Genomic DNA, 57,671 nt, shown 5'->3' with positions numbered 1-57,671 from the left:
AGATATCCGAGGTTGTAACTTAATGGTAATTTAAAGAACTATCTTTACACGTGAATTCTCAAATTACTTTAATTAGGTCCGAGCTTTACAAAACTGGAGCCCAATCTTTAAGTATAGTTTTTATGGTATACTGATTTTTTAACTGATCTGTAGTTAATAGATGCGACCATTTCGCACGCGAGGCATTATTTGCTCCTGTACCAGTCGATAAATATTCGGCATAAAAAGTAGTAGTTTCTGCTTCTGATTTACCCCAATTATGCCAACCTTCAGGCTTAATATGTGCTGCCATTTCGCATTGAATGAATACCGTTTTAGCATAATTTCTCCAAGGTCGTCCCAGATAATAACTGCCATTCCCTGAGTTTGTAGTTAATCTACAATTCAAAAACACCAATCCATACAGATTTTTCTCGTCTGTACTTGCCGCAGTAAGATAACCTCCATCAGCTTTTGCAAAAATTTCACATTGGTCAAAAACTGCTGTTGAAGCACCAAAAATAAAATCAACTGTGCCTTCGATATAGCAATTTTTATAATACTGTCTGCTTGTTGTACTACGCGGATAAAGTGTATCCTGAAATCCAAGAAATTTACAATTATCAAAGATTATTCTGTCTCCGTCAACCCTTACTGCTACGGCTTGCCCTACAGGTCCTGATGAATTTTCGAAAGTAATATTCTGTGCCTTAAAATCATCTGCTGTTACAATAAAACTAGCAGAACCAGAAGTTCCAATATTCTCTCCTGAACTGTTTTTTTTCGAAGCATAATCATCATAAGTAATTATGACTTTTTCCTTGCTTTCGCCTATTAAAGTAATCTTGTTTTTATTTAAAGGGATTTCTAATTTTTCTTTGTAAGTTCCGTTCTTGACAAAAATTTTAGTTTCAGTTGTTTTCGAAAAAGCGACAGCATTTAAAGCTTCCTGAACGCTTAGATAATCTCCTGTTCCTTTTGCGTCTACAACAATATCATAGGTTTTTTTTCTTTTTTTTTCGTTTTGTATATTTTTTGAAACAGAACCAAATGAACAACTTAAGGATAAAACAGAAGCCATTAAAAAATTTAAAATCATCACTTTATTTATTTATCATTAATATTTTTTCCCACGAAAACCTCTAAATTATTAAGTATGTGGAAGCTAAAAATAGAACTTATTTTATTAACAGAAAGCCTTTATTACACATTGACTATAAAAGAATCTCATTTTTACCATACAATACCAGAATGCCAAAAATAGATTTTCTCTTTGAATGGAAAGGTGATAAAACACAAATTTTAGGGGGACACATTACCCGAAACCCGCTATTTTCAACAAAAAAAGGCTAGTTTATCATTAAAACTCACTAACAAAATATACGAGCAATTATTAACCAAGAGAAGTATTCAAAATAAAGAAATGTAAACAGTTAGTACAGACCAGAAAAAACAAAAAACCCGAAAACATATTGTTTTCGGGTTTTTAAATCTTTATTTAAAATACGCAGAGAGAAAGGGATTCGAATCAACTCTCTCGTTGCTTGGATTTATTGACTTCAATAATTGAATATAATGAAAGTACTCCGATTTGTACCCCTATCAATTTAGTTAGTTTTATACTATTTTGATAATGCTAATTTACAAAAAACGCCTGAGAACACCAAGACTAAAACTTGATAAGTACACCAAATATTAGACTAGTTAAATAATCACACAATATTCCTAGCCAACTATATGCGGTTCTACATGTTCATATTTCAGACCTGTATAATCACAAAACTCAACAACACTTACAAGGCTAGTTTTATCTTTATTACAGTCTTGTTTTAACTTTTGTAGCATTCTAATACTTTGGCGATAACTCTTTCCTGTTATGCGTTGTATATCCTTTGGGTAGATACATAATCTTTTACATTCTGTCTTCATACTTTATCTATGGCTTTGATTGAGCTTTACTTTAGCGAACCTATTTGTCCGAAGTTGTAATGATTAAATTTAAACAAATAAATTTTTTCGTACAATAGCAGTTATTTGGATTCATTGATGCCATTTATGTCATAAAATGCCATATGGACCTTACTCGCTTTTATTTTCTGTTTTATTGACTAAAATTTGCCTGAAATTGATCATAAAATGTTGCAACAAAATGATGATTGAGAAAGTATAAAATTATTTCCAAATTTAAATTTTATGACAAGGCAAAAAGGTATAATTAAATTGAAAGGTACTATCGGAGATATTACTTTTTACAAAACGCAGGATGGGCATTTGGCGAGAGAAAAAGGCGGTATTGACGCTAACAGAATCGCCAATGATCCTGCTTTTCAAAGAACTCGTGAAAATGGTTCCGAGTTTGGCAGAGCTGGTAAAGCAGGAAAGATGCTAAGAACTGCTCTTCGTGTATTATTATTAAACTCTTCAGATAGCCGTATGGTAAGTCGTTTGACGCAATCTATGGTTAAGGTGATTCAGGCTGATGCAGTAAATGAACGTGGATTGCGAAACGTAATTGACGGTGAGGCAGAATTGTTAGCAGGATTCGAATTTAATATTCGTGGAAAGCTAGGCACTAGTTTGTTTGCTCCTTACACCGGAAGCATCAATAGGGTTACGGGTGAAATTACCGTGGATATTCCATCCTTTATTCCATCGAATATGATTGCAGCTCCTGGCGGAACTACTCACTTCAAAATTATTTCAGCTGGTGTTGAAGTTGATTTTGAGAATGAAACTTTTGTAGAGCAACATGCAGAAACGGCAATTTTAGCCTGGGATGCTACGGCAACAGCTGTTATCAACCAAGTGAATTCTGTTACTCCTAACAGCACTAAACCTTTATTTCTAGCTTTAGGACTTGAATTTTATCAGCAAGTGAATGGTAGTATGTATTCTTTGAAAAATGGAGCATACAACCCATTAGCACTGATTCAAGTTAATGGAGGAGTTTAAGCAAGGGTTAGAATATGGTTTTATTTTTAACTAGAACTTATTTCCCTGATGGAACCAATGGCAAACTCTTATGTGAAGGTAAATTCATTTGTTACACTATCGAATTACCTTGGAAAAATAACGAAAAGCGGGTTTCCTGTATTCCAGAAGGGAAATATTTTATAAGAAAACGGTATAGTCAAAAATTCAAATGGCATTTGGAAGTAGTTGATGTAAAAAACAGAAGTTTGATTTTGTTTCATCCAGCGAATAATGCGTTAAAAGAACTACATGGTTGTATTGCGCCGGTAACCAAACTCTCTGGTCCCGGACTAGGGTTAATGTCAAGAGTGGCATTTAAAAAACTAAAGAAAATAGTTTATCAAGCCTTAGATACCGATGAAAGTGTTGCGTTAATTGTTGAATCTTAATCCTTTTATTCAAATAAGAAAACAAAGAATAAAAAAGAAATATTATGAATGTAGTAGCGAGAGCAAAAGCACCAACTCCGAAGTTTTTCAGAGTTTTAAGAAGTGTTGGATTAGCCTTACTGGCTATAAGTGGAACGATTGTGGCAGCGCCTGTGGCTTTACCTGCCATTGTAGTTAATGCAGCAGGATATTTGGTTGTAGCAGGTGGTGTTATCTCTGCAATTAGTCAAATTACTGTTGATGATACAGCAACAACTGCATTACATGTTAATGACGAAAATTTAGCACGTAATGGAATCGAATAATTATCTTCCGATTGGAACTGTTTCAGGAACATTTTTAAGTATTGTTCCTAATATTCTTTCCGAAGATATTTTAAAAACAGTTTTCTTAGCTGTAATAGGCGCGACTGTAAGTTTTATAGTCTCGCTAATTTTAAAAAATATACTGAAGTGAATTCAGTAAAATGTTTTGGTTTTGATTGGCAACCTTTTCCATAACAATGTAAAAGCCTGATTATAAGAGATCAGGCTTTTTGTTTATCCTAGGTTTAAAATCTAACGAATTGATTCAGCAAATTAAAACAATTGCACAAAATCATAGTGAAATTCTTTACTGAAGTCTAGTTACTACATCGGAATATTTTATTTTAACAAATATATTTTTAATACTTTTAATTTATTTCTGATAAATAGTATTATATTTACTGAAACTTATTACTTTTGCACCCCTGTAAATTAACAGTAATGAACAAATCAGAAAAAATAAAAGCGTTTGAATATCTGGTATTTAAACTTATTATTTGGAATAAGGAATTAAATAACGGAAATGAGAACAACGACATTAGTGTCCTAAAAGCACTAAAATTACTTTTCTTTGTTTCTGCTGTTGGTACAACTAAAAATTCAGAAGACACTTTATTAGATAATGCTTTTAATAATTTTGTGGCCATGCCTTATGGTCATGTTGAAAGTGATATTTATTTTGCTATTAAAAAGAATCATTTACAATTTATTAGCATAGATAATTCAAAAACATCTGTGAATAGTACTTTTAAAGAATCTGATTTAGATTTTGATTTAAAACACAAAATTGATAAATCTGTCGATACATTAAAAGAGATTAACAAAAACCTTATAAAAATGAATGCTTTTGATTTAGTGGAATTAAGTCATTCTTGGTATTCATGGAGGTATTTTTTTGCTAAAGCACAAAAAAACAACACCCTTAGTGAAGCCATTCCTACGGAAATAATTAAAGCCGAAGAAAAGAATTTTTTCCTTAACAATTAAACTTTCCATTGATGGAGAAATACATTGTTAAAACAAAATCTTTTATTGAACTTTTTAAAGAAAAGTCAAATACAATCAACAGTGTTTTTAATGAAATTTATGGAAATTCAAGTGATTCTGATTTAGGCAACTCTTGGATGTCTGACTTTGCTGTTGAATCAACTGAAAGTGAAGAATCACAAAAAGAAGATGAAGTTCAAGAGATAGATAATGAGAATGAATTATTAACCACTACTAGGGAAGAATTAGTACTTCAAAAGGACATATATTTTCAAGAAGCTAGCGCTGCACTAACTAAGGTTTACGAAATTTTAAACTATTCTTTACTAGCAGGAGAGTATATTTATAATCAGGATTTAAAAAAAGAAATTGATGAAATTGAATCTTTTTTAAACAACGTACCCTTTTTACATCCTGAATTACAAGGAAAATTTTTAGAATTTATTTCAGCATTTAAAATAGGTTGTGCTGTTTATAAAACTTTTATAAAGAACATTGAAAATGAATATTCGAACGAAAGAGTTGAATATGTTTTTTCGTTCAACGAGCAGGTACGACAGGAATATAAAAAGGCGAATCTAACCGAATCTTCAGAAAGTTTAGTGAATTATTTTTCTACCAATCTTGATTTATCTATTTACGACCATTTCTTTTCAAGTGAAAACGGCCATTTTGAAGCTCTTTATAAAATTCAAAAATATATTGAAGATTTAAATCTCTTCGAATTTGACAACATCACTAAAGTTGTAAAATTTAAATGTGATTTTTTAAAATATAAGTGGATTGCAAGAAAACAACAAGACAAGCTGAATATTCATATTAACATTGATGGCGACGCCAATGATATTGAGGATTATAGCCCTACTAATAAAACGATTCAAGATTGGGTTGAGTTAATTAATTCTCATTACGAACTTTATCAGCAAAATTGGAAACAAAAAATTAAACAAAGCGTAAAAAACTTTAAAAATACTGATTTAGACAAACTCAACTTCCTTCAAATTCATCAGCTAATAAAGTTTAATAAAGATGTTGAAAAAGATTATGTAAAGCTAACAGAGATTAATAAATTCTTGTTAAGCCAAAATACTCCCGATGCAAATTTCTACGATAAATACGCTCTGAGTATTATTAAAAATTATGCTGTAAACAATACTTTTTCTTCATTCTTAGAAAAGAATGAAAATATTTATCAAATAAAGGATCAATATAAAAAAGCCAAAGGAAAAGTTCAAGGAACGGTAAATAATTTCTTTTTGGATAAAAAGTATCTTGGCGCTTTACTTGAAATTTTAAAAAAGAAAAGTCCTGAAGTCGACAATATTAAGTTTTTGGATGAATACGGAGAATTAATATCTTCTGAATGTCAAAATAAACTGGACGAGTATTATGCCAATAAAGAATGGTCAAAGAGTAATAACAATTATATTTTTTTACTGCCTTTTGTAGAAAGTAAAGTTGAAATACCTGAATTGGATATAGATGAATTACCATTCATTTTTATACCTTCTTCTTTTATATTACCGACAGTGAATTACCAAATTGAAACGGATTACTCTGAGATTAGGCAAAAATTCAAAAGTCTTTTTTTTCAAATTGATACTACAAGAAAAATACGTAAGGATTTAGAAGAAATTAAAGAGTTAAAAAATGAAATTCAAAAACAAGATTATAAATCAATTGAAATAATTTCAATTTTTACAGCTATCATTACATTTGTATTATCCTCGATACCAGCCTATAAGTTTATAGAAAATGTTACAGAATCTATTTTATTTATGATTGGTCTTGCTTGTTCACTAAGTATCTTTGTAATGTTGATATTTTTTACTACAAGAGGTTTTGTAAAAAATTCAAAGGCTTATATTTTTTACATTTTTGTTTTAGCAATATTGGCCGGAATTGTATACTATAAATTACTTAGAGAAGAATCAAATGAAGTGATGATTAAAAAAGAACTTGATAAAAGTATTGATTCAATAGCAACAAAAAAGATTGATTCTATCATATTTAAGAAAAACATAGAAAAAAGCCAGTAAAAAAATTACTGGCTTTTTTGTTTCATTCACATCAATTCATAAATTGAATCCAAACAGTCAACTATACGATTAAACATATAAGAATCTGGGGAGTTTCTTTTTTCCCAATAGCCCCAAGGCTCACTTAATGTCTTAAGTTCTAAATAAATATTTCTAATATCTGTTTGGACTTTCTTAGAAAAATTCTTTGAACTTAAAATAGCTTCACAAATGTTTAAAGCACCACTATGGAAATACCTATTTTGAGTGTAAGTAATCGAATCAATTTTTTGTTTTACATCTGAACAAGTCATACTATACTGTTTTTAAATTAATAATGACTGCAAGTTCTAAACACAACTTAAAATAAAAAAGGACACACAAAATCACTTAATTTTCAGCTTACTTAAATCAATTTTAGAGTATATTTTTTCATTAATATGTTGTTTAGCTTTTACAATGTATATGACATATTTTCCTCTATCAATATCCTGATCACACGGGATTCTATATAAGCTAAAATTTAGCTTTAATCTAACTGAAATGTATGGATTTATAATTGATGGTAACTTTTCTTTTTTATAGACTGTATAATGGTCAACGAAATATTGAATCCAGGAAAGCATTACTACACATTCATCTTCTGAGAATTTGAATTGAGTTTCATCTCGAACAATTACATCTTCAGGAAGTCTCTCTTGTACAAGCTTTAAAAATGATGATTGCTTCATTTAATTATTTTTAATTCTATCTTATCAATTACAATTGTACACTTTTTATTAATAAAAACAGATAAAAAGAAATAATTTTTCCTACATTTACGATTATAACTTAATAATTATGAAAAAACTATTACTTATTGGTGTGATTGCAGTTACATTATCTAGTGTTGCTTATGCTTATTCAGGCAGAGGATGTTCAGGCTCTAAAAACTGTTCAGCATGCAAGAACTGTAAATATTGTAAGCATTGTGCCAAACAAGGTGGTTCTTGTGGAGTGTGTAAATAATCAATAAAGGCTTTTTACATATTCTCAATGAAAAACACTGAAACCTAGTCGTATCACTAGGCTTCAGTGTTTTTTTTTAGATTTCCCCAAATTGATTGAGTACTACCTCAACGACTACCACTTCGGAATTGTGGGAGTACAATTCGTTATATTTTGCAAAGTCAATTGCTTTGTTTCTGCTGTCAAAAGCGCCAAAAAAAACTCTCGATGCTCTTGATTTCCAATTATCTGTTTGGAATAATAAAAAAATGCTCATGGGAGTAATTTTAAAAATTAATGAATCAGTTTTTCTTGCAATAGCGGTATAAAATAACCCTACGCATATCGTTAATAAGATTGATGTTCTGATGAAATTGCTTTTCTTTTTGTTCCAAAAGTTTTAAGGCTGCTACTTGTTTTAGATGTTCTTCGTGTTCCTGCATCATCAAACTCGCTTTTAGATTGAATTCTTTTGAAAAATTTTGAAGGCGTAAAAACGGAATAACCGAACCTACTAAAAATGGATGCCAAAATCTGGTTTTCCATAAGCTGTAGGCCACAAAATAAATATTCTCACGATCTTCCTCATTTTGAAAAATGATTACAAAACTGTTTGTAAATGGCTCTTTTTGTGGCTTACCGCTATTCATCCCTTTGTTGAGAATGAATAAGTGAGGTTTACTGTAGCGCGTGTCTTTTTGGTGTGTTTTGATAATGAAATTAGGCATAGCTTCGGATTTAAAGATTAGTTTTTTCTCATTTCCTTGCTGTTTCTGATGAATGCCTGAGTGCCTCGCTACGCTCTGTACACATAAATCATTTCAAAAGAAAAAAAGAAAAAAAAGAAAGCCGTTCTTCAAGTGTAAGGTTTCAAAAAAGCAGGTTTTTCAGAAAAAATACTACCCTAAATAGAAGTATTCAGTAAACAGTTTTTAGTGTTCAGCAAAATAGTGAACCTGAAAAATAAGGGGTGGAGATTTTTTATGAAACCCGTAGGGCCTGAACTTGCTTTTTTGAATACCTGGAACTTAACTTTGCTCTCTTTTTTTTATTTTTTATTTTGAAATATCTAATCAAAATCCTTGCTTGTTTAGATGAAATTTTGGAGTAACGAGCGTCGATTTTAGCAGGATAGTTCTTGAAAGTGTATCTAATTTTAGACGGATAAAAATCCAAATTCAAACGACAAAACCCTTTTTATTCGGCTAAAAATTTGATACTCTTTCTTATTATTTGATTTTTGAGGATGCTTTATGGTCAGCCGGCAGTTGCAGTTTTCAGTCAACAGTATATTGTGTTATGAAAAAGGAAGCATCTTCAAAAAACAATGCCAAAATTTACCTAGTGCGATGGGGCAGCAGCGCAGGCAAGGGTATTATTTTTTATTTGTTGTAACTGGATGTACTGATTGTTTTTGGGATAGCTGGTGCCAAGAATAGTGTTCAGTTTACAGTCCCAATAGTTATCGGGATTAGTGTTCAGAAGTATTTGGTATAGTAATACGAAGGCATCAGCTATCGCAGAAGCAATGTGTTTTGATGTTTTGACAAATAAAAAAATAATACTCTTGCCGGGGATTTTGGTTTTGTGGGTGCTTAACTAATAATCAGTATACAGACTTCTGTATTCAGACAAAATGTTGATTTGAAATTGATAAAGCACTTACAAAAGCAATGCAACTACTTCCTAGTTAACTGCAAAGCTGATAAAGACAATTAACGAAAACATTCTTAAAAAGAAATAATAGCACTAAAGTTTCAAATAAAATAACAAACGTTGTTAAAGACAGTGGCGAAGGACGGTATTTTTTGTAGCTGGGTGATGCGATGGGAGCTACAAAAATGTTGTCCTGGAGCCACTGGCAAGCGCGTTGGGTGTGGCGGCTTTTTTACATAATGTTATTATAGTGCATCCTTAAACTTCATTAAGAGCAGGATAGTTCTTCATGCACTATAATGCCACATTATGTAAAGAAGCTTTGGGGAAAAAAATTACTGGCGCAAGTTGCGAAGCGTACGAGTTTTTTCTAAAAACTGTGCCAGTAATTTTTTTTGAGCGTTGGCAAAGGAGTGGCAATTGGAAACCAAAATATTCATTGTACCACAGGACGAAAAAATATTCTATAAAATCAAAGAAGTTAAGTACTTGATTTGAGACACCAATTGTTAGCGTGTAATCAGAAGTAGTAATGTTCCAATGGAAATTGTTTGCGCTAGGGATGGAAGCAGCATCCTTTACAGCCGGTAAGTATGTTTTAGTGGTAAATCTTGAGTCGTTGCAAGAAGGAAATATTACTATTGCACAATACCCCAACGGCTGGAAAGATACAGCGGACAGCCCGCCCGAAGGGAGCGCCCAAAACAATCATGATTCTTTATTATACTCACACTATAAGCTAAATTAGTACATCCAAAATAGATAAATGACTATAAAGGAATGAGATGAAAAAGCACATTAGGATTCACAAAACAGCTGAGGTTTCTTAGAAAACATATTATCAACTGAGGTAAAAAGATTTAGGGCGATTGATAACTATCAATGATTTTACATTTTGTAGAGATTTTGGAATTAAAAAAACACCATTATTTATGTAAAATCATCAATAGATACTAATGATATTATAGTATTTTCATAAATTAGCCAACACCAAACCAGCATCACATCTGCATGATATTTTTTTCTAAAAAAAGCTATTATAACATTATAGGATTATTATTTTCATTGCTAATCTTTAGCCAAGAAAACAATTACACCTTCGAACATTACTTAGTTGAAGACGGATTACCACATAACATTGTCAATCATATCATTCAGGACAAGAAAGGATTTATGTGGTTTGCAACCACCAATGGATTAAGCAAATACAACGGTTATAGTTTTCAAAACTACAAAACCGAAAACACCGACAAAGTTTTAATGAAAAACAACCGGATTGACTGGATCGTTGAAGATACTTATGGAAGAATATGGATGAAAGCTCTTGCAAATAAAAATAAAACCTATTGTTTTGATCCATCAACAGAGTCATTTTGGGGAACTGAACTAATTCCTAATCTTTCTAAAACCAATTTTGATATTAACCAAATTATACCTCAAAAATCAGGATTAGTATGGCTGACTTCAAAAAAAGAAGGCTGTATTGTAATCACGAACCGATCTTACTCCAATAAAATTTACAATACACAAAATCATAGTTTGAATACTAATATTGTAAACAATGTATTTGAAGATAATCAGAAAAATTCTTGGCTATTGACTGATCGCGGAATTAACTGTATTCCTATTAATAAAATTAATTCAAAGTCATATTACTTATTAGACGAAAACAAAAAAACAAACTCTTTTTACAGTGCCATCGAATTAAAAGATGAAATTTGGTTTGGAGGTTCTAACAGCACATTAGTTAAATATACCAAAGGAACTCAAAATTACAGAACTCAAAATCTAGAAATTGATGGTAATATCATCATCATAAAAAAAATAGACTCAAGTAACATAGTTGCCATAACCGATAAAAACACTTTTTGTCTCATCAACATTTTTACCGGGCAAGTTTCAAAATACAGCCCTCCTAATCTAACGGGATTAAAAATCAACATCATAAAACTTACTCAGGATTTACTTTGGTTTATCAGTAACGATGATTCCGGAATTTATTCCATTAACATTAAGACTAAAAAACTAAGTTATTATCCTGTAGCTAATACCGAAATAACATCAGCACAATTTTCACCAAAACCAATAGTCCTAACTGATCCAAAAGGTGGTATTTGGGTACAACCCAATAATGGAAGTTTCTCAAAATATGACCCGGCAACTAACCGCTTGATCCCTTTTACTACGACTAACTATTTTCCAATAGGAAACATTAGCAATAAATTCCATACCGCCTACTTTGACAAACAAGGCAACTTATGGTACAATACCCGAACATCAGGAATTATTAAAGTAGTTTTTAGTCAAAATAATTTTAAATCCTTACAAATTAACAATCTGAATTTAAATCAAGAACTAAAAGATGTTCGTGCCATTTTTCAGGATAAACAAAAAAACATTTGGGTCGCTAACAAACAAAACCAACTTATTTTATTGGACAAAAATCTAAAAAAAATAGGCCATTTATCTCCAAATGGACAGCTAGAAAACAATGCTGTATGGTCTAAACCTGTTTATAGTATAATAGAAGATGCTAAATCAAATATATGGATTGGCACCAGAGGTGCCGGACTTTATAAATTTGTTGCTCAAAACAATAGTTACAGTTACAACGTAACTCATTATAAAAATGACGTAACAAAACCTTACAGTCTTAGTGATGATAATATTTATTCCATTTTTGAGGATCAATCCAAAAACATCTGGGTAGGAACCCTGAACGGTCTAAATTTGATGACAAATAGGGACTCGAACCTATTATTTGTCAATCAAAATAACAGCTGGAAAAATACAGCAATTGCAAAACTTCCGCATGTCAGATGTATTAAACAAGACAAAAACGGATTATTGTACATCGGTTCCACAACTGGATTATTAGTTTTTGACGGAAAAAAAACTATTACAAATGCGGTAAAAAATGCCCAAGTTTATGAGAGAACCAAACAAAATTCCAATTGTTTACAAAGCAATGATATTATTGATTTTTGCATGACCAAAAAAGGTGGTATTTTTATAGCTACTGCTGATGGGGGTATTAGTAAAATACTTACAAAAAATAAAAATGGATTTCCCTTAGAATTCAAAAATTATACTCAAAAAGAAGGCTTAGCTTCTAACAATATACTTTCCATTTTAGAAGACAATGACCAGAATATCTGGATTACTACTGATTATTTACTGACCCGATTTAATCCGAAAGCCGAATTATTCGAAGTATATTCAGAAGTGAAACCTTTAATATCATATAAAAATTTTACCGAAGCCACCAGAATAAAACTAGATAGTGGCGAATTATTTTTTGGATATTCCGAAGGGCTTTTGCATTTTTTTCCGAACCAAATCAAGTCTAATAATTCTGTTCCTTATTTAGCTTTTACAGATTTTCAGGTTTATAATCAAAACAGCAATAATGATGCTTTTCATCTTTCTTATCCTATAGATAATAATCCTTCAATTGAACTAAATCACAATCAAAACTTCTTCAACATAGAATTTGCTGCCCTGGACTATATAACCCCAAAGAATATTAAATATGCCTATAAATTAGAAGGCTTTGATGAAAACTGGAATTATGTCAACAATCAAAGAACCGCTTTTTATACCAATGTCCCTAAGGGAACCTATACTTTTAAAGTAAAATCGACTAATAGTCAAGGGAATTGGGTTAATAACGAACGAGCTTTAACCATAACCGTAGCGCCTTCAATCTGGAACTCAACCCTGTCTTATATTATTTATACAGTTCTAATAATAGGCTGTATAATGCTGATTAATTATATCGTAATTACTTTTTACAGATTAAAAACCAATGCCCAATTAGAAAAGGACATTTTTAATATGAAACAAAAGTTTTTCATCGATATATCACATGAGTTACGTACCCCGCTAACCTTAATAACAGGACCTATTGAATACCTGATAAATGACAACAGAACACCTGAGGTTATAAAAAATCAGCTTTCTTATGTTTCCCAAAGTACCAGCCGCCTGCAAAGACTGGTTAATCAAATTTTAGATTTCAGAAAAATCCAGGATCAAAAAATGCAGGTAAGCGAACTGAATCTGACTGCTTTTACAAATGATTTATTCAATAATTTCCTCGAGACAGCCCAGGACAGGAATATCAAATACGAATTTGAAGTTGAAGGAGAAGATATCAAATTATGGGCTGATAAAAATGCTTTAGAAAAAATCATTCTGAATTTATTATCCAATGCTTTTAAATACACCCCTGATGGAAAATCGGTTATAGTTCGCATCACTAAAAACAGCAAACAGATTATTTTACAGGTCATTGACGAAGGAATTGGAATTGCCGAAGACCATCATCACAGCATTTTTAATCGTTTTGCCTCTTTCAATAAAAACAACAATAATCCAAGTACAGGAATTGGACTCTCGATGGTAAAAGAACTTGTCGAAAAACATCATGGCGAAGTTAACTTTATAAGTAAAACGAATATAGGAAGTACTTTTTCTATTTATTTCAAAACAGGAAACAGTCATTTTAACGAGGATGTAGAAATTATCTACGACGAAACATTAGAAATTACCGAAAACAACAGCAATACAACAGCAAATGATAAAATTGAAAACAACTTAAATAGCGCTCAGGAAAAGACAAAAGTATTAGTAGTTGAAGACGATTTAAATCTAAGAACATTTCTCAAAAATGTCCTCGATGATGACTATGAAGTAATCGAAGCCGAAGACGGAGAAATAGGTTATCAAAAAATACTGGAAAACACCCCTGATTTTATCATTAGTGATATTATGATGCCTAAACTCGATGGAGTCGAACTGTTGAAAAAAATAAGAAACAACATCGAAACCTCTCATGTCCCTGTAATATTATTAACCGCCAAAACCACTATAGAAAGCAAACTCGAAGGACTTTCGTATGGAGCCGATGATTATATCACCAAACCTTTTAGCGTGGCCTACCTGAAAGCCCGAATCACTAACTTATTAGAACAACGAAAAAGGTTACAGGGAATTTTTGAATCTTATGAAAAAGAAGACACTAAAGAGCCTAATGTAAAAGAGTACAATCCGAAACCGTATTTGATTACGGATCAGGACGAAGAAATCATGCAAAAAATCATGCTGAGTATTGAGGAAAATATGGATAACAATGAATTTTCAGTTGAAGATCTGGGATCAATTATTGGGTTAAACCGTACTACTTTTTATTATAAAATAAAGAGTCTTACCGGATTTTCCCCTGTTGAATTTATCCGTGATGTCCGAATTAAACGCGCTGCCCAATTATTAGCAAACAGTCAATTATTAATAAAAGAAATCGCTTATATGACCGGGTTTTCAGACATGAAATACTTTACTAAATCCTTTAAAAATAAATACAACCTAACCCCGACAGAATACCGTCAAAAGCATAAAGAATAAAAACATTTAGGATTCATATAAACAAAAAAAGAAGTCAAAACGACTTCTTTTTTTTCAAACCTGCTTAAATTAACCACACAACCACTTCAACAATTTAAGACTAAAAAACTAACACTAATTCAATTCCAAAATTCTAATTCTCAGTTACTCTAAACCAATCCACATTAACATAGCCTGCATTATTGATAACTCCTTCTCTTAAAGCCACAAATCCCATTTTGGCACCTATCCAGGTTCCCTCAGAAGCTGTAAAAGCTACACCTGCCTTTTGATAATTTTTATCATCAAGACTGTAATAAAATTGGCATTTGCCTCCTTTTTCAACTTTAAGTCTGAAATAAAGAGCTGCAGTTTTCAAATCGGCTAATTCAGTACTGGTTTCGGCATTTCCTTTATCGGCTTTACTTCCCGTTAATTGCAATAATTTCAACTGTCCTTTAACTTGTTTAACAGCTATGGAACTATAACTTCTTCCCATAACAACTAACCTAAATTCTTCATTATCAAAGTTAGGAGTAAAAGTAAATTTGGTCGTTGCTGCAAACTCTTCCGCCGGGAATTTTTGAGCTAAAATGTTAGGCACTTGCCACAAACTTTTAAAATCCGCCGGTTTAGAAATACAGTTCAATCTGTAATAACCCATATTAGCTGAAGGATAACCCCAAACCAATTGTTTATTGGCATGCCATTGCCATTGTAACCCTTGAACAGGCTCGTTAAATTCATCTGATTCAGGAGGTGTTACAACAGAATAAGTAGTACCCACATTCGGTTTTTTATATTCAGTAACCGGTTCCCCAATACCATTTTTATCATTATCAACTCCCATAACCGGCCAATTGTCTTTCCAGGACATCGGGTTTAAATGTACCACACGGCCATAAGCGCCCTGATCCTGAAAATGTAAAAACCAGTCTTCTCCTGCTACCGTATCTACCCAGGCTCCCTGATGAGGCCCATTAATAGCGGTTTTTCCCTGTTCCAAAACCACTTTTTCTTCATAAGGTCCAAAAATATTTTTGGAACGCAAAATCAATTGCCAACCGGTAGCTACGCCTCCTGCAGGAGCAAACACATAATAATAGCCGTTACGTTTATAAAATTTAGGTCCTTCTACTGTTGTATGTTTTTCGTGACCGTCAAACATAATAACATCATCCTCATTGGCTACAGTGACCTCTTCGTTCATCGAGCATAACATCAAAACACTTTTAGTTCCTGCACGACTACCTGCTAGCGCATACCCCAAATAGGCTTTTCCGTCCTCATCCCAAAATGGAGCAGGATCAATAATACCTTTAGCTGCTTTGATTAAAACAGGCTCAGACCATTGCCCTTTAGGATCTTTAGTTTTGGTCATATAAATTCCAAAATCAGGATCCGGATAAAAAATATAATACTCTCCTTTGTGATAACGGATACATGGAGCCCAAACGCCATTACCGTGTTGGATAGTATTATAAACCTCAAAAGGAGGTTGTTTAGGCAAAGCATAATTCACTAATTTCCAGTTCACCAAATCATTGGAATGCAAAATAGGTAAACCCGGAATACAATTGAAAGAGGAAGCCGTCATATAATAATCCTTCCCCACCCTGCAAACATCCGGGTCGGAATAATCGGCATAGAGTACCGGATTTTTATATTTACCATTTTCTAAATCGGAAACCCAAACCTTAGAAACCTCATCTGTTTTCATTTGTGCCAAAGCAATAGTACTAAAGACTAAACAAGCTAATTGTATGCTTTTTCTTTTCATTATCTCTTTTAATATTTTTAAATTATAGAATATTCCATTGCGGATTCTTTTCGATTAGTAAGCTTGTCATAATCAGTGGACCAATGGCTTTCCCATCATTAGACCTTTTTCCTTCTTTGATATAATACTCGTAACTACCGTCACGAACAGGATTATTAGCAGGTCCTAATCCTGCACCTGCACAACAGGAAGTTATTTCGACTAATCCATCATCAGAAATTTTGATAAAGCTTTTTAAAATTCCTTTGTATCCTTTCTTTAATGGTTTCAAATAAGAAGTATCCAAAACCCCTAATTGAATCCCCTTACTCAAACCATAAACAAACATAGAAGAGGCTGTTGACTCCAAATAATTTCCTTCCCTATTTGGGAAATCAAGTACCTGATACCATACTCCCGAATTCTTATCCTGTACCTTTACTATAGCATCAGTTAATTCCTGATACATAGTAACAAGTTGCTCTCTGTTTTTATGATTTTCAGGCAAAAATTCCAGAACATCAACTAAAGCCATATACAACCAGCCCACTCCTCTGCCCCAAAAGTTTTTAGACAATCCCGTTTTTGGATCTGCCCAATACACCGTTTTACTGGCATCCCAGCCGTGGTAATACAAGCCTGTTTTAGAATCTTTAATATGTTTTTGTGCCAACAACAACTGATTGCTTATATCATCAAAAGCTTCGGGATCTTTATAAATAGTGGCATATTGCGCATAAAAAGGCAAGCCCATATACAAGCCATCTAACCACATTTGATTAGGATAGACTTTTTTGTGCCAGTATCCTCCTTCGGAAATTCTTGGATGTTTCTTTAATTGCTCATGGAATTTTTCAATCGCTGCAGAGTATCTTTCATTCTTGGTTTTTTCATACAATGAAAATAAAAGTTTGGCCGAATTGACATCATCTAATTTAAAAGACTCCATTTTATACCCGTTCACATTTCCCTGATCATCTATCAACAAATCAGTATAGGTATTTTTTACATAATCAAAATACTTCGGGTTACCTGTTTGCTTTGAAACTTCCTGCAATGACTGGCAAACTAATCCCTGTACATATCCCCAAAGTGGTTTATCATTGAAATCAGTCATCCAGGCATTAGGATTGTTCTTAATAACCGATTCGGCTAATTGTACTGCAAATGAATTCTTCTGATTTTGAGCTTGTATTTCTATTGGAAATCCTGTTAAAACAACGGTACTTATTGCCCCAAAAAAATACTTACTGATTTTTAATTTTTTAAATTGAAACATATACTAATTTTAAATATGGTGGTTTATTCAAATAACCTATCTAACAAAACTAAGTTTAAAAAAACAAGACAGAAGGGTCAAAACATCAAATGAAAGGGGGCATTTTACAAAAATGCCCCCTTTCAGACTGTTTTTTAAAACAAACCAATAAAAACTACAATAATCTCAACAATAAACTATTCTTCAGCAGAAAAAGTATAGCTACCTCCTTTTAAAGTTGCTATATCATATTCAAATACATCCGGAATTTTCAAACCTGAAAAATGAGCTTTTGTTGAAATAATTGGATCTTTAACAGATGGTTTTTCGAAAAAAGGATTGCTGTTTTCTCCTTTGGCCAAATTCAACTCTTTTCCTTTTAATTTAGAATAACTTCTTAAACGAAGATTTCCACCCAAATTTGATTTTATGGTAATCGAAGTAATTTTGCCTTTCTTCCATTCCATACTTTCAATTTCAAAACCTCCCTGTGCCCTTAAACCTTTTACAATTCCATTTTTCCATTCCTCAGGCAATGCCGGTAACAAACTTACTACTCCGTCATAACTTTGCAATAGCATCTCGGTAATTCCGGCGGTACATCCAAAATTACCATCAATTTGAAACGGAGGATGTGCATCAAAAAGATTAGGATAAGTCCCTCCCGATTCTCCCTTCTCTGCCAATGGAGCCGGACTCAACTGATCTTTAATTAATTTATAAGCCCTGTTTCCGTCTAATAAACGAGCCCACCAATTCACCTTCCAGCCCATAGACCATCCTGTTGAAACATCTCCTCTGGAAACTAAAGTATTCTTTGCAGCTTCTACCAATTGGGGAGTTCTAAACGGCGATATTTGTCCTGATGGAAACAAACCATACAAATGCGAAATATGACGGTGCTTATCATTTGGCTTGTCCCAATCGTGAAGCCATTCCTGTAATTGCGAATATTGTCCTATTTGCATTGGCGGCAATCTTTTTAAAGCAACCGCAACCGAATCGGCAAAAGATTTATTATCGTTTTCTAAAACCTTAGACGCATTGATAATATTATTGAAAACATCGGCAACCAACTGGTTATCCATAGTAGTTCCTGCCGAAACCCCCACCCCGATTTGATAAGTGTTTTCAGGTGACATTGATGGGGAAACCACTAACCATTTGTGTTCAGGTTCTTCCTGAAGTACGTCCAGATAAAATTGAGCTGCTCCTTTTAGAACAGGATAATATTCTTTTAAAAATTCCTTATCCCCAGTGAAAAGGTAATGTTGCCACAAATGCTGGGTCAACCAGGCACCTCCCATTGGCCAAAGTCCGTAAAAACCGCCATCTACCACTCCGGTCATGCGCCATAAATCAGTATTATGATGCATGTTCCAGCCTCGGGCGTGATACATTTCGGAAGCGCTTTCTTTTCCGGTTACAGCCAAATCCTTCAACATGCTAAATAACGGCTGATGCATTTCAGATAAATTGGTTATCTCAGCAGGCCAATAATTCATTTCGGTATTGATATTGACCGTGTATTTACTATCCCAGGGCGGACTCAATTTATGATTCCAAATTCCCTGAAGATTCGCCGGCTGATTACCCGGTTGTGAACTCGAAATCAGCAAATACCTTCCAAACTGAAAATACAATGCCACTAATTGCGGATCATAAGAACTAGCAAATTCTTTAATTCGTACATCAGTCGTTTTTTCCGATTGAGGAGAATCTCCTAAATACAATGATACCCGGTTAAAATACTTTTGATAAGCAGTAAGATGATTTTGGAAAGATTCAGCATAAGCCTTTTTAGAAGCTTTCGCTAAAATAGAACTGGCTTTTTCAGTTGGATTAATCGACAACTCTTTGTAATTTTTAAAATTAGTTGCTATCGAAATACGGATAACAACCTCATCGGCATTTTTAACAACAAGCTTATCAGCTGTTGTTGTTAAACTTCCTCCCTTTAAAGTACAGCCTGCCTGACCTACATACTTAATTTTACCCCTTTTATTATCAGCACTCCCGGATGTTCCTTCAAAAATCAATTTGTTTTCCTGCGTTTTGGAAGTACTCAATAGCTGCGGACTATTGGCAGACAACGAAAAACTAATGCTTTTTTGCTTATTTGCACTCAGTTTTACAATAACAACATCATCAGCAAAAGAAGCAAAAACTTCTCTTTTAAAAGTTATTCCATTGGCTTTATAACTTACAGACGAAACTGCTTTTTCTATATCCAAATCTCTTTTATAATCCGTATAATTTTCGTGACCGGGAAATTCAATCCAAAGACTACCCGCAGTTTGATAAGGCATTCCATAATTAAGATTGGCGGGTGCCTGTCTTGGAAAAGTTTTAAGAGCTAAATCCTGAGCCTCTTTATTTTTCCCTGTAAAAAGCATCTTTCTGATTTCTTCAATATTGGAATACACATTTTTAGGTACATTATTACCAGGTTCACCAGCCCAAATTGTTTCTTCATTTAATTGCAATTCTTCTTTTTGAGGATTCCCAAAAACCATCGCACCCAAGCGTCCGTTTCCAATAGGCAAAGCTTCATTCCAATTGGTCGACGGCTTATCGTATTGTAATTTTAATTTCTGTTGGGCATTTCCCTGAAAAACAGTTATGGACACCAATAAACAACTGGCAATAATTTTAATTCTATTCATTTCTTATTTTATATATAATCGAAAATTACTTTGTTCAAATTTATTTGTAAGTATAAGTTACTATCGAAGTTGAATAAGATCCTTGCTTATCAATGGTATTGATTTTAATTTGATAAGTAGCATTCAATACTGCTGCAAAATCGGTAATTGAAGTAAGCGTTTGATTAGTCAAAGATTGAATAACTACATTGTCTTTTTTTATTTCAATATCGTATTTTAAATCCGTCGCTGCAGAATCCTCATCTTTACCTACCCATGACAACGAAGCCATACTTGAAGTAGCGTTTACATTAAAATTAATCACCGCTGCATAAGGCACATAATTCCCAATTGGGTTTCCGGGTGTAGTAAAAGAATTTGTAACACTAGCGTTTACCCCCTTTTTATTTTTGGCGGTTACAGTCCATGAATAGGTTTTTCCTTTATCCAAAATCACTTTATAAGAAGTCGTGCTAATTTCTTTGTTTAACACCTGTGTTCCTGCCTGAGTTACTACCAAAACATAAGAAGTGGCATAAGTTGCACCAGCCCAGCTAAAACTGATTTCAGCTTTGGTATTATCGCTGGCAACTACGACATAAGTACTACAATTTTCCCCATTAACAGGCAAGGATAAATTGGGTTTTGCCGGTAGATTCTCTTTCTGCTCTCCATCAGAGCTGCCTCCGCCACAGGACACTAAAAGTCCTAAACTAATAAAGAAGCATATTATTTTAATATTTTTTATTATTATCATTTCAAATAAACTTTAAATGTTTGTACTTCGGTTCCCTGAGTAATTCTTACCAGATACATTCCCACAGCAAATCCTTTTAGATTGACACTGGTGGTGTTTTCTACTTTTTTCTCCAATACTAATGTTCCGCCGCTAGTGTAAACCTGCATCAAACCATTCTTTACTCCTTCAATATTTACGACATCGCTAGTTGGATTAGGATGAACAAAGGCTGTTGGACTCATATTAAAAGTATCTTCAACTATTCCCTGACAATCACTATTCGTTTTAATAGCTACAGTATTTGTAGATTGAAGCAAACTGGCATCAATTTCAATTTTAGCCGTTTCGCTGCTGGCGGTAATGTAAGTATTAGTCACTCCGTTAACCGTAACATTATACTCATTACTACCGGAAACAATATAACTCACCGTTTTGTTAGATTCTTCTCTCTTAGCAGTCAGAGCCGAAATTTCTTTAACGATTACGCCATAGCTCTCCTGGAAAGATAAGGATGGAATAGCAACAGTTACGATATAGGTTCCTGCAGCAAAGTCTGATTTTTCCCAATTGGTTGTGGTGTTAATGGTTTGGTTATTCAATGCTAAATTAAGCCCGTTTCCTGTAATGGTCAGATTATAAGTATAACCATTCAAATCAGTAGCAATACTTATTTTTCCATTAGCCTTAGCCGGACAAGTAGGTGTTTCAACATATATTTTTAGTTTTGGAGCAATTGTTGTGGAATTCCCTGCAATTGTAATATTAGGAGCCAAAATATTTGCATCCATATCCACACCCAAATAATAGCTTGGATGCGGTGGTTGATTATAAGCCGAATTTTGCCAGGCAATAGCCAGCCTGTACTGAGAATCGTGCATCAAAGTATATAATTTATGTGTAGTAGGGATATTGCTTGTATAAATCCTGATGGAAGTATTGTCATCTTTACGGAAGATTACCTCTTCTCTCCAGTCTCCAAAAAGATCGGCACTTAAACATGGGGTTGCCTTAGTAGTATTGTTTGATGAATATCCTGTGGCAGTGAGCATATTAACCGTTTTCCCATTAAGATAATCCCATTTGTCTATTTTATTTGAATCTAATAATTCACGATTTAAATCCCCATCCCACCAGATAGAAAAATTCTGTGTCGGTTTTTTATTGCTGATAAGATTTCCTTTGCAATCCATTAAAAAGTTTGTAGTCGTGGTAACACCTTGGGCATCTTTTACGCCGGCGCTTCCAAAACATTCATATCCTTTATAGCGTGGGTCAATATCTGCGGCATTGCAACGTCCTACATCTGTATTTGTGGGTATGCCCCATAGTGTTGCTCCCGTTTTAGCATCCAGAAATACCAAACCATTGGTTTTATACTTAGCCGGTTCTTCCAGACACTGCCATATTTCCATTCCCGGACGATCCGGATCCATATCGCTCATGTGTAAAGCATCGCCATGACCTAGAGTATTGGCAAATAATAGTGTTCCATCATCATCAATGCCACTGGAACCGTTAAATATTTCGTCTTTACCGTCACCATCAACATCACCCACGGTCATTTGGTGATTTCCCATACCTGCCGCCGCCGCATTTCCTGAAGTGGCACTATCAAAAATCCATCGTTGAGAAAGGGTGCCATTTCTCCAGTCCCAGGCCACACGTACCAATCTGGTATAATAACCACGTCCCATTATCAAACTAGGTTTGGATCCGTCAAGGTAAGCAACAGCTGCAACAAAACGTTCTGAACGACCTCCGTAACTATCCCCCCAGGAAGATACACTTCCGCGTGCAGGCATATAATCGGTCGTAGCCATTGCTTTACCTGTTTCGCCATTAAATATGGTTAAAAATTCAGGACCTGATATCACTCCGCCATAGGTACTTGTTGAAGTTTTACTTCCATTTGGATTTCTGTAATCTGCTGCTGCATCGCCAATAACAAATCCGGTTCCGTCTATGGTTCCATCGGCTGTTCTACAAGCCAATTCAGCTTTTCCGTCAGAGTCCAAATCATAGACCATAAACTGAGTGTAATGGGCACCGGCACGTATATTTTTCCCTAAATCGATTCTCCATAAACGTGTTCCGTCCAAACGGTAGCAATCAATATAAACGTTCCCCGTATAACCTGGCTGTGAATTATCCTTTGAGTTGGATGGATCCCATTTTACAAATATTTCATATTGCCCATCACCGTCCACGTCACCCACGCTGCAATCGTTCACGCTATAGGTGTAAGCCACATTATCCGGAGTGGTGCCTGCGGGAGGAATCTGCATCGCAATGTCTAAATATTGATTAGCCCATACAGTAGCAGGCTCTGAAACCGGTTGTTCTACTCCGTTAATAATAGCCCTAACTGTATAAGTCCCGTTAGTAGTGGTTGCATGGGTATAATTGGTAGTAGTTGTAAAAGGACTTGCAGCCAGTTTTACACCATCACAATATAAATTATAGCTTACACTTGTGGATTCGGTTCCCAGCATTCTCCAGCCCACATAAACCTGACTGGCACTAAGCCGTGTGGCGACTAAGCCTCTGTTTAGTTTTTCAACATTGCGTTGAGCGCATACCTGAGTGGTGATTCCAAATAAAAACAGTATTAAAAAGACTGCTTTTTTGGAAAAAAAAGTTTGTAATTTTTGGTTCATAGTTGGTAAGGTTGGTTGTAATTAAGTTCTAATACATATATAATCTATTGGTTTAAATTAAATTTGGAATTAAAATAGCATTTAATAATATAACTGCCTGTTGAGCACTATTAAATTTAAAAGTATAATCACAGTTTTAATTGTTGCTCTGTTTGTTTTGCCACTAAACTGTTAATGTAAACTTCTACATTATCATAAGCACTGCTAAGATTCCTGCCGGCAGCATCGTTTTTGTTAGGATCAAGACCTTTTGATTTTTCCCATTCATCGGTCATTCCATCATTGTCAGTATCTTTTAAAGTTACACCTACAGCCAAATCAGGCCAACCGCCAACAGCTTTTTGTGTATCTATTAATCCATTTGTACTGCCATTCCCTCCATCCATAATAGTTGCCTTAGCATTTCTAACATCGTCTATAATTCGGATATCTATAGCATCACGCACTAATGAAGCTCCGGCTAAATCTAAAACAAGAGAATAGGCTTTTTCAGCCGAATGAGTAGTCACAGGAGCTGCATTATGAGGCTGGCTTAATTTCATCGCCTTTTTATCAGAATCAGATACAGTACCATAACCGCTGCTAAACTGATTAAAAACACCGTAAGTCCAATTGTCATTTGTCACCTCCTGAGCCCCTTCTACAAAATTTCCATTGATATAATATTTGCCCCAAATGTTATATACCGGATTAGGGGAAATTTCAGTTCGCATATTTTTATCAATCGAATAAATCCTGTTTTTTCTAACGGTAGCAGGCCCTGGTTTATAGTAGCAATTTACAATATTCACATTCATTGCTTCGCCGCCATAACAGCTATTTCCTCCCCAATTATAGATAACATTGTTTCGTAAATCTACCAGATCGGTCAACGCAAAAGCGTTGTTTGCATATTCTCCCAATCGGGGATTACGGCTATCATGAGAGGCTACTAAATTATGGTGAAAACTAGCATTTTTACCTCCCCATACCCCGCCATAACCATGTCCTCCTTTTGTATGAACTGAGTTTCTTAAAGATTCAGAAACAATACTCCATTGTAAAGTAAAATTTTCATTTTGATAAAAGGAAACACATTCATCAGTGGACCAGCTTACAGAACAATGATCTATAATAATGTTCTTTTGGAACCGGCCTCCAAGGGCATCGCTTTCAACCTTATTTACATCGCCCATTCTAAATCTGAGGTACCTTATAATTACATTATCGGCACTGACCTCAACCGGAAAATGAGCTACACAAATACCTCCGCCGGGAGCTGTTTGTCCGGCTATGGTAACATCATCATTATCAATTCGCAATTGGGATTTTAGATAAATTGTTCCACTAACGTCAAATACAATAATCCTTGGTCCTGACTTGTTAACAGCATATCTTAAAGTCCCGGGAGTGTTTGTATCTTCTAAAGAGATTACTTTGTAGACTTTTCCTCCTCGACCTCCGCTTGCATTTCGTCCACCTCCTTCGGCTCCCGGAAAAGCATAGGCAATTTCTACTACTGGAAGTTCAATAGAATTATTATTGTTATTTATATTATTTGAGAAAGTATCATGAGAAGAAGAACAAGAAGCTAATATATAGGAACCACAACCTATAAAAAGCCCAAAAACATATTTAATTTTTTTCATCATATCAAGGTTTATTAATTACTGTAAAAAAATAATAAAAAAGGAATAGAATTAAACTATTCCTTTTTATCATTCAAAACCTAAAAAAATTAATTAAACCATCTTTTATCTCCGGCAACTCCTGTTCCGGCAAAACCAATTCCTTCTTTAATATGGAAATTTTTATTAGCCGGATCTACAAACAAACCATAAATATTTAATGGCACTACAGTTATACTATTAAACGGCCTTACATCTACAATCAAATCGTTTGTTTTATAGCTACCTGCATATGAAATAGGAATATTGCTGTAAGTTCCGTTTGTATCGTTTATTTTAGCTCCTCCATTAGGCCCACCAATAATAAGATTTTGGATAGAAACCTGAGATGGTTTTGCATTATCAAATAACCAAAGATGACTCATTGCTGTTGTAATATTAACACAGGTAATATTACTGAAATTTACTTTGGTAGCGATACGAATATCTCCAAATCGGGTACTAATTTCTGTTAAGGTACAATTTGAAACATTAAGTGAACCCAAGGTCGTAGTTCCTCCAAAGTTAAACATTCCCCAACCTCCTGTATTTGAAATCCATGAATTGTTTACATAAATATCTTTTATAACAGTTGTTCCGGTTCCCCTAACAACAGAATTTATATTAGACACATTACAACCCTCAATATAAATATTGTCAACTGATTTTGTACCAAGATCAATGAAGAAATTACCTCCAGATGTTGTTGACAAATATTGAATTATAATGTCTTTAACCTGAGTTTGAACATTGAATCTTGCATTAGTCAAAACAGGTAATTGGCCATTTGCTCCAGTAGATCCTGTAAAAGCAATATTGTTAACCCCAGTAGGCACTATTATTTCCCCTCCAATTGTATACGTTTTTCCAACTTCAAATTCAACCGTAAGATTGGTAGCTCCTCCAGTAACTAGATTAGTTAAAGCTGTAGTTATACTTGTAGCATTATCAGTTTCTAAAACCTTATACAATGTACTATTAGAAATTCCTGTAGTACTTACATTTAAAGTTCCACGGTTATTAGTCTCATTGAAAATTTTAGCTATATACTTGGTTCCAATTGTTAAATTATCAAAAGTAAGCTCACCTAATACTTTTTGTTCAGCAGATAAAGTAACTTCTTTTACCACTTGCATTTCACTGGTATAAAGAACCACATTAGTCACACGAGGGCTAACTGTCCATTTTAACTTTACACTATTTGTTGTTGGCAAATAATTAGTAAAAATCTGTTCAGCCGGTGTTTCAAAGTAAATCTGGCTGTAACCTGATTCAATACCTGTTGTTTCATCAATACTTTTCATCCTAACTGAATATCCTGTAGTTCCATCTAAATCAGCAAATATTTCTCTATATTCAACCTTAACAGGATTATTAGACGGTGCAAAAGGAACCAATTTGTCTGCCGAAAGCTCAACGGTTTTTACAATTTCTTTAAATTCTAAATTGTCTTTACTGAATTCGAAAACATATTTAGTTGCTGAGATAGCTTTAGTAAACTTCAATTCAACCGAAGTAGACTGGAGTTTTGACACCTCGAATATCAATGATCTGAAAAGTCTGTCACCTCCTGACTCAACCTCCCAATTATTATAATCTTTTTCGCAACTCGACATAAAACAGCAGAGTATAGAAAACACAAAAATTATTATATTATTTTTCATTTAAATTAAGTTTTAAAGTTTAATAACCATAAGAATTTGTCAAATAACCTCTTGACTCAAAAATATCCTCATAATATATAGAGAAAAATTGTCTGTAATTACAGTTCTTGTTCCCCATGGTATATTGGGCAAGATTAGCCTGAATTTCACCACCATTTGTCATAGAGCTAAGAAAACCTGAATAATCATATCCCTTATTAATTCCGGTAGCTGCCAATAGCACTCTTGTAGGCGTATCTAAATATGTCATACTGGTTCCACTAGTTGGTTTTACAATACTTTTTGTAAACCAGGAAGCTGACTGATACTCTGTTCCTGGACTGGCACCCAGATTAGTATAAAAATTGATTGACTTTTGGTCAATAAATTCGGCGTCTTTAAACTTATAGTAAATTGTTTGTGGAAAATCAGAAGGCTGATAAGTTTTATCAAAAATAGTCACAGGTACTTTATTGTCAAGCATTAAACAAAGTGTCTTCTTCATTGCCTCGATTTTTTCATACAATAATCCCCAACGACACAAATCACCTTTACGAATGGACTCGCAACCAAACTCCCAGGCGCGTTCGTTAACAATAGCATTAAAAAAATCAGCATCGTATTGTTTAATTTTTAGAGAACCAGCACCAAAAGCACGTTCTCTTACTTTTTCTAATGCCTGACGAGGAGACATTCCTGCCACATTATTTACCGCATCCGGACTAGTCAATTTACTTTGAGCTTCGGCAAACATTAAATAAATATCTGAATAGCGCATCAAAATCCAATTTACACCAGTGGCTATTCGGGAATTGGCTGTTTTATGCAAAGCCAGATAAGATGGTGACATCCAGTAAATACGCCATTTTGCGAAACTAACATTTAAGGCATCTGTTTTCATGGTTTCTTTATTAGTACTAGCGTAACTTGTCCAGCTTAAGGTAACATCACGACGTGAATCATCACGGTCAAACGAATAAAAATAATAAGCCTGAGAAGCCACATAACTTCCTCCAAAACCTCTTGATCCATATTTTGTATTACCTGCTACTTCATAGCCCATTAAAGAACCAATATCCCCATTATTTCCTAAACCAAAAGCAACTTCAAAAAGGTTTTCGTTGTATGTATTCTGCTGTAAATTACATACCGTTTTCCATATATTTTCATAACTAGGATCGAGCGCATGCGGATGTGCCGAACTTCCTAAAATTTCAGCTGTTTGCTGGGCTGCTATTTGATAATAATCTCTCCAGTTTTTAACTCTTCCCACATAATAACCGTTCTCTTCCTGTATCGTTGGATGATGCTCAACATCAGCATTAGGAAATAAATTACCGTCTCGCAAAGACCATCCTCCTGCATACAAAGCAATTTTTGCCAAAAGTCCTTTTGCGAAAGCTTTAGAAATACGCTCTGAAGTAGAATATTCAGCATTCGATTTTAGCCAAGGCAAATAATTTACAGCCTCAGTCAAATCTTCTACTAATCCGGCATAAATGCTATCTCTGTCGGTTTTTCCCATATAAACATTGGTAAGATCCGATTTAGAAGCTTCTCTTTTAAATGGTACGTCTCCCCAAAATTTCACTAATTCAGAATAAGCCATTGCTCTAAGCGTCAAAGCTTCTCCTAATAAGGGTTTCATCTCAGCAGCTCTGGTTTCTAAGATTGGTGAATTCCTGATTCCATCTACAGCAGTAGAAGCTAATTCAGCAAATTCATACAGAGTTTGCCATTTAGTAGTTTGATTATATGGATCATCGTAAAAATTACCAGCACCTGAGTCACTACTGGTCGAATTATAACCTGTGGTAGAAAAACCCGAATTAGTTTCAATATCTGAAACTCCCTGCCAGTTTACAGACAATTTTTGACCATAAATATAAGTATCTGTCATCTTTCCGTAAATTCCCATAATGGCTGCTTTAGCCATCGATGGTGTTTTAAAAACAGTTTCTGAACTTAATTTAGAAGGTGAAGATGTTTCTAAAAAATCATCACTACAGGAAAACAATCCCAAAGCAACAATAATAAAAGAATAGTATAGTATTTTTTTCATGACTTTATTAATTAAAATGTTACGTTAGCTCCAAACAAAACTGTTCTGGCTTTTGGATAAGCTGACCAATCTAATCCCGGTGTTAATGGAGAACTATTTGTACTTACCTCAGGATCCTGACCTGAATAACGAGTCCAAACTTTTAAATTATTACCAGACACATAGCATCGGATTTTTTTAACAAATTTTCCACTAGCTATACTTTCAGGAAGCGTGTAACCCAATGTTAGATTTCCAAGTCTTAAAAAAGAACCGTCTTCTATAGCCCAATCGGTAATAATTGTAGAATTAGATAGTGGATGCCATATCGAAGCATTTTGATTGATCTCTTGTAACAACTGCGGATTTGCATCATTACCAAACATAATGTTGTTTCCTGTAACCGGATCAATAGTCGTAAAACGATTTTCCAGACTCATAATAGTACTTGCATTATTATAGCGCTTAGAACCACTGAAAGTAGTATTATCAATTTTATTCGCATTATAAATATCATTCCCGTAAGACCAGTTAAACATTGCTGCTAAATCAAATCCTTTATAAGAAGTATTGATTGAAAAACCCCCTGTATGTTTAGGCTGTGCTCTACCAATAACTCTACGGTCTTCATCTGGATTAATAACCGTACCTGTACCTCCTAATTTTTTAAGTTTCATGTGACCTGGTCCAAAATAATTCCCCGAAGTGGTGATTACTTTAGAAGCATCTACTACTCCTGGATTTAAAATCCATTTCTTTTGCGTATTATCATAGGTAAAATCGTCAAAACTGTAAAATCCGTCTGAAACATAACCATACATTAAGCCTACAGGTTGCCCTACTCTGGCTCTATAATCATCACGACCTACATTTGGAGCCCAGTTAGTCGCAGCAATCATTTCATCAGAACCGTCCAGGCTTTTTACTATATTTTTATTAAAAGCAATATTAAAATTAGCTGACAACTTAAATTCATTTGCGTCAATAATATCTCCTGACAAAGTAAACTCAAGTCCTTTATTAGAAGTACTACCTATGTTTTGATATTGCGAAGTATATCCTGAGTTAGAAGGCAATGCCACTGCCAAAATCAAATCCTTTGTATCAATTTGATAAGCATCAATGTTTAAACTCAATCTTTGATTAAAAAATCCTAAATCTAGACCTAAGTTGGTTGACACCGTAGTTTCCCAAGTTAGGTTTTCATTTTTTAAAGTTGTCGAAGGTTTTAAAGTACTCTGAGCATTATTTCCAATATAAATCAATCGGTTTGCTGATGATTCAAAAGTATAATCCTGACGCCAGTAAGACCCCACACGGGCATTTCCTACCTCACCATAACTCAAACGGAACTTTGCATTAGATAGCCAGTCTTTGGTTTTTTCCATAAATTTCTCATCAGACAATCGCCAAGCAAAAGCAGCACCTGGAAAGAAACCCCATCTGTTTTGTGGTGAAAAAACATTTTTACCATCTAATCTTGAAGTAACGCTAAAAATATATTTATTAAATAAAGTATAATTGATACGTCCAAAATAAGATGCCGTTCTTGTAGGCTCATTAATAGTGGTATAAGTTGGTAAAGGAGTACCGTAATTCCACATAGCCAAAACATCTTTTTCATTGAAATCATCAGGAAAAAATTTTGACTGAATTAATGTTTCATCAGTATGCGAATCACGTGCTTCCTGCCCTAATAAAACATTTAATCGATGATTTGAATTATCAAAATTGCCATCATAACTTATTGTATTTTGCATAGACCAGTCAACACCTTTTACATCCTGACGTTTAGCTACAGGCTGTCCTCCATTGGCACTGGCTTCACCTGTATTCTTTAACCAAACATTATCAGTAAAATTTCTATTCACTGCATAACTCCCTTGAGAAACAATAGTTATTCCCTTAAATGGTTTATATGTTAATCCACCATTCATCGTAAGGTTAAAATTATTTTGCTCTTTGTATTCGTTTGAAATATTATAAATTGGATCATTCAAACTACTTAAAGCCTCCGCTGAAGTTATATTGTCAGTTGTACCCAAGAAAGCACCTGGATCCAGATAAGTTAAACTTCTAACAGGCGCATATTTAATCCCGTCTTTTAACTTACCTCCACTAGAAACACTAGGTCCTGAAATAATTGTATTTGAAAATCTGGAGTTAAAATCAACACGGAATTTTGAGCTAATCTCTCTATTTAATTTAAAACTTACGTAATCTCTTTTATAAGAAGAATTTATCATTATAAAATCTTCAAAATCATGGCTATAATTAACTTTATACTGCATTTTCTCATCTCCTCCTGACAAACCTAAATCAGTATGGGTTTGAAAACCTGTATTACCATATAGTTTTTCCTGCCAATCGAATCCTTTTTTTGATTTGTAAATATCAATATCACTCCACAAACCATAAGCAGAATAAAAACTAGTTCCAGAAACATTGGAGCCCGGATCTATTTCTTTTTGAAAATATACATACTCATAAGGAGATAAAACATCAGTCAGATTATATGTCTTTTTTAAACCAGTATAGACATTTGCAGTAATCTCAACCTTACCTTTTTTCCCTGACTTAGTAGTTATAAGCACTACTCCATTAGCCCCTTGAGAACCATAAATAGCTGCCGATGAAGCATCCTTAAGTACATCAATAGTTTCAATATCTCCAGGAGGAATATCATTTATATTGTTTACCTGAAAACCATCTACTATATACAAAGGTGAATTATCCTGAGTGATGGAACTTCCTCCTCTTACACGTACGTTAATTCGGGCATCAGGAGCTCCTTCGGTAATAGTAACATTTACTCCGGCTAATCTACCTGCTATAGCCTGTAAAGCATTGGTAGCGGGAATATCTTTCAAATCACTCATGTTTACGGATGCAACCGAGCCTGTTAAGTCTTTTCTTTTGGCTGTACCATACCCAATAACAACAACCTCATCAAGATTTGTTGACGAATCTTTCATAACTATAGAAAGATTCTTTTTACCTCCAATAGCTATTTCCTGAGTTTGCATTCCAATAAATGAAAAAACAAGTGTGCCATTTGAAGAGACATTTACAAGTTCAAAACTTCCGTCTATATCAGTCACAACACTCTTTTTACTTCCTTTTAAAAGAACAGAAACACCTGGTATTCCTAATCCTTTTTCATCTACTACTTTCCCTTTAACAGTTATTTGATCCTGAACATTACAAACTTTCAAATAATTAGTTAAAATAAAATTAGTATTATTATACTCAATACTTGAAGAAGTATTTACATTTCGCAGTTTGGTTTTCTCATTTGCATTAGCTGCAAACTCAATCATAAAAAAAGCGACTGTAAATAATGTAGTTCTTCTTCTCAATGGTTTAAATAAGCCAAAGTCAGTCTTTGACAAATAATTTTTCATACATTTTTGGGTTTAGTTGGTTAATAATAGTTTGTGTTTTCTATACCACCTGATTTTTTTCTTCTTAATTCAGGTAGATATATTTTAAAAAATCTTCATAATTCTTTTTCCATTCGATCTTATTTAATTGGTTAAAAACATTTGTTTAAAATTTGTTCTTCATAAAAAATTGTTAAACAAAACTAGATTTTAAGATTTCAGCCAGCAGGGTCAAAACACAAAATGAGAGGGGTCATATCACACAATAGTAGTATTTTCAATGCTTCCCGAGAAAAAACACTAAAAACCGCCTTTAAAATCCAATCATTTTAGAATGTGGAAATTTTAACATAAACGTTTCCGCTAAATGCATAAAAAAAGAGCAATGAATTAAAATTCATTGCCCTTTTTTCAACTGTATAAGTTTATCCAAAACTTATGGAACCATAGAAAAAGTATACGAATTGCCTTTTACTGTATTGATATCAAATTCAAAGACTTTTAAAATATCTGTTCCTTTAAAAGCTGCGCTTTCTGAAACAAAAGGCTTTTCAACGGGTTGGTATTTGAAAAAAGGATTGGCATTTTCACCTTGAGCAACATTCAATGCTTTCCCTTTCAATTTAGTGTGACTTCTCAAACGTAAGTTTCCTCCTAAATTCGATTTAATGGTCACAGCAGTAATTTTACCATTCTTCCACTCCAGTTTTTCAATTTCAAAACCTCCTCTGGCTTTTAGTCCTTTAACTACACCATTTTTCCAAACATCAGGCAGGGCTGGCAACAAACTAACTGCACCATCATGACTTTGCAATAACATTTCGGCTATACCGGCAGTACATCCAAAATTCCCATCAATTTGAAATGGCGGATGCGCATCAAACATATTGGTATAAGTTCCTCCGTCGGGGTCTTTGATCGTAGCATTAGCTGGTTTTAGATTTAACTGATTTTTAATTAACTGATAAGCATGATTACCATCTAAATAACGAGCCCAAAGACATACTTTCCATCCCATAGACCAGCCACGACTTGCATCTCCTTTACCAATTAAAGAATTTCTTGAAGCTTCAAAAAGTTCAGGAGTTTTAAAAGGTGAAACTTCTCTTCCAGGAAAAACACCCCAAAGATGTGATACGTGACGGTGCGTATCATTTTTACGATCCCAATCTTCTAACCATTCCTGTAATTGGGTGTATTTACCAATGTGCATTGGAGGCAATTGTTGACGCAGTTTTTTTAATTCCACTACAAACTCTTTGTCTGTTTTTAAAAATTCGGCAGCATCAATAGTATTTGAAAGTAAATCAAAAACCATTTGATTATCCATAGTTACTCCAGCAAACACGTTACAACGTTCATTTGCTTTAGTGCCGTCAGCTTTTATAATCTCATACGAATGTAAACCCGGAGTATGTTCAGGAGAAACAGAAGGTGAAACCACCATATATCCCGTTTTCTTATCTTTAATTAAAAAATCCTGATAAAATTCGGACGCACTTTTCAAAATAGGATATACTTCTTTTAAATATTTTTTATCTCCCGAAAAAAGAAACTTCTCCCAAAGATGCGAAGCAAACCACGCATTGCAAGTTGGCCAAATACCTGCTGTCCCATCAACAGCACCCGTAGAACGCCATAAATCGGTGTTATGATGCAGCGTCCAGCCTCTGGAACCATACATTTCTGAAGCCGATTGTTTTCCAGTTTCGCTAACCTCTTTTATTAATTTGATAAAAGGTTCGTGACACTCCGATAAATTGGTTACTTCGGCTGGCCAATAATTCATCTCTACATTAATATTGGTCGTATATTTACTATCCCAGGCTGGATACTGTCCCGCATTGGGATTCCAAATTCCCTGTAAATTGGCGGGTTGTGTACCGGGTTGTGAAGAGGCAATAAGTAAGTATCTTCCAAATTGAAAATAAGTAGCTACTAAATCAGGATCCTCAATTTTAGAAAATTCTGAAATTCTTTGATCGGTAGGTTTATTCATTTGGGCAGAACTACCTAAATCTAATTCTACTCTACCAAATTGTTTCTGATAAAAAGCAATATGATCTTCTTTAGCTTTTTGATACGGTTTAGAAAAATTAAGCAAATAGGCTTTTGCCTTCTTTTCAGCGTCCACCGAAATATCTTTATAGTTTTTGAAATTTGTCGCTACCGAAACATAAATAAACACTTCATCAGCATTAGATACTGCAATTTCGTTTCCTACTTTGGTTTGCTTGCCACCTTTTGCTTCTACTTTAATTTGAGCATTAAAATTTAACAAGTTCAGAATATTTTCTTCTTTCTCTCTTGCACATTTTCCATTAATTACCATCATTTGGTTTTGCCCATCAGGAACCACAGTTGCAACTTCTACCATATTGGTTTTTAAAGGACCTGCAAAAGAGGCATTAAAATCAATTGCCCCTTTTTTATCGGCTGATAGTCGAATGATAATTAATTGATCCGTAAAAGAAGTAAACATTTCTCTTTGAAAATTCACTCCATTCACCTTGTATTTGGTAGTAGCAATGGCGGTTTTTAAATCTAATTCCCTATAATAATTTTCGAAGTTTTCATGTCCTGGTACTTTTAAAACCAAATTCCCAATGGATTGATAGACTTGCCCGTGAGAAGTAAGCTTTCTATCGCTGATTATATCTTGCATTGCAATTTTTTGTGCTTCCACATAATTTTCATTTTGCAGATAATCCTGAATTGCTTTTAAACTTTTTCTTGCATTAGGATTTGTATTTTGATACGGACTCCCTGACCAAAAAGTATCTTCATTAATTTGAATTGTATCACATTGTGGTACACCATATACCATAGCGCCTAAACGACCATTTCCTAAAGGCATCGCATCGGTCCAGGCTTTTGAAGGTTGATTATACCATAGTATTAATTTTTTTTGGGCATAAATATTACCCAAAAAAGCAAACAGCATAATTAAAAAACATTGTTTTTTCATAGCAAACTACTTTAAATTATTGTTTATTTGGATTCCAATTATCAGTTCCTTTTACTACATTTTCCAGCGAATATGCTGTAGCTTCTGAAGATGATAATTCTTTTAAACCAGCCCATTTTGCACGATTTGACATACTTGCTCCTTCGCCTTTGTTTTTATATTCATACAAATGCAAATCGGTACTTGTAGCCGCGTAATCCATACGCCAGGTTGTAGGCCAACCCAATGGATTTAATTCTTTAGCCATATCACAGTTAATCCAGGCCACTTTTGGGTAATTATGCCAGGGTCTTCCTAAACTAAAGGGCTGTTTGTCATCATTAGCACGGGGACTTTTGGTTACAAAAGTCAGTTTGCAGTTATTAAATACAAAACCGTATTTCTGGTCTTTAGGCGTACTTGGTGCAGTAATCCAGCCGCCACCATAACTTCTGATTTCGCAGGTATCAAAATAACCGATTCCACCACCATAGATATAATCGGTTCTTCCCAGTACCAGACAGCTTTTAAAATAACTGCGGGTTCCGTCTTTACCTAACAACATCGTATCCTGATAACCTAAAAAGCTGCAATTAACAAATACATTTTTATCAGAAGCAATAAAAATGGCCAGAGCTTGACCTACTGCACCAGCCGTGTTTTGAAAGGTGATATTTTCAGCAGTAAAACCGTCTCCTTGTATAGTTACCGAAGCAGAAGTACGAATGTTTTGCCCCGTCCATTTGGCTACATCTTCGGCAGGACATTTGTTATTTAAGCCACCTGTACAATCATAAATATGATAACTAATGATGGTTTTCTCACGGCTTTCGCCTTTAAAAGTGATTAATTTTTTATCGGAAGGCACAATGATTTTCTCGGTATTATAAAGTCCGTTTTTAATAAAAATAATAGTCCGTTCCTGATTATTTGCCGGTACAGCATCAATAGCCTGCTGAATTTTTGTATAATCCCCGCTTCCGTCAAGAGCGACCACAATTTTTTTGTCTTTCACATTTGCCGAAACTGTAAAAGTGCAACTGCTGACAAAACAGAATAATAGCATTAATTTGGTTATTATATTCATAAATAAATTTTAGTTGTTATAAAATGTTAATTTTAGATATAGAGAATAAGATTCCTTTTAGCTGTTTCTTTTTTTAAAAAACAGCTATCGTTATTGTATTAGAAGTAAAGGAAGAAGCTTCTATTTTTTAGTCAAAAAGCCCATTTCATCGAGCCAGACTTCGCATAAATTAGTCCACAGTTGTGTAGAACCCGGATTGTTTCGCAGCGCAATAGCGTGATCTCCCTGAGGAAAAATATGCAAAGCAGCCTGTATTTTCTTTAGAAAAAGTGCCTGATAATATTGTAAACTGTTTAATGGACTTACCACATGATCATTGGCTGCACAAACAATAAAAGCGGGTGGTGTAGTTTCAGTAACATTTAATTCACCCGAAAAAAGGGTTTCATTTTCTAAAGAAGCATTTTTACCCAATAAGGCATCATGGCTACCCTGATGGGCATTCTGTTTCATGCTGATAGCTCCCGAAACGAGGATTTGAAAATTAGGTTTGCAATCGACATTATCTAAAGCGTCTTTAATTTGCGAATAGTCTTTGGGCATAGTAGCCGTATTGACAGCCAAACCTCCACCGGCAGAGCATCCCATTACTCCAATTTTATTTTTATCAATACCCCATTGCTCAGCATTTGAACGCACTATTTTTATGGCGCGCTGAGCATCCATAAGTGCTCCGAAGGCCGGATTTACCAAATCAGGTGAAGTAGGTAAACGGTGCAAAACCACAAAAGCATTAATTCCCATGGTATTAAACCACTTGGCCAACTGGAAACCGGCAATATTATACGTTAACTTTTGATAGCCTCCCGGTGGAAAAATAAGTACTGCCGTCCCTTTGTTTTCTTCTTTTGAAGTCAAAAAAGCATGCATCGTAGGAATATCAACCTGGGTTATTCTTTCACGTTCTTCAATTTTCTTTAGCTTTAATCCTTTAGAATTAGGCATTTTTCCCTCTGGCCAAAGAGGTATTATCTCCTGGCAAAAAGCAGTACTTACCGTTATAAAACAAATTAAAGTTATAATTACACGTTTCATAAAAATCTTATTTACCATCAAATTTAAAAGCTTTTGTAACCAATGAAAGAAAATTATTCCCCTGAATAACTTCACTATTTACCGACTCAACGAAAACATCAACTTTTACTTTTTGGAAACAATTATTCACTAAAATCGATTTACAATCTGTTAGTTTTACAATTGGCTGATTGACTAATGGCATTTTTGATTTCACATCATTCAAAACCAAATTTTCACATTTTGAAAACTCAAAAGCAGCTCCTTTTTGTGTTGCAATATCAACATTGTTAAAGGCTAAATTAGATGCCAAATTTGCAGAAAAACCTTCTTTGGCTTCCATTGTTATATTTGAAAATGACAATTCGTTAATAGGCATTTCTTCGATACCATTAATAACTCCTGCTTTATTTATCTCCCTACCAGTAACATTATTGATATGAATATTTCTAAAAATTGGCGTACGCTCTGTAACTACTTCAACCTTAGACTCCCGGTCATAAAACAGGTCGAACGTAAAAGCATTACGACTAATATTGCGCATAACAATATTAGAAATCATAATATTCTCTACAACACCGCCTCGGCCTCTTGCCGATTTCATTCGGATACCCGCATCGGTACCGTCAAAAACACAATTAGAAATAGCTACATTTTTCACCCCGCCTGACATTTCGCTACCGATAACCACACCACCGTGGCCGGCAAGCATAACACAATTAGTAATAGTTATATTTTCACAAGCTTTTCCGTAATCACGTCCATGAAAATCACGTCCGGATTTTATTGTAATACAATCGTCGCCCACACTTATAAAACAATCCGAGATTCTCACATTGGAACATGATGACGGATTAATCCCATCCGTATTGATACCATGAGGATCTTTCGAAGGATTAAAAATAGTAACTCCATGAATACTAATATCATCACAACCCACCGGATTAATAGTCCAGAAAGGTGAATTTTGAATTTTCACACCCTCAATTTTAATTTTATTACATTCTAAGAACTGGATAAAAGGAGGACGAAAAAATTGGGTTTTAAGAGTATTTTCATAATAGGCTTCTACTTTTAACCCCTCATTTTCCTGAGACCATTTTTTTTGTAAATCGGTTGGATTTACTATCGTTTTCTTGTCTTTAATTTCAGCGTTAATTCTTTTAGCTTCCTCCCACCAGGCAAAACCATTTCCTTCTAAAGTCCCTTCGCCTTTTATACTTATATTTTCTGCTTTATAGGCATTTAACAAAGGCTTAAAAGTATTCATAAAAACACCCTCATAACGTACATTTTGAAATGGCAGATAATCTTTAAAATCAGGAGAAAATTTCAAGGTAGCTCCGGCTTCTAAATAAATAGTAATGTTACTTTTTAGTGTTATAGCTCCTGTAAAATAAGTTCCTGAAGGAAAATACAATGTTCCTCCGCCTTCATTTGATGCCAATTCAATGGTTTTATTAATTAGCTGAGTACATTTTACTTTTCCCGAAGCATCAGCTCCTAAAGCCTTAATATCATAATTTTTAGCGTAGGTTAATGAGGTAAAAAGCAGTATAAAAAGGATCTTAAAATTTTTGAATATTCTGGTTTTCATTATTATTTGGTATCAGGTTAACTAATTATTTTTAATTGCTTTAGCCCTATATTTTCTAAAGATTAGCTGAATCCAACAACCACTGATTCTGTACTTTGAAAATATTTTTTACTGTAAATTCTTTTAGCTTGCTTTTAGAAAGTAATTGGAACCATTTAACGCGTTTACCGGTTTCCGAACCCGGGCCATAATTACCATACTCTGCAAAAAAGGCTGTTTTTTCTCTTTCGGGTTTATCCCAATTATGCCAGCCTTCAGATCTAATGTGTTTCCCTAAGAAACAATTTATAAAAGCTACATTTGCAAACTCGCGCCAAGGTCTGCCAAGATATACTTTATCAATATTGGGATCAGCAGTTAGGGTACATTTGAAAAACACATAGCCAAATTGCGTTTCCTTTGCAGTATTAGCAGCTGTAATATAAGAATTGGCTTTACTGTGAATGTTACATTTGCTAAAAATAGCTGTTGCTGAGCCAAAAATAAAATCGGTAGTTCCCTCTATCAAACAATCTGTGTAATATTGACGACTATTTTCGCCAGCGGCATATAAAGTATCCTGATTACCTAATACTTTACAATTGTTTGCAATAAAATAATCTCCTTCAACATGAAGAGCAACCGCCTGTCCCACTCTACCTGACGAGTTTTCAATGGTCAGATTTTCTATTTTGATGTTATTCCCCAAAACTTTTAAAGTATAACTAGTAAAAGTCCCTATTCCGGCTTGGCCTGCATAATTATCATAAGTAATAATAGTCTTTTCAGTACTTTCTCCTACAAGGCTAATGTTACTATGAAAAGAATCAATCAGGACTTTTTCTTTGTAAATACCGTTTTTAATAAAAATAGTTTTTTGATCAGCCGGGAAAGCCCCACAGGCAGTTATTGCCTCCTGAATGGATTTATAATCACCCGAACCGTCTAAGGCAACCGTGATTTTATTCAAAACATTGTTCGCATAAACAGGACTTAATGATTTGAAAAGTATTGAAACTAAAAAGACAATATAAAAAGACACTTTCATTTTATTCAAAAAAATAATGATTTTAAAATTGATTTTACTTACTCCTAAAAAAATAAACAAGAGTATCTTATTTGTATTTTAAAATTTTAGGTAAGCATCAACAACGCAAACATACTTTGTTTATATTTTACCTGTATAGGGCATTTGACAATTACCAAAGGGTGAAATAACAATTTACAATAAATCTCTAAAAATAATAACTCTATCTAACCATAACAATTAACTTTGTTTAAAACTGTAACTAATTAACAACCAGAATTTACACTTAAATCCTTTTATCACTAGTAGAAGAATCAAAACTGATTAGGTTAAACATCCGCCTCAACCGGGAACGCACCCGATTACCATAAATTTTTTCAATTTCTGAAGCAGAAAGATTGGTCGTGATGTGCGTTATGGCATTATTCTCGACAAAATGTTCGTAGCGGCTGGTTAGAATCTCAGCCATTACATTGCAGTCGTTTCCGAAATGTTTGATTTGTTGTTCAGCTCCTAGGTCGTCAAAACAATAACCCGATAATCGATTTTGTTGTGAAGTCATTAGCGTGTACTCTGCCAGAGAATCATAGCCTGATTTGGCAAATTCGAATGAAATATGTCGTGTTGTAATAATCTTATAATCATTTTTTGCGTACATAAAAGGTTTTATTAAATGCATCAGCGAAGTTTTACCGCAGCCAATCGGCCCCGAAAGCATAATTCCTTTGTTGAGATCGATTCCAAGCTGAAGAGCACTCTTTCGGTCTTGAATTGCATAAATCAAAAGTTTATAAATTATTGAAATATCGTTAGGGTCAATTTTAAAACCAGAGTTATACCTTTTTTTACCTTGTTGTTCTAAAAATTGGAAACATTTTTTAGGGTCGTAAATTTTAATGTTATTTTTTATTTCAAATGTGTCCTGAAGGTTAAAGTGGTTCTGCATAGTCTTTGGAATTTGAAACGTTGAGGTTTTTAGGGTGCAGATTGCTAATTTCTTTTTTAGGATTGAATTTGTCCAAATTCAATATCCAGTTCCGGGCAGCTGCTTTCCAATCTTTCATTTGGGTTTTCCCTCCTACTTTCCAACCGTTACTACTGTAATAATTGAAATATTTTTCGGCTTCAATGCTGCTTACTTTTTTTTCCTGAAAAAACTCTTTAACTAATTCTATAGTAGGAGCTATAAATTCTGATTTACTTTCTTCTTTTCTTTCCTCTGGAGTATATATAGTTTTATTATTGTTTTCTAATGTTTTATTATTATATATATGTACCTGTTCATCAACCTGACTATTTTTTGGTTCGGTTCGTTCATTTTTTAGTCCAGTTACAGTTCTTGAAGGTTCATTATTTAGTTTGGTACGTTCATAATTTATAATGGTCACTTCTGTTGATTCATTTTTATCAATATTGGACAAATCTGGTAAAATGACTTCTGTTCCCTCATACGGATTATAAGAGGGTTTGTAGATAATATACTTTTTTTGATGTAGTTCTTTCATACATTTATGATAAGTTGCTTTTGATTTAATCTTGGCAGTAACCATCATTTCTTCTCTCGAAATAATAATTGGGTTTTTAAATCGGTTGAGGTTCCATCTTTGAAATAATGCCAAATACAAACTAATATGTGTTGGATTGATGGTTTTATCCTGATTTGATTTATTGAAGAATCCTGTGAGATGTTTGATATAATTCATAGCTCAAATTTTTAGACTTTCTATTTATTTATCGAGTAGCTTAGAAATATCATCATACTTATAATAAATAATACCGCCTATTCGGTTGTATTGCAGCGTTCCATTAATACGAAGCGTTTGTAAAGTGCCTGGAGAAATTTTGAGTAATTTTCTAACTTCTGAAGATTTAAGCCATTGTGGAATTTGTGCCTTTGAATTAGTTGCTTCTTTTAGTGCCTCAAAAAGCAGGTTACTAAAGTTTAGTAAATCTTTTTTAGTGATCAACTGATGGTTTAACAATTCTAAATTGTCTACTTCAGGGAATAATTTTCTTGCGTTTACATTCATGATTTAATTTGTTATGATTACAAAACAAATTACTTTCAATTGGTTTTAAAAAATTCACAAGGTATTCCCAAGTTGGGTGCTTTTATATATCAAATTGTAACAAACGCTAGTGTTTATAAGAGTATTTTTTTTATTAGCTACTAAAATCAGCTTTGGAGTTTAAAGATTTGACCTTACATTTTGAATCAATTTGATTGAATTTTTAAAAATTCACAAGGTCTACCCAAGTTGGGTTTTTATTAAAAAGAAGAAAAAATGGGGGTATTTGTTTTCTTGGAATTCAAAAAATTACAAGCTATTTTCTTCAGTAATCTTTTTTTGAAAATTATCGGCTAAACTCTGAATGAATTTAGAACCTTGATTTTTGCGGTTTTTAATATCTGTAAAGGTTCTGTATAGATTATCTGTAATCTCGATATTAAATAATAGACCTACCGCTTTCGCAATTTCTTTTAAATCAGAATTGCCATTATTAATTACTTTTGAGAAATGCATGGCATATACTAACTCTATAAGTTCAGTTTTGTTACGAGTCCAGTGTAGTTTTGATTGTATCCCAACAGATTCCGAATAGTTTTTCTTTTTTCTTTTACACTTCATTTTAATTTTTCTGATTCTGTTTTCAATATAATTAACCAATAAATCATGAGCTAATATAATTGCCATTTTATGGTCGTAGTATGTTGAAATCTTCGGATCAAAGCAAAGATGAAAACAATCTATTTCGAGGATATCTTTCTTAATTTTTCTTGTAAAATAAACATGATCTCGTGCATTAGAATGTGAACGAACATAATTATAGAATTCTGGATCTATTTTTAAATTCTTAGCTGTTTGTTTTAGTTCTTCTTCAAAAAACCTGAGACTTAATTTAGTACCACAAGGTGCTCTTGTCTCTATTCGAAGTACTTCTTTTTGAAAAATCAATTTTGAAAAAAGACAAGGTTTAATTTCTTTAAAAAACTCTATTTCTGTCTCTTCATCTTCAAAATTATACTTTTTTAACCATTCATGTAATTCATTAAGTTTGTCCTCTGCCCAGATGATAAACTCTTTAGAACTTTTTATCCTATTTTTTTTCTTCTTTTCGCAAAGAGCACTTTTCTCCAAGAATTTGTCTCTAAAAGCATATTGATATAAATTCATTCCATTAATTTAATGACATTACTTACAAAAATACAAAATATACTAATCTATTTCTTACTAGAAAATAATAAAAATGAATTAAAAAGTAACAAAACTCAATTAATCTGTACCATTAGCTTTTATAATGCTTTTATTATTTAGTTTAGCCCTCAGAATCATCATATCATCACTAACTTTCTTATCTAAAATTTTAGCATAATGCTGAGTCGTTTTAATACTTGAATGTCCTAGCATTTTACTTACACTCTCAATAGGAACTCCATTGGTTAAAGTAACTGTAGTAGCAAAAGTGTGTCGGGCAATGTGGAATGTCAAATCTTTATTTATTTTACATAGCGTTGCTATTTCTTTCAAATAAGAATTCATTCGTTGGTTACTTAAAATTGGTAATAATCTATTTTGATTTACACATAAAGGGTGATTTTCATACTTTTTCAATATTTCCATTGCCATTGGTAAAAGGGGAATTCTGGATTCAATATCTGTTTTTTGGCGATCTTTAAAAATCCATTTTTCACCATCTATACCTATCGAAATATTATCTGCTGTCAATTGTTTAACATCAATGTAAGCTAAGCCAGTGAAACAACTAAAAATGAATATATCGCGTACAAGCTCTAAACGTTCTATATAGAGATCTTTATTGATAATTATTTCTATCTCATTTTCATCCAGAAACTCACGGACAACTTCTTTTACCTTTGATTTGTAATTTATAAAAGGATCTTTATTAATCCACTCATTGGCCAAACATTGATTAACTATCTTATGAAAATTTTTAATGTATTTAACAGTCGTGTTATTAGCACATTTACGTTCACTACGTAAATAAAACTCATATTCGGTTATAAAAGCATGATCAATCTTATCTATACTAATATCAGACATATTGTACTTCCATAAAAGGAAATTTTTAGTATGTCTTAAAGAAGTAACATAGCGTTCATAAGTCCCGGCTGCATATTCTAAGCCTATCAATTCTTTCATCTTACGATTATGCTCTTCAAAAATTGGAATTATCATACGCTCTCTTTTATTCACACCCGTTAATTTATTATTAATTGTCTCAGCAGTTATAGACTCTCCCTTATTATACAAATCTTTTTCAGCTTCTAGGACTTTGATCTTTAATATATCAAGATGACTATTAATCGTTCTAGCTTCTAATGAAGTTCCTTTCATCTTAGCTCCTTCTACTGACCACTTAGTAGGATCAATAAATTTTCCCGTACTTTTTTCAATACGCTTTCCTGCAATAGTAATTCGCTGAAAAATTGGGACTAGTCCTTTAGAATTGACTTTGGCTCTTTTTAAAAAAAAGAGAATTGAGATTTTTGCATCCATTTTTGGTAACCTTTAATGATTATTTAAATTATATTAAATATCAAAGTATAACAAGATGTTTATTATTTGAACAGCCTTATTTTACTGGAGTTTACAAAGAAATAGGAGTACTATTTATTTAAAAAAATTGTGCTCCTATTTGTGCCCCTAAGTATTAGCACTAAATGAATTGTTTTGAAGTATTCAGAAACAAAAAACCCCTAAAAACCTATGCTTTTAGGGGTTTTAACTTTCTTTATATGCACTTTAGCAGAGAGAAAGGGATTCGAACCCTCGATGCAGTTACCCACATACTAGCTTTCCAGGCTAGCTCCTTCAACCACTCGGACACCTCTCTATTTCGGTTTGCAAATAACATTAAAAAATATGACTTAGAAAAGCCAAATCACAATTATTATGATATTTCTCCTCTTAATGAAGTTTCAAACACAGCTTGAAAATCTTTAGACGGAATATTTTGGCCCAACAAATACATTAATTTAGTAATGGCAGCTTCGGTAGTACTATCTTTTCCTGAAATAACGCCTATTTGTTTCAATGTCGAACTCACTTCATACTGTCCCATATTCACACTTCCGCTGGTACATTGGGTTACATTCACAATATGTAAACCCTTAGTAATCGCTTTTTCTATTGAATTCAAAAACCAATCCTCTGTAGGCGCATTTCCGGCTCCATAAGTTTCCAGAACAACACCTTTTAGATTTGGAATTACCAGCAAAGTAGCCAAAACAAGCTCACTTATTCCAGGAAACATTTTTATAATGACCACATTCGTATCTAATTCTGAATGCACTTTTAATTGCTGGCTATCATCTTTCGATAAAAACAAATCTGCTTTAAAATTCAAATTCACACCCGATTCTACTAAAGCCGGATAATTTGGCGAAGCAAATGCCTTAAAATGTTCCGAATTAATTTTAGTAGTTCGGTTACCACGATACAATTTATATTCGAAATAAAGACAAACTTCAGTAATTACAGGCTTAGCATTTTCCTGTAAAGAAGCAATTTGAATTGCTGTAATTAGATTTTCCTTTGCATCAGTACGCAAATCACCAATAGGTAATTGTGAACCTGTTAAAATAACTGGTTTGGATAAATTTTCGAACATAAAACTCAAAGCCGAAGCCGTGTACGACATCGTATCAGACCCATGAAGCACCACAAAACCATCAAATTTTGAATAATTCGATTCAATAATCGTAGCAATTTCTACCCATTTTTCAGGGTTCATATTCGAAGAATCAATTGGATTCTGAAACGAAATAGTCTCAATATCACAATCCAATTGTTGTAACTCAGGAATTCTTTGTAATAATTTACTAAAGTTAAAAACCTTTAATGCTCCGGTTGTAAAATCCTTCTGCATTCCGATGGTTCCACCTGTGTAAATTAAAAGAATTTTAGTCCTTGAGTTCATGAGTATATTTCAATTTATTGACCACCGGATTAGCATACATTGCTAATAATCCTTGCAATGCGATTGGATTTTCGGCGTCAATTCGTTTTTCTAACCTGCGTTCAAAAACAGCTTTTTCGCTTTCAGTATATAGATGCGAATATTTATCTGTTTTATGTAAAATATCGTAAGCAATATAGTTGGTAGGCCACAATTTATAGCTTTGTAAAATGGAATCGTCAATAGCTTGTGCCAAAGCCTGAATTTGCTTGTTTACGTTGTCATTTTCAGCTATAATGGTATCAATTTCAGTATCTAAAACTTTTCCAATATGGATAAAAATACGTTTTTTAGGTCCTAAAGCACCACTTAAAATGGTCATAAAATCTTCATTTTCCTGCTTTACATAGACTTCATTATTGGCTTCAGCCAGTAGTTGAGGCATTTTTAAAGCATCAGTAGGATCATATTCATACGAAATAGAAACCGGAACAATTTTGATTTTCTTGAAATAATCCATCAAATTTTGTTCATCTGAAGCCATTCCTAACATTTTTAAAACGCCTGGATTGGTCGCATCATTTCCGTCTTTAGTTCTTCCTTCACGCTGTGCAATCCAAACCGAACGGTTTTCATGCAACAATAATTGATTAATATATTCTGAAAGTGTTTTAGAACTTTGCAGCATTTCTCTTGGACCTAAACCTCTTTGGACTAAAAAATTACGATTTAGCTTCGCCAAAACATTCAAAAAAGGCTGTTTTACCAAATTGTCTCCAATGGCAGAAGCAGTCATTACCAAATCATGTTCGAATAAAGTCGCATTCAATAAAGTGGTATCTAATAAAATATCACGATGATTAGAAACAAACAAATACGAAGTATTAGGCTCTAAATGCTCAAAACCCGAAGTAGACAAACCTTCTGAACTTTTCTCTAATACTTTTTGAACTGATTGATAAATAAAATTACATTGAAAATCACGAATAGAATGTGTTTTCAACAATTGTGCTTTCCAAACCTCATCATCAACATCAGGAAAAGAAAAATTCATCAATGATTTCAACATCGGATGATGAAGCACTTTTTGTATCGCTTTATTTATTTCGGAATCATAATACGGCCGAATCTCGTCAAACTTTTGCATTTTGGTACTATTAGAAAAACAAATGAACAAAAAAAATATTAAATTTTAGCGAATTCTACTTTAAATCCCAAAAATTGCTTTCGAATTTTCAGTGGTAATTTTAGCAATTTCGCTCTCAGAAATCCCGTAAATCTGTGATAACTTATCAATTACATTTACAAGATAACTACTTTCATTTCTTTTTCCTCTGTAAGGAACCGGAGCAAGATAAGGCGCATCGGTTTCAAGAACAATGTGTTCTAAATCGATTTTATTTAAAAACTGATCTATTTTTCCGTTTTTAAAAGTCACTACACCGCCAATTCCTAATTTCATATTATAAGACAAAGCCTGCAATGCCTGGTCGTATGTTCCTGAAAAGCAATGAAAAATTCCAAATAAATCTTCTGATTTTTCTTCTTCTAAAACTGCAAAAACTTCATCAAAAGCTTCACGGCAATGAATCACAATAGGTAATTGATATTCTTTTGCTAGTTGGATTTGTTTTTTAAAAGCCAATTGCTGCTCTTTTAAATGCGTTTTATCCCAATACAAATCGATTCCAATCTCGCCAATAGCATAGAATTTTCTTTTTTTCAATTCGTTTTCCACAAATTGCAATTCGTCCAGATAATTCTCCTTAATATGCGTAGGATGTACTCCGGTCATTAAAAAAACATTTTCTGGATATTTGGATTCCAAATCATACATGGCTTCAGTGTAAGCCGAATCGATAGCCGGAATAAAAAAACGGCTAACTCCAGCCGCAAAAGCACGCTGCATCATTTCGTCTCTATCCTGACTAAATTCTTCGCTGTATAAATGAGTATGAGTATCGGTAATTATGGGTTTTGTTTCCAATTGTATTGCTTTAAAATGCAAAATTAGGTTATTAGACAAAGATTCACAAAGACAACACAAATCAGTGCAAAGAAATAATATAATCTCTTTAAAATTTCGAAAAGAGAAGCTATAATGCCGATTCCTCCGATTATATAAACACGCCAAGATTTAGACTTAGTGTAAGAATCCATTTCCAAACCTTTTTCATTTAGCCTTTTTGTCTCTTTAACATCTCCAATTCTTATCCATACAATTATTGCAATAGAAAAAAGCAAACATCCTATTACAATAAAAATATTATCACCTTGTATATAATTCATCTGCTCTTTTCAAGTTTAAATCCATAAATTTAAATTATTACGCAAAGATTCACAAAAACAAAAAATCACACAAAGACTTAAAAGACTTTGCGAAAAACTTTTGCGCCTCTTTGTGTTAGAACTCTTAATCCAACTTCTCCAACAACTCCTGAACCTTATCGTAATTTTCGAAATCAGATGAAATAGTCAACAGGATTGCTTTACAATCAGTATATTTTTTTTGTTTTAATTTGGCTAATGCTAAAGCATAAATCGCTTTGTTTTTATAGATGGAATTTCCTGATTTTATTTCGTCAAAAACAGTTTCGGCTTGCTGAATATTTCCATTTTCTAACAACGAAATACCATAAAAATACTCAATTTCTACCGATTGATTTTCTTTTAACACAGCTTCAAAAAGCGGAATAGCTTCTTTATATTTTTTAGCATTAAAAGCGGTTTCGGCTTGTTTTAAATTTTCAATTGCCGTTCCTTTCTCGGTTAAATAGATATTTTCGTACTGGTTATAATCCTCAAAATTAGGTTTTGAACCAGGATTAAACAAAAACATTCCCAACAAAAGCACCACCGAAGCAGCAACCAGATACACTAAAGGTTTTATCGAAATCACCTTTCTTTTTCCTGAGTTAAAATGTTTGTTTGAAATATTTTTTTACATTTTCTTCAAAAGCTTCTTTTTCTCTTTCAAAACCAAATTTAGTTGCTAATTGCAATTGAACTTCTCTAAAACTTGCCAATTCTGAAGCTAATTCAGGATTATCCAAAAGCTTTTTTTCAAAATCCAATCGGGCTTCATCAGACAAACTGCCTTGAAGATACTCTTCGAATACTATATATTTTTCTTCGTTCATGGCTTCTTAGTTTTATTTCAATGATATGTAATACACCTATAATTTCCTATATAAGTTATTTTCATGATGCAAATTCCATTTCCGAAAATATCAGTCAATTTAAAAAAGTAGCATTTTCGTCCTACAAAGTTTTACAATTACCTATAAATTCAAATTATAAAAACCTCATTATCATTCCTGATGGAATTTTAAATTTTCTGCCTTTTGAAGCCTTAATTACTCAGGAATCCAACACGACTAATTTTGCCAAAATGCATTATTTACTGAATGATTACAACATTGGTTATCATTTTTCCAGTTTTCGAAAATACTGCTTATACATTGACTTATTCTAAAAACGAAATGCAGTCTATTAAAAGTAATTTCAGTGGAAATTATTTAACAAATACAGCGGATACTTTCGATAATTTCAAAAAAAATGCCGCTGATTATTCAATTTTACATTTATCCAATCATGCTGATGCTGGAGATGTTATTACTCCTGCCAGCATTAAATTTTACGATCAGGAATCCTTTATTCAGAATTATACAAGCTAAAAATCAATCCTGATTTAGTCGTTTTGAGTGCTTATGAAAACGGGAATTGGCAAACTCTTTAAATCCGAAGGAGCCATGAGTATCGCCCGCGGGTTTCAATTTGCAGGAGCACAAAATTTATTATTTTCTTTATGTAAGGTCAATGATTATACAACTTCGGTTTTTATGGACTCTTTTTATCAAAATATCAAAAACGGTCAATCTTATCTCGAAGCAAATGCCAATGCCAAACGTGATTTTTTGAAAAATCCGAATATTTCTAATGCTAAAAAATCGCCTTATTACTGGAGTGCTTTTGTTTATTCTAGAACTTTAGACAAAAATGAAACTTCTCTAAATTATGTTTATATTATTTTGGGAATTGTAATCACAATTGCCTTAATTTGGTTCTTTATCCGTTTCAAAAAATGAAAAACCTCCACGAAATCCTGAAGAAGGAAAAATATAAAAAAGTAAAATTCAAGATTACTAAAACCCAGCATTTGCTCATCAAAGCCCAAATTAACGGCATAAAAGGAAATTTCATACTTGATACAGGTGCTTCTAATAGCTGCGTAGGTTTCGAACATATTAACCTATTCAATTTAAACGCCGAAGACTCTAAAACCAAAGCTTCTGGTGCTGGAGCTACAGGAATGCTGACCCAAGTTGCAACTGCAAACAAATTACAACTGGGTTCTTGGAAAAACCATGATTTTGATTTGGTTATTTTTGATATGTCACATGTCAACGAAGCCTTGATAGCTTACAAAGCAAAACCCGTTGACGGAATCATTGGCGCTGATATTTTATTAAAAGGAAAAGCAATAATTGATTATTACAATCATTATTTATACTTGCTGTAAACTTGTTTCCAAGAACAGTCTACTTTCTTGATTTTTTCTTCGAATGTGACTCTTTTGGGTTTTCTGCCAAAGCCCACATAATTCCGCCTTTTAAATGCTCTAAATAAACCGAATCAGCATAATCCTTCGCATCATGACCTAAAGCCGTATAAAACACTCTGGCACCTTCAAATTCATGATACCAGGATAACGGAAAATAATCCCCAAAAACACGTCCTGGATAAGTAGTTTTAGTATCATCTTTTACTGTTCGTAAATCGGCAGCCAGAAGGACTTGAATATTTGGATTTAATTCGTCCATATAATAACATTCGTCTTCCTTAATCCATGTTTCAGAAAGCATTGAAGTAGCCGGATGATTTTTATTGATTACTTTTATTTCGAAAGACTGAAAAGCAGGATGTTTTTTGAAAGCGCCACCCACCATCGCCGTAAACCAAGGCCAACTACGCTCAGATCCCGAAGTACTGTGAATCCCCACAAAACTTCCGCCACGATGAATGTAAGCCACAAAAGCCTGTCGCTGTTCTTCATTATCAAAAATTTCATTATTGGTATTCGAAAAAATAAGGCAATCGTATTTTTTTAGATTCTCATTTGTCATTACCGATGGCTCATCTGAAACATCAACCAACCAATGATTCTCTGCTCCCATTTTCTTCAAAGCATCAACACTTGCTGCTATATTTTTATGCACATAACCTTTACCGTTTTTGGTATAAACCAAAATTCGTTTTTGAGCTGGTGGAGTAGCAAAAACAGTGGTAAATCCAATAATAAATACAAACAGTAGTAATTTGATTTTCATAGTCTTTTTATTTATTTTTCGAATATAAAAAGAAAATCCCAAACTCCATAAATTGGAATTTGGGATTTTTATGTTATACCTACAAGGTTCTGAAAACCTTGCAGGATTATATTGGAATTTGTATTTACTACAATTCAAATGCTTTTTTAGGGTTTCCACCGCAAAGCAATTCAACAGGGTTTTCTAAAGCTTCTTTAACAGCTACTAAGAAACCTACTGACTCACGACCGTCGATAATTCTGTGGTCATAAGATAGAGCAATGTACATCATTGGGTGAATTTCAACCTTACCATTTACAGCGATAGGACGCTCGATAATGTTGTGCATTCCTAAGATTCCAGATTGTGGAGGGTTGATAATTGGTGTAGATAACATAGAACCGAATACACCACCATTAGTGATTGTAAAAGTACCACCTGTCATATCATCAACTGTAATTTGACCATCACGTGCTCTTAAAGCTAATCTTTTGATTTCAGCCTCAATTCCACGGAAAGTTAAATTCTCAGCGTTACGAACTACAGGAACCATTAATCCTTTTGGTCCAGAAACTGCAATTGAGATATCAGCAAAATCAAAAGCAATTTTGTGATCACCATCCATCATAGAGTTTACATCAGGGAACAATTCTAAAGCTCTTGTTACCGCTTTTGTAAAGAATGACATATATCCTAAACCTACACCACCGTGTTTCGCTTTGAAAGCATCTTTGTATTCATTACGCAAAACATTAATAGGTGTCATGTTTACTTCGTTGAAAGTAGTCAACATCGCAGTTTCGTTTTTAGCAGCTACTAATCTTTCAGCTACTTTACGACGTAACATAGATAATTTAGTACGATCAACTCCACGGTTTCCACCTGTAGGAGTTCCCATTGAAGGAACTGCTTTTACAGCATCATCTTTAGTTATTCTTCCACCTTTTCCAGTTCCTGATACAGTTGCCGGAGCGATGTTTTTCTCATCTAATATTTTTTTAGCAGCCGGAGACGGAGTTCCAGTTGCATAAGTAGCTGCTGGTGCTGCCGGAGCCGCTGGTGCAGGTGCCGCTTTTGGAGCTTCAGCTACTGGAGCCGGAGCCGCTGCAGGCGCTTCTGCTGCTGGTGCAGATCCTGATGGTTTAGCAGCCGCAGTGTCGATATGACAAACTACTGCTCCTACTGCTACTGCATCACCTTCTTCAGCTTTTAGGGTAATGATACCACTAGCTTCAGCTGGTAATTCTAATGTAGCTTTATCTGAATCTACTTCAGCAATTGCTTGATCTTTTTCAACATAATCCCCATCTTTTACTAACCAAGTGGCGATTTCAACTTCTTTAATAGATTCCCCTGGTGATGGAACTTTCATTTCTAAAATCATGTCGTAATATTTTAAATTATGAATTTTATTTTTTAATGTATGAATCGTTATTCTGTGCGATGATTATCTAAACAAATTTTTATCAAATACCATTCTGATAGCATCTGCATGACGGCGTTTTGCTCTTGTATAACTTCCTGCAGCTGGTGCTGAGTAAGCTTTAAGAGAAGCTAATCTCCATTTTACAAGATCAAAATTCATCAACATATAGCTGTAAGCTCCCATGTTTTTAGGCTCTTCTTGTGCCCAAACATAATCATCAGCATTTGGATATTGTGCAATAATTGCTTTTAATTGTTCTACTGGTAATGGGAACAATTGTTCGATACGAACTACAGCCACATCATTACGTCCGTTATTTTCTCTTTCGGCAACAATATCATAGTAGAATTTACCTGTAACAAAAACTAAAGTTTTTACTTTCTTTTTATCTACTGTATTGTCATCAATAGTTTCCTGGAACTGACCATTTGCTAATTCGTCAATTGTTGATACACATCTTGGATCACGTAACAAACTTTTTGGAGAGAAAACAACTAATGGTTTACGGAACGTAGTTTTCATTTGTCTTCTTAACAAGTGGAAGAAGTTAGCCGGCGTAGTACAATCAGCCACGTACATATTGTGACGTGCACATAATTGTAAATAACGCTCCATACGTGCCGAAGAGTGCTCAGCACCTTGTCCTTCGTAACCGTGTGGCAACAACATTACTAATCCGTTTTGATTATTCCATTTGTCTTCTCCACAAGAAATGTACTGGTCAATCATAATTTGAGCTCCATTAGAGAAATCTCCAAATTGTGCTTCCCAGATTGTCAAAGAGTTTGGATTAGCTAAGGCGTAACCATAATCAAACCCTAATACTCCGTACTCAGACAAGAAAGAGTTGAAAATACGGAAGTTTCCTTTTTTGTTTTCGATAGCATCTAATAATACTACTTCTTCCTCAGAATCTTCTACTTTTACTACCGCATGACGGTGAGAGAAAGTTCCACGCTCAACGTCCTGACCAGAAATACGAATATCAAAACCTTCAGTCAATAAAGTACCGTAAGCTAATGTTTCGGCAGTTCCCCAATCGATAGTGTTGTTAACATATCCAGCTTTTCTATCAGTAACAATTTTTGTGATTTTGTTAATGAATTTTTTATCAGATGGTAAACTAGATACGGTTTCGATAATAGAATCTAAAGTCGATTTTTCTACAGTAGTTGTTACTTTTTGTAACATGATATCATCAGAAACCTGTTTGAAACCATTCCATTCATTTTGCATAAACGGAGTAATGATTGTCAAATCTTTTTTACGGGAAGCTTCTAAGTTTTGATCTAAATCGTCTTTGTATTCTTTTTCGATGGTTTTCACCAAATTAGCATCGATTACACCTTCTGACAATAATTTCTCAGCATACAAATCTCTCGGATTTCTATGTTTAGCAATCAATTTATATAATACAGGTTGCGTAAAACGAGGTTCATCACCTTCGTTATGACCATATTTTCTATATCCTAATAAGTCAATAAATACGTCACGTCCAAATTGCATTCTGAAATCCAATGCAAATTGCATAGCGTGAACTACAGATTCTGCATCATCAGCATTTACGTGTAATACTGGTGACAAAGTTACTTTAGCAACATCTGTACAATAAGTAGATGAACGAGCATCTAAATAGTTAGTTGTAAAACCAACCTGATTGTTGATTACAATGTGGATTGTTCCTCCTGTTTTGTAACCATCTAATTGTGCCATTTGGATAATTTCATAAAGAATACCTTGTCCTGCAATCGCAGCATCTCCGTGAACGGCGATAGGCAATACTTTAGAAAAATCGTTAGGGAAATATTTATCTTGTTTTGCTCTTGTAATACCTTCGATAACGGCACCTACAGTTTCAAGGTGCGAAGGGTTTGGAGCTAAGTTGATGTTGATTTTGCGTCCAGACTTAGTAATTTTGTCAGCTGTAAGACCTAAGTGGTATTTTACGTCACCGTCAAAATATTCCTGATCGTAGTCTTTTCCGTCAAATTCAGAGAAAATATCCTGAGTAGATTTACCAAAGATATTAGCCAAAACGTTCAAACGACCACGGTGAGCCATTCCCATTACGAATTGTTCTACTCCTTTTTCGGCAGCTCTTTCGATTAAAGCATCTAAAGCCGGAATAATAGTTTCTCCACCTTCAAGTGAGAAACGTTTTTGACCTACATATTTAGTATGTAAGAAGTTCTCAAAAGAAACGGCTTGATTTAATTTATTTAAAATTCCTTTTTTCTCATCAGCTGAGAAAGTAGGACGATTTTCGTTGATATTCAATCGCTCCTGAATCCACTCTACAATTTCCGGTCTACGAATATACATGTATTCGATACCAATATGCTGGCAATAAACTGTAGTTAAGTGATTAACAATTTGCGATAAAGTAGAAGGTTGTAATCCTAATATTTTTGCTGCATCAAAAGTAGTATTCAAATCAGCTGAAGAAAGACCGAAGTTTTCTAAATCTAAAGTAGGTGAAAAAGTTCTACGCTCTCTCACAGGATTTGTTTTAGTAAACAAATGTCCTCTGGTGCGGTATGCGTCGATTAATTTTACAACTTTAAACTCATTTTGAAGTTGCTCAGAAATCTTACTGTTATCTACAGGAGACGGAGCTGCTGAAGAAACCGGAGCTGCTGCTACTGCACTGTATTGAACTGGATTTTCCTCATTGTACGTTTCCATTCCAAAATCGAAACCTTGGAAAAAACTTCTCCAGCTAGGCTCTACGCTATCTGGGTTTTCTAAATATTGATCGTATAATTGAGCAAAAAATTCGGTATGCGCTGCATTTAAAAATGAAAACCTATCCATAATGTTAGTGAATATACTTTTTGTTAAAATAGTTTGGCAAAAGTACAATAATCAACTAAATTTACTTGAAAATTAAAACACTTTTAACTATTAAAATGTTAAATACCTTACTACTTATGACAAAAAAACATGCCTTAGGTATTCCAAATTTAATTTTGACTGCCTTATTCGTATTTTTTTCCATTACATTATCCGCTCAAAATCAGAGTACTGACTTTAAATCCAGTAATGATTTTTGGCAAAATGTACAGTTTGGAGGTGGATTAGGTTTAAGTTTTGGCTCCGGTTATACTGATATTTCGGTTGTACCAAGTGCTATTTACAATGTAAACCAATATTTTGCAGTAGGTTTAGGAGCGCAATATACTTATGTAAAAGTAAAAGATTCCCACAATTCTAATTTATACGGCGGAAGTTTAATTACGCTATTCAACCCTATTCCTGAAATCCAGCTTTCTGCCGAACTGGAACAATTAAGAGTCAACGTAAAAGGAATTGGTAATAACGATTTCAGCAACAACTTCTGGAATACCGGTTTATTTCTAGGCGCCGGTTACCGAAACGGAAATGTAACCATAGGTGCCCGCTACAATGTTTTACATGATGACAACAAAAGTGCTTACAGCGATGCTTTTATGCCATTTGTAAGGTTTTATTTTTGAGGGAGTCCTGAGTTCTACTTAAAATTATTTCGAAACCATACTTTTTGCCATTCTCTTTTTAAGATTAAAAAAGAAACCTGTTCTGCTAAAATAACCAAATCAGAACCATCGAGTTTTTTTACCTCATCTTCTGCAACATCAATTACATACAGCAGATTCAAATATTCGGCAAATTTATACTGAATCAATCGGTAGATTTTTTCGTGTAATTGAATTTTTAATTCAGCGGGCGAAATACTCATCGGAAAATCGACTCCTTCATTAGCCAGATTAAAATCTTTATTTAACTGCTGAATCAATTTGAGATACAAAGATTCTTTTTGAGCTTCTTCAAACAGCAAATCGGTATTTAACGGAGAAATGTACATAATTATATAAATTCAATTACAATTTAAGATTTACTCTTTTACAGTTTTTATTTTCCAACAATCTACAATTTTAGACAACAGCACATCGCCTCCTGCATAGAAAAAAACGGCTCCCATAGGCGGATTTGCAGCAGGAATTAATCCAAAAGTTTTTGGTTCCCATTTCCAACATTCGAAATATGTCCCCACCAGCTCAATAAATATCACACACAAAGCAATGAAATAATATAAATTCTGCCAGCGCTTTCTTTTTAAAAGTAAAAAGAAAAAGATTCCAAAAATAACCGAAAAAACATCGTTTAGAAAAATTCCAACGAACAGGAACAATGCAAAAAAACCAATTAAAAAGTATTTTCGTAAAATCGCATCTCGTTTAACAGCCCATTGCGTATGCGCATACACATATCCTGAAGCAAAAACAATTGCATGACCAAAAGGAACATATAAAGGAATAACCGCCGTTCGATAATGATACATTTCTAATAAGGTGCAAAAAATCAACTCACCTATATAAGATAAGATTACCATAACAAACATTAATCTTCTTAAATGTGATCCTGAAAACCAGAAGAAAAAAGAAAAATAAAGTAATGCTAAAACATTTGTAATTTGGCGTCCATCAAAATAATTTTCAGCAAAAGAAACACTATCAATCGCTAAAGCCAAAATAGTAAACAAAGGAAAACAAACCGCAAAAAACAATTGTTTTTCTACGTGGAATTTTTCATCATTGAAAAAGCTAGCTACTACGGTAGTCATTCGAACACTACAGATTAGACTTTTCTACCCATTAGATTTTCTCCAAAAGCACGAAGAATTTCTTTCTTTTTGTCACCAATACTCATTTTATCAAGAGTTTCAAAAGCTCTAAAAGTATATTCTTCAATTGCTTTTTGTGTAGCAGCTGCAGCTCCTGAATTGACAAAAATTTCTTTAACCTCATTAATTTTATCCGAACTATCCGCAGGCTGATTTGAAAATAAATCAGTTAGTCTTTGTTTATTGGTTTCATTCGAAAATTCGATTGCTTTTAAGTACAAATACGTTTTTTTATTTTCGATAATATCTC

Annotated in this window: 48 protein-coding genes and 1 tRNA gene (2 of these 49 only partly in view); 12 read left to right on the top strand and 37 right to left on the bottom strand. The window is 33.8% G+C overall.

Features of this window, described 5'->3' with window-relative positions:
- Positions 1-34, top strand: partial view of a LuxE/PaaK family acyltransferase gene (locus FEM21_RS01065; RefSeq protein WP_035656803.1) — the end only. The gene continues 947 nt to the left of window position 1, outside the view; only the last 34 of its 981 coding nucleotides appear in the window; its start codon lies off the left edge, out of view; its stop codon occupies positions 32-34.
- A 51-nt stretch (positions 35-85) separates the two neighbouring features.
- Here FEM21_RS01065 and FEM21_RS01060 read toward each other — a convergent pair whose 3' ends face one another.
- Positions 86-1,078: a pectinesterase family protein gene (locus FEM21_RS01060; RefSeq protein WP_201448262.1), complete on the bottom strand. Its 993-nt coding sequence runs from the start codon at positions 1,076-1,078 to the stop codon at positions 86-88.
- A 1,094-nt stretch (positions 1,079-2,172) separates the two neighbouring features.
- Between FEM21_RS01060 and FEM21_RS01045 the strand changes: the two genes are divergently transcribed.
- The 5 genes from FEM21_RS01045 to FEM21_RS01025 all read left to right on the top strand — a co-directional run bounded on the left by FEM21_RS01045 (position 2,173) and on the right by FEM21_RS01025 (position 6,672).
- Positions 2,173-2,931 carry a hypothetical protein gene (locus FEM21_RS01045; RefSeq protein ID WP_035656798.1) on the top strand — a complete coding sequence of 253 codons (759 nt, stop codon included), beginning with the start codon at positions 2,173-2,175 and terminating at the stop codon, positions 2,929-2,931.
- Between the two features lie 14 nt (positions 2,932-2,945).
- Positions 2,946-3,341: a DUF5675 family protein gene (locus FEM21_RS01040; RefSeq protein ID WP_035656796.1), complete on the top strand. Its 396-nt coding sequence runs from the start codon at positions 2,946-2,948 to the stop codon at positions 3,339-3,341.
- Between the two features lie 44 nt (positions 3,342-3,385).
- Complete coding sequence (locus FEM21_RS01035) at positions 3,386-3,646, top strand: hypothetical protein (protein ID WP_035656795.1); 261 nt, start codon at positions 3,386-3,388, stop codon at positions 3,644-3,646.
- Positions 3,647-4,087: 441 nt separating this feature from the next.
- Positions 4,088-4,633 (top strand): type II toxin-antitoxin system antitoxin SocA domain-containing protein, encoded by a 546-nt coding sequence (locus tag FEM21_RS01030; protein WP_051627437.1) that lies wholly within the window; start codon positions 4,088-4,090, stop codon positions 4,631-4,633.
- An 11-nt stretch (positions 4,634-4,644) separates the two neighbouring features.
- Positions 4,645-6,672 (top strand): RND transporter family protein, encoded by a 2,028-nt coding sequence (locus tag FEM21_RS01025; protein ID WP_035656793.1) that lies wholly within the window; start codon positions 4,645-4,647, stop codon positions 6,670-6,672.
- Between the two features lie 26 nt (positions 6,673-6,698).
- Here FEM21_RS01025 and FEM21_RS01020 read toward each other — a convergent pair whose 3' ends face one another.
- From FEM21_RS01020 to FEM21_RS01005, 4 genes are all read right to left on the bottom strand, one after another.
- A complete protein-coding gene (locus FEM21_RS01020; protein WP_035656791.1) occupies positions 6,699-6,965 on the bottom strand; it encodes a hypothetical protein in 267 nt (88 codons plus the stop codon).
- 72 nt (positions 6,966-7,037) lie between these two features.
- Positions 7,038-7,382 carry a hypothetical protein gene (locus FEM21_RS01015; RefSeq protein WP_035656790.1) on the bottom strand — a complete coding sequence of 115 codons (345 nt, stop codon included), beginning with the start codon at positions 7,380-7,382 and terminating at the stop codon, positions 7,038-7,040.
- Between the two features lie 353 nt (positions 7,383-7,735).
- Complete coding sequence (locus tag FEM21_RS16360) at positions 7,736-7,915, bottom strand: hypothetical protein (protein ID WP_081824617.1); 180 nt, start codon at positions 7,913-7,915, stop codon at positions 7,736-7,738.
- Positions 7,916-7,940: 25 nt separating this feature from the next.
- Complete coding sequence (locus FEM21_RS01005; protein ID WP_035656786.1) at positions 7,941-8,366, bottom strand: DUF6943 family protein; 426 nt, start codon at positions 8,364-8,366, stop codon at positions 7,941-7,943.
- 1,939 nt (positions 8,367-10,305) lie between these two features.
- Here FEM21_RS01005 and FEM21_RS00995 point away from each other — a divergent pair.
- Positions 10,306-14,700: a hybrid sensor histidine kinase/response regulator transcription factor gene (locus FEM21_RS00995; protein ID WP_035656784.1), complete on the top strand. Its 4,395-nt coding sequence runs from the start codon at positions 10,306-10,308 to the stop codon at positions 14,698-14,700.
- A gap of 133 nt (positions 14,701-14,833) precedes the next feature.
- Here the strand turns inward: FEM21_RS00995 and FEM21_RS00990 are convergent, their stop codons facing one another.
- The 26 genes from FEM21_RS00990 to FEM21_RS16665 form a co-directional block, all read right to left on the bottom strand.
- A complete protein-coding gene (locus FEM21_RS00990; RefSeq protein WP_035656783.1) occupies positions 14,834-16,459 on the bottom strand; it encodes a glycoside hydrolase family 43 protein in 1,626 nt (541 codons plus the stop codon).
- Between the two features lie 22 nt (positions 16,460-16,481).
- Positions 16,482-17,717 (bottom strand): glycoside hydrolase family 88/105 protein, encoded by a 1,236-nt coding sequence (locus FEM21_RS00985; RefSeq protein WP_051627436.1) that lies wholly within the window; start codon positions 17,715-17,717, stop codon positions 16,482-16,484.
- A 176-nt stretch (positions 17,718-17,893) separates the two neighbouring features.
- Positions 17,894-20,362 (bottom strand): glycoside hydrolase family 95 protein, encoded by a 2,469-nt coding sequence (locus FEM21_RS00980; protein ID WP_035656782.1) that lies wholly within the window; start codon positions 20,360-20,362, stop codon positions 17,894-17,896.
- Positions 20,363-20,402: 40 nt separating this feature from the next.
- Positions 20,403-21,098 (bottom strand): hypothetical protein, encoded by a 696-nt coding sequence (locus FEM21_RS00975; RefSeq protein WP_035656780.1) that lies wholly within the window; start codon positions 21,096-21,098, stop codon positions 20,403-20,405.
- Positions 21,095-23,737, bottom strand: a complete 2,643-nt coding sequence (locus FEM21_RS00970; protein ID WP_081824616.1) for a rhamnogalacturonan lyase family protein — start codon at positions 23,735-23,737, stop codon at positions 21,095-21,097. The genes FEM21_RS00975 and FEM21_RS00970 overlap by 4 nt, the downstream gene beginning before the upstream one ends.
- 128 nt (positions 23,738-23,865) lie before the next feature.
- Complete coding sequence (locus FEM21_RS00965; protein ID WP_051627435.1) at positions 23,866-25,365, bottom strand: pectate lyase; 1,500 nt, start codon at positions 25,363-25,365, stop codon at positions 23,866-23,868.
- A gap of 89 nt (positions 25,366-25,454) precedes the next feature.
- Entirely contained in the window at positions 25,455-27,047 is a 1,593-nt protein-coding gene (locus FEM21_RS00960) for a DUF5123 domain-containing protein (RefSeq protein WP_152547352.1), read from the bottom strand.
- A 19-nt stretch (positions 27,048-27,066) separates the two neighbouring features.
- On the bottom strand, positions 27,067-29,088 hold the full coding sequence (locus FEM21_RS00955) for a RagB/SusD family nutrient uptake outer membrane protein (RefSeq protein ID WP_035656779.1): 2,022 nt from the start codon (positions 29,086-29,088) through the stop codon (positions 27,067-27,069).
- An 11-nt stretch (positions 29,089-29,099) separates the two neighbouring features.
- On the bottom strand, positions 29,100-32,471 hold the full coding sequence (locus FEM21_RS00950; RefSeq protein WP_201448261.1) for a SusC/RagA family TonB-linked outer membrane protein: 3,372 nt from the start codon (positions 32,469-32,471) through the stop codon (positions 29,100-29,102).
- A 415-nt stretch (positions 32,472-32,886) separates the two neighbouring features.
- Positions 32,887-35,418 carry a glycoside hydrolase family 95 protein gene (locus FEM21_RS00945; RefSeq protein ID WP_035656777.1) on the bottom strand — a complete coding sequence of 844 codons (2,532 nt, stop codon included), beginning with the start codon at positions 35,416-35,418 and terminating at the stop codon, positions 32,887-32,889.
- Between the two features lie 16 nt (positions 35,419-35,434).
- Entirely contained in the window at positions 35,435-36,484 is a 1,050-nt protein-coding gene (locus FEM21_RS00940; RefSeq protein ID WP_051627433.1) for a pectinesterase family protein, read from the bottom strand.
- A 120-nt stretch (positions 36,485-36,604) separates the two neighbouring features.
- Positions 36,605-37,519 carry an alpha/beta hydrolase gene (locus FEM21_RS00935; protein WP_035657106.1) on the bottom strand — a complete coding sequence of 305 codons (915 nt, stop codon included), beginning with the start codon at positions 37,517-37,519 and terminating at the stop codon, positions 36,605-36,607.
- 7 nt (positions 37,520-37,526) lie between these two features.
- The gene (locus tag FEM21_RS00930) at positions 37,527-39,095 is read right to left on the bottom strand and encodes a glycoside hydrolase family 28 protein (RefSeq protein WP_051627432.1); all 1,569 of its coding nucleotides are present in this window, start codon (positions 39,093-39,095) and stop codon (positions 37,527-37,529) included.
- A 55-nt stretch (positions 39,096-39,150) separates the two neighbouring features.
- Complete coding sequence (locus FEM21_RS00925; protein ID WP_035657103.1) at positions 39,151-40,122, bottom strand: pectinesterase family protein; 972 nt, start codon at positions 40,120-40,122, stop codon at positions 39,151-39,153.
- A gap of 265 nt (positions 40,123-40,387) precedes the next feature.
- The gene (locus tag FEM21_RS00920) at positions 40,388-41,047 is read right to left on the bottom strand and encodes a P-loop NTPase family protein (RefSeq protein ID WP_035656775.1); all 660 of its coding nucleotides are present in this window, start codon (positions 41,045-41,047) and stop codon (positions 40,388-40,390) included.
- Positions 41,031-41,804 (bottom strand): hypothetical protein, encoded by a 774-nt coding sequence (locus FEM21_RS00915; protein ID WP_035656774.1) that lies wholly within the window; start codon positions 41,802-41,804, stop codon positions 41,031-41,033. The genes FEM21_RS00920 and FEM21_RS00915 overlap by 17 nt, the downstream gene beginning before the upstream one ends.
- 24 nt (positions 41,805-41,828) lie before the next feature.
- Complete coding sequence (locus FEM21_RS00910) at positions 41,829-42,131, bottom strand: helix-turn-helix domain-containing protein (RefSeq protein WP_051627431.1); 303 nt, start codon at positions 42,129-42,131, stop codon at positions 41,829-41,831.
- Between the two features lie 288 nt (positions 42,132-42,419).
- Positions 42,420-43,277, bottom strand: a complete 858-nt coding sequence (locus FEM21_RS00905; RefSeq protein ID WP_051627430.1) for an RteC domain-containing protein — start codon at positions 43,275-43,277, stop codon at positions 42,420-42,422.
- Positions 43,278-43,376: 99 nt separating this feature from the next.
- Positions 43,377-44,621 (bottom strand): site-specific integrase, encoded by a 1,245-nt coding sequence (locus FEM21_RS00900; protein ID WP_035656772.1) that lies wholly within the window; start codon positions 44,619-44,621, stop codon positions 43,377-43,379.
- A 250-nt stretch (positions 44,622-44,871) separates the two neighbouring features.
- Positions 44,872-44,958, bottom strand: a tRNA-Ser gene (locus FEM21_RS00895).
- Between the two features lie 57 nt (positions 44,959-45,015).
- Positions 45,016-46,044: an asparaginase gene (locus FEM21_RS00890; RefSeq protein ID WP_035656771.1), complete on the bottom strand. Its 1,029-nt coding sequence runs from the start codon at positions 46,042-46,044 to the stop codon at positions 45,016-45,018.
- The gene (locus FEM21_RS00885) at positions 46,028-47,170 is read right to left on the bottom strand and encodes a 1-acyl-sn-glycerol-3-phosphate acyltransferase (RefSeq protein ID WP_035656770.1); all 1,143 of its coding nucleotides are present in this window, start codon (positions 47,168-47,170) and stop codon (positions 46,028-46,030) included. Before FEM21_RS00885 ends, FEM21_RS00890 begins: the two co-directional genes overlap by 17 nt.
- A gap of 60 nt (positions 47,171-47,230) precedes the next feature.
- Positions 47,231-48,010: a TatD family hydrolase gene (locus FEM21_RS00880; protein ID WP_035657095.1), complete on the bottom strand. Its 780-nt coding sequence runs from the start codon at positions 48,008-48,010 to the stop codon at positions 47,231-47,233.
- 23 nt (positions 48,011-48,033) lie between these two features.
- Complete coding sequence (locus tag FEM21_RS00875; protein WP_035656768.1) at positions 48,034-48,312, bottom strand: hypothetical protein; 279 nt, start codon at positions 48,310-48,312, stop codon at positions 48,034-48,036.
- 124 nt (positions 48,313-48,436) lie between these two features.
- Complete coding sequence (locus tag FEM21_RS00870) at positions 48,437-48,922, bottom strand: tetratricopeptide repeat protein (RefSeq protein WP_236353484.1); 486 nt, start codon at positions 48,920-48,922, stop codon at positions 48,437-48,439.
- A gap of 16 nt (positions 48,923-48,938) precedes the next feature.
- Entirely contained in the window at positions 48,939-49,163 is a 225-nt protein-coding gene (locus FEM21_RS16665; protein ID WP_236353482.1) for a hypothetical protein, read from the bottom strand.
- Positions 49,164-49,183: 20 nt separating this feature from the next.
- Here FEM21_RS16665 and FEM21_RS16660 point away from each other — a divergent pair, with 20 nt between their 5' ends.
- From FEM21_RS16660 to FEM21_RS00860, 4 genes are read left to right on the top strand one after another with little or no spacing between them, the layout of a single operon-like run.
- Positions 49,184-49,498: a CHAT domain-containing protein gene (locus tag FEM21_RS16660; protein WP_236353480.1), complete on the top strand. Its 315-nt coding sequence runs from the start codon at positions 49,184-49,186 to the stop codon at positions 49,496-49,498.
- Entirely contained in the window at positions 49,431-49,700 is a 270-nt protein-coding gene (locus FEM21_RS16655; RefSeq protein ID WP_051627429.1) for a hypothetical protein, read from the top strand. Before FEM21_RS16660 ends, FEM21_RS16655 begins: the two co-directional genes overlap by 68 nt.
- Positions 49,701-49,733: 33 nt before the next feature.
- Positions 49,734-50,111 (top strand): CHAT domain-containing protein, encoded by a 378-nt coding sequence (locus tag FEM21_RS16650; RefSeq protein WP_051627428.1) that lies wholly within the window; start codon positions 49,734-49,736, stop codon positions 50,109-50,111.
- Positions 50,108-50,545: a retropepsin-like aspartic protease gene (locus FEM21_RS00860; protein ID WP_035656766.1), complete on the top strand. Its 438-nt coding sequence runs from the start codon at positions 50,108-50,110 to the stop codon at positions 50,543-50,545. The genes FEM21_RS16650 and FEM21_RS00860 overlap by 4 nt, the downstream gene beginning before the upstream one ends.
- Positions 50,546-50,564: 19 nt before the next feature.
- Here FEM21_RS00860 and FEM21_RS00855 read toward each other — a convergent pair whose 3' ends face one another.
- From FEM21_RS00855 to FEM21_RS00845, 3 genes are all read right to left on the bottom strand, one after another.
- Positions 50,565-51,353, bottom strand: a complete 789-nt coding sequence (locus FEM21_RS00855) for a ThuA domain-containing protein (RefSeq protein WP_035656765.1) — start codon at positions 51,351-51,353, stop codon at positions 50,565-50,567.
- A 127-nt stretch (positions 51,354-51,480) separates the two neighbouring features.
- Positions 51,481-52,716, bottom strand: a complete 1,236-nt coding sequence (gene odhB / locus FEM21_RS00850) for a 2-oxoglutarate dehydrogenase complex dihydrolipoyllysine-residue succinyltransferase (protein ID WP_035656763.1) — start codon at positions 52,714-52,716, stop codon at positions 51,481-51,483.
- A gap of 63 nt (positions 52,717-52,779) precedes the next feature.
- Positions 52,780-55,572 (bottom strand): 2-oxoglutarate dehydrogenase E1 component, encoded by a 2,793-nt coding sequence (locus FEM21_RS00845; RefSeq protein ID WP_035656762.1) that lies wholly within the window; start codon positions 55,570-55,572, stop codon positions 52,780-52,782.
- Positions 55,573-55,688: 116 nt separating this feature from the next.
- On the opposite strand from FEM21_RS00845, the gene FEM21_RS00840 reads away from it, so the two are divergent.
- Positions 55,689-56,234: a hypothetical protein gene (locus FEM21_RS00840; protein ID WP_051627427.1), complete on the top strand. Its 546-nt coding sequence runs from the start codon at positions 55,689-55,691 to the stop codon at positions 56,232-56,234.
- Positions 56,235-56,248: 14 nt separating this feature from the next.
- Here FEM21_RS00840 and FEM21_RS00835 read toward each other — a convergent pair whose 3' ends face one another.
- The 3 genes in view from FEM21_RS00835 to FEM21_RS00825 are tightly spaced (at most 30 nt apart) and all read right to left on the bottom strand, a layout consistent with a single transcriptional unit that may run on beyond the window.
- Positions 56,249-56,602 carry a hypothetical protein gene (locus tag FEM21_RS00835; RefSeq protein WP_035656761.1) on the bottom strand — a complete coding sequence of 118 codons (354 nt, stop codon included), beginning with the start codon at positions 56,600-56,602 and terminating at the stop codon, positions 56,249-56,251.
- A 30-nt stretch (positions 56,603-56,632) separates the two neighbouring features.
- The gene (locus FEM21_RS00830) at positions 56,633-57,361 is read right to left on the bottom strand and encodes a hypothetical protein (RefSeq protein WP_035656759.1); all 729 of its coding nucleotides are present in this window, start codon (positions 57,359-57,361) and stop codon (positions 56,633-56,635) included.
- A 14-nt stretch (positions 57,362-57,375) separates the two neighbouring features.
- Positions 57,376-57,671 carry the 3' end of a polyprenyl synthetase family protein gene (locus FEM21_RS00825; RefSeq protein WP_035656758.1) on the bottom strand. Its footprint extends 679 nt past the window's final position, so only the last 296 of its 975 coding nucleotides appear in the window; the start codon falls outside the window, past its right edge; its stop codon occupies positions 57,376-57,378.

The sequence above is a fragment of the Flavobacterium seoulense genome (assembly GCF_000695795.1).
Lineage (GTDB): Bacteria > Bacteroidota > Bacteroidia > Flavobacteriales > Flavobacteriaceae > Flavobacterium > Flavobacterium seoulense.
Note: the sequence above shows the minus strand (reverse complement) of the source record. Positions and strands in the feature narration are given on the sequence as shown.

Bases quoted from the DNA above. Each gene is read 5' to 3' on its own strand.
- FEM21_RS00960 (WP_152547352.1), bottom strand. From the start codon at position 27,047: ATGAAAAATAATATAATAATTTTTGTGTTTTCTATACTCTGCTGTTTT.
- FEM21_RS01020 (WP_035656791.1), bottom strand. From the start codon at position 6,965: ATGACTTGTTCAGATGTAAAACAAAAAATTGATTCGATTACTTACACT.
- FEM21_RS01045 (WP_035656798.1), top strand. From the start codon at position 2,173: ATGACAAGGCAAAAAGGTATAATTAAATTGAAAGGTACTATCGGAGAT.
- FEM21_RS00945 (WP_035656777.1), bottom strand. From the start codon at position 35,418: ATGAAAAAACAATGTTTTTTAATTATGCTGTTTGCTTTTTTGGGTAAT.
- FEM21_RS00910 (WP_051627431.1), bottom strand. From the start codon at position 42,131: ATGAATGTAAACGCAAGAAAATTATTCCCTGAAGTAGACAATTTAGAA.
- FEM21_RS00845 (WP_035656762.1), bottom strand. From the start codon at position 55,572: ATGGATAGGTTTTCATTTTTAAATGCAGCGCATACCGAATTTTTTGCT.
- FEM21_RS00995 (WP_035656784.1), top strand. From the start codon at position 10,306: ATGATATTTTTTTCTAAAAAAAGCTATTATAACATTATAGGATTATTA.
- FEM21_RS00875 (WP_035656768.1), bottom strand. From the start codon at position 48,312: ATGAATTATATACAAGGTGATAATATTTTTATTGTAATAGGATGTTTG.
- FEM21_RS16650 (WP_051627428.1), top strand. From the start codon at position 49,734: ATGAAAACGGGAATTGGCAAACTCTTTAAATCCGAAGGAGCCATGAGT.
- FEM21_RS00835 (WP_035656761.1), bottom strand. From the start codon at position 56,602: ATGTACATTTCTCCGTTAAATACCGATTTGCTGTTTGAAGAAGCTCAA.
- FEM21_RS00950 (WP_201448261.1), bottom strand. From the start codon at position 32,471: ATGAAAAATTATTTGTCAAAGACTGACTTTGGCTTATTTAAACCATTG.
- FEM21_RS01030 (WP_051627437.1), top strand. From the start codon at position 4,088: ATGAACAAATCAGAAAAAATAAAAGCGTTTGAATATCTGGTATTTAAA.
- FEM21_RS00915 (WP_035656774.1), bottom strand. From the start codon at position 41,804: ATGAATTATATCAAACATCTCACAGGATTCTTCAATAAATCAAATCAG.
- odhB (WP_035656763.1), bottom strand. From the start codon at position 52,716: ATGATTTTAGAAATGAAAGTTCCATCACCAGGGGAATCTATTAAAGAA.
- FEM21_RS01005 (WP_035656786.1), bottom strand. From the start codon at position 8,366: ATGCCTAATTTCATTATCAAAACACACCAAAAAGACACGCGCTACAGT.
- FEM21_RS00940 (WP_051627433.1), bottom strand. From the start codon at position 36,484: ATGAATATAATAACCAAATTAATGCTATTATTCTGTTTTGTCAGCAGT.
- FEM21_RS00985 (WP_051627436.1), bottom strand. From the start codon at position 17,717: ATGTTTCAATTTAAAAAATTAAAAATCAGTAAGTATTTTTTTGGGGCA.
- FEM21_RS00830 (WP_035656759.1), bottom strand. From the start codon at position 57,361: ATGACTACCGTAGTAGCTAGCTTTTTCAATGATGAAAAATTCCACGTA.
- FEM21_RS00860 (WP_035656766.1), top strand. From the start codon at position 50,108: ATGAAAAACCTCCACGAAATCCTGAAGAAGGAAAAATATAAAAAAGTA.
- FEM21_RS16660 (WP_236353480.1), top strand. From the start codon at position 49,184: ATGATATGTAATACACCTATAATTTCCTATATAAGTTATTTTCATGAT.
- FEM21_RS00925 (WP_035657103.1), bottom strand. From the start codon at position 40,122: ATGAAAGTGTCTTTTTATATTGTCTTTTTAGTTTCAATACTTTTCAAA.
- FEM21_RS00930 (WP_051627432.1), bottom strand. From the start codon at position 39,095: ATGAAAACCAGAATATTCAAAAATTTTAAGATCCTTTTTATACTGCTT.
- FEM21_RS00890 (WP_035656771.1), bottom strand. From the start codon at position 46,044: ATGAACTCAAGGACTAAAATTCTTTTAATTTACACAGGTGGAACCATC.
- FEM21_RS00900 (WP_035656772.1), bottom strand. From the start codon at position 44,621: ATGGATGCAAAAATCTCAATTCTCTTTTTTTTAAAAAGAGCCAAAGTC.
- FEM21_RS00855 (WP_035656765.1), bottom strand. From the start codon at position 51,353: ATGAAAATCAAATTACTACTGTTTGTATTTATTATTGGATTTACCACT.
- FEM21_RS00990 (WP_035656783.1), bottom strand. From the start codon at position 16,459: ATGAAAAGAAAAAGCATACAATTAGCTTGTTTAGTCTTTAGTACTATT.
- FEM21_RS00975 (WP_035656780.1), bottom strand. From the start codon at position 21,098: ATGATAATAATAAAAAATATTAAAATAATATGCTTCTTTATTAGTTTA.
- FEM21_RS00920 (WP_035656775.1), bottom strand. From the start codon at position 41,047: ATGCAGAACCACTTTAACCTTCAGGACACATTTGAAATAAAAAATAAC.
- FEM21_RS00965 (WP_051627435.1), bottom strand. From the start codon at position 25,365: ATGAAAAAAATTAAATATGTTTTTGGGCTTTTTATAGGTTGTGGTTCC.
- FEM21_RS01060 (WP_201448262.1), bottom strand. From the start codon at position 1,078: ATGATTTTAAATTTTTTAATGGCTTCTGTTTTATCCTTAAGTTGTTCA.
- FEM21_RS00980 (WP_035656782.1), bottom strand. From the start codon at position 20,362: ATGAATAGAATTAAAATTATTGCCAGTTGTTTATTGGTGTCCATAACT.
- FEM21_RS00935 (WP_035657106.1), bottom strand. From the start codon at position 37,519: ATGAAACGTGTAATTATAACTTTAATTTGTTTTATAACGGTAAGTACT.
- FEM21_RS00885 (WP_035656770.1), bottom strand. From the start codon at position 47,170: ATGCAAAAGTTTGACGAGATTCGGCCGTATTATGATTCCGAAATAAAT.
- FEM21_RS00970 (WP_081824616.1), bottom strand. From the start codon at position 23,737: ATGAACCAAAAATTACAAACTTTTTTTTCCAAAAAAGCAGTCTTTTTA.
- FEM21_RS00905 (WP_051627430.1), bottom strand. From the start codon at position 43,277: ATGAATTTATATCAATATGCTTTTAGAGACAAATTCTTGGAGAAAAGT.
- FEM21_RS16665 (WP_236353482.1), bottom strand. From the start codon at position 49,163: ATGAACGAAGAAAAATATATAGTATTCGAAGAGTATCTTCAAGGCAGT.
- FEM21_RS01035 (WP_035656795.1), top strand. From the start codon at position 3,386: ATGAATGTAGTAGCGAGAGCAAAAGCACCAACTCCGAAGTTTTTCAGA.
- FEM21_RS01015 (WP_035656790.1), bottom strand. From the start codon at position 7,382: ATGAAGCAATCATCATTTTTAAAGCTTGTACAAGAGAGACTTCCTGAA.
- FEM21_RS00840 (WP_051627427.1), top strand. From the start codon at position 55,689: ATGACAAAAAAACATGCCTTAGGTATTCCAAATTTAATTTTGACTGCC.
- FEM21_RS00955 (WP_035656779.1), bottom strand. From the start codon at position 29,088: ATGAAAAAAATACTATACTATTCTTTTATTATTGTTGCTTTGGGATTG.
- FEM21_RS01040 (WP_035656796.1), top strand. From the start codon at position 2,946: ATGGTTTTATTTTTAACTAGAACTTATTTCCCTGATGGAACCAATGGC.
- FEM21_RS01025 (WP_035656793.1), top strand. From the start codon at position 4,645: ATGGAGAAATACATTGTTAAAACAAAATCTTTTATTGAACTTTTTAAA.
- FEM21_RS16360 (WP_081824617.1), bottom strand. From the start codon at position 7,915: ATGAGCATTTTTTTATTATTCCAAACAGATAATTGGAAATCAAGAGCA.
- FEM21_RS16655 (WP_051627429.1), top strand. From the start codon at position 49,431: ATGATTACAACATTGGTTATCATTTTTCCAGTTTTCGAAAATACTGCT.